This is a genomic window from Sporolactobacillus terrae DSM 11697 (assembly GCF_000648615.1).
GTDB lineage: Bacteria > Bacillota > Bacilli > Bacillales > Sporolactobacillaceae > Sporolactobacillus > Sporolactobacillus terrae.
The window spans coordinates 115,344-158,485 of record NZ_JFZC01000039.1; the positions used below are offsets into that span (position 1 = coordinate 115,344).

The window sequence follows — 43,142 nt, forward strand, 5'->3', positions numbered from 1 at the left end:
GACTGAATGAATAGCGAAGAATGGGTGAAGTACCTTGCCGAGGCCGCTGATGATAAGAAGGCTCAGGATCTTGTTATCCTAAAAATGGAGGGAATTTCCGTCATTGCCGATTATTTTATCATTTGTCACGGTGATTCCGAAAAACAAGTACAGGCCATATCAACGGCCTTGCGAAAGGCTGCCGATGAAAAAGGAGTCACAGTACATCGGATGGAGGGGTATGACCAAGCACGGTGGGTGCTGATTGACCTAGGGGATGTGGTGGCGCACATCTTCCATCGAGAAGAACGTGATTATTATCAACTGGAAAAGCTATGGGGAGATGCCCCGTCATATACACTTGAAAAGAAATTATCATAAGTTTGAACGACGCAGGCACGGAGATGATTCGATCTCCGTGCTTTTTCGTTTTTTACAGTTTTTGCACATAAAATAGAGGAATAGGGGGACGAAACAACCCCTTAATAAAAAAGATCCGCTATCCTATGATGTGGAAAGGATATTCGGATCATTTTTTCTTGCTTAATGAAGGATTTTTCGTGATTGCGGCGAATGTATTATCTTGAAACCACGAATTAAGACTCTTCTTGTTCAAAACTTTCCCGAACTTTCTTTTGGTCTTCAACAAACTTTTCCTGTGTGGCACGGAACAAATTCTCGAAAGCGTCGTGGAATGCGTTCTCAAGTGCATTAAGGCCTGCCCCCGTTATCCCGCCTTTAACCGTGACTTTGTTCTGCAACTCCTCAAGTGTGTAAAGCTTTTCTTGGAACACATTTCCTAATCCTTCGATCATTTCAGTCGTCAGCTGTGTCGCTTGTTTATGGGATAACGGTGTTGTAGTGACCGCACCATCAATCATTTTGCGCAGCAGGTAGGTGATAAAGGCAGGTCCGCAGCTTGCAATATCCGAAGCCGCACGGACACTTGCTTCATCAATTTCGATTGGATTGGAAAACTGGGCGAGCACGGCCCACAGCCTGCTTTTTTGTAAATCCGTCATGCGCGTTCCAAAGGTTACCAGCGTGCTTCCGGAAAGGCTTTGATTGACGATGCTCGGAATGACGCGAGCGACCGGACACGGAACATACGTTTCAAGCTGTTTAATTGTGATCGGACTTGTTACCGATATCGCCAGCTGGCTGGGCTGCCACGCATGCCGCAACGGACGCAGCAGCGGAAAAAATTGATTCGGTTTCACGCAAAGAAAAATTAAATCTGTCCGGCGGAGAATGTCAATTGGTGACTCGCAAACCGATAGCCGTGGATGTTTCTTCGCAAGCGCTTCTGCCTTCGCTTTGGTGCGATTCATTACGGAAATCGCGTGAGGTTTTGCAGCCTTGCTTTTTATTAATGCGTCAACCAGCAGCGTCCCAATTGTTCCGGTTCCAATGACGCCGATTCTCATCATGATTCACCTCTGCCCTCGTTAAACTCCTCTTAGAACTTATGTTTCGCTTGAATGGATTATGTCTTTGACGCACCTGATACGAAAGGGGGAGACATATGAAGTACACTGGAAAAGCGCTAAGCAAGCTGGCAGTGATTGGTTTTCTTGTCCTGTTGCTTACAGGTGCCGTCTGGTATTTTACGCACCAACACAATTTGCAGAATAAGGCGGAAATGAGGCAGGCTGAAGAATTGTTTGCAAACGCGGATCAAGAAAAGAAAACGAATGCGGCACCAGCCAAAGATGCTGCGTCCGAAATTTTTGTGATTGACATCAAAGGAGCGGTGAAGAAGCCGGGTATCTATCAAGTTTCAGCTTCAGAACGCGTCATTGACGGAATTGAACGTGCAGGCGGGTTTACGAAAAAGGCAGATCGGGACAAAATTAATTTGGCTCAAAAGGTTACTGACGAGATGGTCATCCATGTGCCGGAAAAGGGTGCACAGGCGCTTGCTCCCTCGGCACAAGAATCAGAGAACGGTGCGTTGGAATCGCAGTCAGCTCAATCAAAAGTCAATATAAATACTGCGGATGAGCAGGAAATGCAACAGCTTCCGGGGGTAGGACCGGCAAAAGCAAAAGCGATTATCCAATACAGAACGGAGCATGGTTCGTTTAAGTCGGTGGATGACTTGGCTGGTGTATCTGGGATTGGTGAGAAATCTCTGGAGCGAATGAAGCCATTTATGGCGCTTTATTGACCGATCGCGAATGCACTCTGAAAAAGCCGATGATTCTGATACAATAGGAGGACAGGTAAAAAATCGGGAGGTTTTCTAAGACATGGAGAGACTATCGTGGGATCATTATTTTATGGCACAAAGCCATCTATTGGCAACCCGGAGTACATGCGAACGTCTTTTTGTCGGCGCAACTATCGTTCGCGACAAAAGAATCATTGCCGGAGGATACAACGGATCGATTGCCGGAGGGCCCCATTGCATTGATGAAGGCTGTTATATGATTGACGGGCATTGCGTGCGTACCATTCATGCGGAAATGAACGCGATTCTCCAATGTGCTAAATTTGGCGAACCGACAGACGGTGCAGAAATTTATGTTACACATTATCCATGTGTCCAGTGCTGCAAAGCGATCATTCAAGCAGGCATCAAAGCTGTTTATTTTGCTCAAGATTATAAGAACCATCCTTATGCGAAGGAGCTTTTTGAAGCAGCGCACGTAACGGTTAAAAAGGTTCCTTTCAAAACGAATATCGATAAAATTTTTTCTGACAAAACAGAGGTCTAACTTAGGAGGTGCTGTCTGTGAAACAGCAGCTGATTGAGTGCGACTGTGCTTGTGAGAGCTTTCATTGACAGGTAAGTGGCATCTGGCTGCTTTATGTGTCTGCACGACAGCTTGGGCGCTTAGCGGACGCAATGGAACTGTACCAGTGCTACTATTGATCGGCTACAGCTTCTATCTTGTTTTTCGGCGGCATTACCGTATGTTTGCTGTCTTTTTGGCTCTTATGTTGATCCTTGTCGTTGATTTTACGTTTGTAAAAACCGATAAATCAATCTTTTCTGGCCGAGAAACACAGTTGAGTGGCCGAATTGCTTCATTGCCGGACTTTGACGGTGATCGGCTGCGTTTTAAACTGAAAACGAATCAAGGCGAAACGGTGATCGTTGATTATTTGTTGAAGACTAGAGTTGAAAAGGAACGGCTGAGGCATCTCATCAGAGCAGGTCAGTTGTGGCGGGCCATCGGAGCCATGGACCAGCCCATGGCACCAACTAATTTTCATGGATTTAATCAGAAGCAGTATCTCGAGCAGCATCATATTTACTGGAAAATGAATGCGAAACAGTTGCAAATGCGCTCACAATCCGGTTATAACATGATTGGCTTTTTGAGTCGTTTTCGCCAAGATCAGACCGCCCGGATTGATGCGCAGTTTACCTCACCAAGTGCGCAGATGATGAATGCTCTTTTGTTTGGCAGCGATCAACAAATGGATCCCGCACTTTCTGAGGCTTACCGCCAGTTCGGACTCGTCCATGTACTTGTTGTTTCCGGAATGCATATTGCCGTTGTCTTCGGCAGTTTGTACTATTTGTTTCGTCGTATCGGTGTGGTGCGGGAATACGCCGCATTGTTTCTTATTTTGCTGATGCCTGTATATGTCTTTCTAACCGGAGCAGAGCCATCCGTGGTCCGCTCTGGTATTACTGCAAGTATTGTGCTGCTCTTTTCGCTGGTTCGACGGCATAAGATGCCGGTGTCGGATCCAATCAGTATCGCTTGTCTTGTCATGGTTTTTCTTGATCCGAACATCGTTTTTGATTTAGGGTTTCAACTCTCGTTTGCCATTGCGTTTGTTGTGCTTATCGCAGCGCCAATTGTTGCACAGGCTTACGCATCATTCATTGTAAGAATGATCACTTTGTCTCTGATTTGTGAGCTTGCAACGTTTCCAATCATTGTTCCTAATTTTTACCAGATGTCTTTGATTGGTGTTGTCCTCGGTGTTTTCTTCGTTCCTTTTATCACCTTTCTTATCTTTCCACTTTGTGCCATCGCTTATTTCGCCTCATTCGTTTGGGCAGATTCTTCATCGTTCTTCTCGTGGGCAGTGGATGCATTGTTGTTGCTTCCGCACCAAATACTGCTTAAATTGGCACAAATTCCATCGCTGCAAATGGTTTACGGTGCCTTAACCGGTTGGCAGATCTGTATGTCGGTAGTTCTGATTTTTCTCTCTCTTCTGCTCTGGGAACAGCATCGTAACAAAAAGGCACTGCTCATGCTGTGCACCCCATTTTTGATGATGTATCTGGTTGTGACGCTGACTGATTATGCAGATCCGCGCGGGTCGGTCACGTTTCTTGATGTCGGACAAGGCGACAGCATTCTGATACAGCTTCCGCATCGTCAAGGTTCGCTGCTTATCGATACGGGGGGAACAATCCCATTTGAAAAGGAAAAATGGAAGATGCGCAGAAAGCCATTTGAAGTTGGGCGGGATGTCGTGTTGAATGAGCTTGTTGCCCAGCGCGTGACGCATCTTGACGCACTGGTGCTTACCCACAGTGATTATGATCATGTCGGCGGACTGCAGGGAATCGTCGGAAAAACAGCCATTCGAAAATTGTTGGTCAGTCCTTATCATGATCCGAATCTGCAGGAGCAGCAACTTTTCCAAACGCTTTCTGCATCAGGTACGGCGATTCGATTGCTGCGCTCGGGTATGACATTACAAGTGAAGGCACAGGCTTTTCACATACTCAGCCCATTAGAGGATGCGAAAAACAGTAATGACAATTCAGTTGTCTTATACGCGGTGCTTGGCGGAGAACGCTGGCTTTTCACCGGTGATTTAAGCAGTTCTGGGGAACGCGAGCTGATGCAAAGGTATCCTAATTTACGTGCGGATGTGCTTAAGCTTGGTCATCATGGAAGCCGCACATCAACGTCTGAGGCGTGGCTGGAACAGTTGAATCCGGCAATCGGTGTCATTTCTTGTGGGAGAGCGAATCGGTATGGACATCCGCATCCGGAGATTGTTCAGGCACTGCACCAGTACGATGTATTTCGTTTAAGAACGGACCGATCAGGAGCCATTCGCTTCTGGTTTGATGTAACGAAGATGAGCGGCTTTGAACATGCATACGATCCGTAAACGCCTTGAATTTCCATCATTTAGCGCAGCAATGTCACCCATAGTTCTTTTGCTCATAGGATACCATAGAGAGAGTAACATATATCGCTTGACCGGCGATGTCCTAGGCTTCGCAGGTTGGCGTTTATATATATCAGGAAGCGGCGGAAAGCAATTGATATCGCCGCTTTCTTTTTTATTTATCGACCATTTGAGTGAAAGCGGCTTGCGAAGAAAGCAAAGGGACGGTAAAGTAAAAAGGGCGGATTCAGAATACCGCTCGGAACCTGCAGGTAAAGGATGACCTCAATGGCACAACCAAAATCAGCAAATTTATCGATAAAAAAGCCGCTTGCACCCGTTTACCTGCTTTTTGGCACGCAGGATTTTTTAATTCAATTGATGAAAAAAAACTTAACGAGTGAAGCGTTGGTTGAGGAGGAACGCGACTTTAATCTTTCGCGCTATGACCTCACCGAATTGCCGCTGGAACACGCGATCGAGGATGCAGAAACGATTCCTTTTTTCGGGGAAAAGAAAGTTGTGATCATGGATAATGCATTCTTTTTGACCGGAGAGCGTACAAAGACAAAGGTGGAGCAAACGATTGATCGGCTAGAGGATTATCTGAACCATCCTTCGGAGAGTACGGTTCTCATCATTGTTGCGCCGTATGAAAAACTCGATCGACGCAAGAAAATTGTCAAAAGGCTTGAAAAAACAGCGGCTGTTTATGAACTATCGCATTTAAGTGACACAGCACTTTTTCAATTGCTTGAACAGGTCGCCCAAAAGTATGGCGCGCACTACACGCGAGAAGGGCACGAGCAAATGATGAACGCTGTCGGACCGCATCTTGGCCAGCTGGCAAATGAAGTGGGAAAGTGCGCGCTTTATTGCGGTACTGAACGTCCAATTGACGCGCAAGCGGTGGAAGAAATCGGCTCTAAGTCACTTGAGACCAATGTGTTCTTGCTAGTGAACCAGGTCATGCATCAAAAAACAGCCGAGGCACTTGAATTGTTTCACGAGCTCGTTCGCATGAAAGAGGAACCGCTCAAATTACTCGCACTTTTGGAACGCCAATTTCGAATTGTGTATCAAGCCGGCCGTTACCAAGAGGCCGGCTACACGCAGAATAGTATAGCAAGTAAAATGAGTGTACATCCTTATGCAGTCAAGCTTGCTTTGCAGCAAACGCGCGCGTTCAGTCCGGTGCTGCTGCAGCATGCGCTCAAGCGTTGTACGGAGACGGATTTTCAGATTAAGACTGGACAGATGGATAAAATCCTTGCACTTGAACTGCTGATTATCTCTATATCGGGTAAAGCTGCATAATCAAATCCTAAATAAGGCAAAAAAAAGAGGCTCGCTTTTCGAAGCGAGCCGTTTTTCATGATCAAGCGTTCAATCCACTTAACTTCTTGGAAAGTCTTGATTTTTCATGAGCTGCTTTGTTTTTATGGATCAAGCCCTTAGATGCTGCTTTGTCAACTTTTTTCGTAGCAGCAAGAAAAGCGGCTTTTGCGCCTTCAACATCTTTCTCTTCAACTTTTCCATTGAATGATTTAATCGCTGTGCGCATTGCGGATCTGAACTGAGCATTCTGCTGACGGTTCGCTTCGCTTGTTTTCACACGTTTGATTGCAGATTTAATATTTGGCATTCGATTCACCTCCAAATCATGAATTCCCGGTCATCATCCTTACTCCGCCGAAATAAACACGTTCTTATATAAATAAACGATAGGCCAAAAAGACCCTATTCCTGTAAGCAGAGTTCCAATCTGACAAATTGTATTGTATCAAAGCGTCCCACCTTTTGCAATGAATGAATGAAAAAAGCATAAATGAACATCCTTTTAAAAGATATGATCTGTTCTGAATGAATCAACGAAGGCTTGTTGCGCTTATAAATGAGGAAAGGAGTTCGATCATGAGTCACGAATTAGATCTGAAAAAGTATACGGTACGCACGGATTTAGCGATCGAAGCCAATGAAAATAAGCCGGAAGTTCCAGGGCTGCATACGGAGCACTTTGATGAAGCCGGCGTTAAAATCACTAAAATGGTGATTGACAGTCAAGCGGCTGCAGCAATACAAAAAAAAGAAGGATCCTACCTGACTTTTGAAGCAAAGGACTTGCGAACAGGCGATACGGATATTGAGGAACGGGTTGAAAAACTGTTTGCAAAACACTTTTCTGCCTTTTTAAAAGAACTGACCATTGCCGATGATGCAAGCTGTCTCATCGTCGGACTAGGCAACACGAAGGTGACTCCAGATGCGCTCGGACCGAGCGTTGTCGAAAATGTGCTGGTCACCAAGCACTTATTTGATCTTCAGCCGGAACACGTGCAGCAAGGGTATCGTCCGGTCAGCGCGATTAATCCCGGCGTTATGGGAGTAACCGGAATTGAGACAAGTGATATCATCTTAGGCGTTATTGAGAAGACAAAACCGGACTTTGTGATTGCCATTGATGCACTCGCTGCTCGCGCGGTCGATCGGCTAAACACGACGATTCAAATCGCCGACAGCGGGATTCATCCCGGTTCCGGCGTGGGCAATAATCGTAAAGAGCTCAGTAAAAAAACACTGGGTATTCCGGTTATTGCAATCGGCGTGCCGACTGTTGTCGATGCTGTAACAATTACAAGTGATGCGCTTGATGTGCTGCTGCGCCATTTGGAACGTGAAATGACGGATAAAAAACCGTCAAAGGCACTCTCGCCTTCCTGGATGACATTTGGTGAAACCGTCGATTATCGTAAACTTAATTTGCCAAGCCAAGAGAAACGCGCTGCATTCCTCGGAATGGTAGGAACATTAAGTGAAGCTGAGAAAGCACAATTGATTAAGGAAGCACTTGGTGCAAGCGGATCGCAGATGATGGTCACACCGAAAGAAGTTGATTTCTTTATTGAGAAGATGGGGAATGTGCTTGCTGAAGGATTGAATGCAGCGCTTCATCATCAGGTGAATCAAGGAAATGTCGGCCAATATACGCATTAAGTCATGAACTCACGACTTGCTGCATAGAATGAAGCAACGAAGCGGGACAAGCCCAAAGGAGCGAGTGCAGGATGAAACGTATCGTGATCGAATGTCTAATTGTTCTTTCTGTCTTGCTTTTCTGCGTCCTTTACGGAGCAGTCACGGTTCGCGATGCAGCTCAGCCGACTACCGCGCAGCCGGCACAAGCAGATACAGGTTTTCATGAACAAAACATTGTCATTCCAGACAGTGAGAAAGCCGCCGCACAAACAGAAACAACCGGTACACGCAATAACACCGGGATTACATTAAATGAAAATCAAACCGACGCGTCATTGTCCGAACGCGTGCAACGCTTGTTTCTCCTAGGGATCAGTGCCGTCGCCGAGACCGTGCAAGGCGTCATCCATGCATTTTAAAAATCCTGTCGGGTGGGTCTATTGGAATAGGTATAATACGGAGAAGCAGTTTCAATGGTATACCGGTGATGAAGGAGAGTGTCTCAAAAGTCAATTGACTTTTAGGACACTCTTTAAAAAACGTCCATTCCGGGATTAAACGCGCAGATGCAAGACTCCCGCGAAGCGTTCCCGTTGATCGCAAACCAACGGAGACCCCGTAGGACAAATGCTTGTCCGAGGAAGCTCGCGGTGCGCCCGCGGCAAGCAAGCAACCGAAGCGACAATTCAGCACCGAAAAGACGCGAGACCGTCATACATGGCTGGAGATAATATCCGGGCGCTTTTTGCCCGGCTTTTCTTATGCCTGAATTTTCGCCTTTTGTGTTCGTGATTGAAACGGGTCATGACCATTGATATAATCGAAACTAAGTGATGTTTTTTTGGAAGCAGGAGGAACACTAATGTCAGAGAATCAAAAACAGCGCCAGTCGCGTATCCGCAACTTTTCAATCATTGCTCATATCGACCACGGTAAATCAACACTTGCCGACCGTATTTTGGAGGCGACACAAGCGCTAACCAAGAGAGAAATGAAAGCACAAGCGCTTGATGCTATGGATCTTGAACGGGAACGCGGCATAACGATTAAATTAAATGCCGTAGAATTAACGTATAAAGCGCCGGATGGCGAAGAATACATCTTCCATCTCATTGATACACCGGGCCATGTCGACTTTTCTTATGAAGTGTCACGAAGTCTTGCCGCATGCGAAGGTGCACTGCTGGTTGTTGACGCAGCGCAAGGCGTAGAGGCGCAAACCTTAGCCAATGTGTATCTCGCTTTGGAAAATGATCTCGAAATCATCCCTGTGATTAATAAAATCGACTTGCCAAGTGCAGATCCGGAGCGTGTAAAACAGGAAATTGAAGACGTCATCGGCCTCGATGCCTCTGATGCTGTGCTTGCTTCGGCAAAAGCGGGTATTGGTACCGAAGACATACTCACGCAGATTATTGAAAAGATACCTGCACCATCAGGAGATCCCAATGCACCGCTAAAAGCACTCATTTTTGATTCACTGTATGATGCTTATCGCGGCGTTATCGTTTATATTCGTGTCATGGAGGGATCGGTTCGCGTCGGCGACACCATTAAAATGATGGCGAATGGAAAAACATTTGAGGTGCTCGAAGTCGGCGTCGCTACCCCTAAAATCGAAAATCGTGAGGAATTGTCGGTTGGCGATGTGGGGTTCATCACTGCTTCGATCAAATCAGTACATGATACGCGTGTCGGCGATACGGTGACCAATGCGGACAGGCCTGCGGACCAGCCGCTGCCCGGCTATCGGAAAATGAATCCGATGGTGTACTGCGGACTCTATCCGATTGATACTGCGCGCTATGACGATTTGCGCGAGGCGCTCGGAAGACTGGAACTGAACGATTCTTCGCTACAGTATGAACCCGAAACCTCAGAAGCGCTGGGATTCGGGTTCCGATGTGGATTTTTGGGACTGCTTCACATGGATATCGTTCAAGAACGGCTGGAACGTGAATTTAACATTGATCTGATCGCAACCGCGCCAAGTGTTATTTACAAGGTAAAGTTGAATGACGGGTCAAGTGTGCGGGTTGGCAACCCATCCGAAATGCCGGAGCGCAAGTTCATTCAAGAGATTGAAGAACCGTATGTGAAGGCCACCGTTATGACACCAAATGACTATGTCGGTGCTGTCATGGAATTATGCCAGCGCAAACGCGGCGAATTTAAAACCATGGAATACTTAGATGCGAATCGAACGAATGTGATCTATGATCTGCCGCTGTCGGAGATCATGTACGACTTTTTTGATATTTTGAAATCAAGTACAAAAGGCTATGCGTCACTCGATTACGAGATGGACGGCTACCGGTCAAGCGATTTGGTCAAAATGGACATTTTGTTGAATGGCGAAAAAGTGGACGCACTTTCCGTTATCGTTCATCAGGAGTTCGCTTATGAACGCGGCAAAGCAATCGTAGAAAAATTGAAACAATTGATTCCGCGGCAACAATTCGAAGTCCCGATTCAGGCAGCAATCGGACAGAAGATCATTTCGCGTTCAACGATCAAAGCACTTCGAAAAAATGTCTTAGCGAAATGCTATGGCGGCGACGTCTCACGGAAACGAAAATTGCTAGAAAAGCAAAAAGAGGGAAAGAAACGGATGAAAGCGGTCGGTAGTGTTGAAGTCCCGCAAGAAGCATTCATGGCCGTCTTCAAGATGAGTCATGACGATTAATCCAGCCAAGGTTCGCGGCGCTTACATCCATATTCCTTTTTGCGACCATATTTGCTATTACTGTGACTTTAATAAAGTGTTCATGAAAAATCAGCCGGTCGACGACTACCTTGATGCTTTGGCACAAGAAATGAGTCATTATGCAGAATTTGGACTTCCGCAAACAATCTATATTGGCGGCGGAACACCAACAGCACTGAATGAACGTCAATTCGAGCGGCTGTTCCAAACCGTCCGGAAGTATTTGTTTCATCCTGCGGTTAAAGAATTTACTGTCGAAGCGAATCCGGAAAATCTTAATGAAGCTAAGCTTGAGATCATGAAGCGCTACGGGGTTACGCGTCTCAGTATCGGCGTTCAGACTTTTGATGACCAGTTGCTGAAAACGATTGGACGGGCGCACCAGTCAGATGATGCGGAACGTGCGGTTCGGCTAGCTCAGCGTCACGGGTTTGATAACATAACGGTCGACTTGATGTTTGCACTTCCGGGTCAGACGGAATCGAGCCTTCATGATTCAATGGAGCGAGCTTTACGTTTGGGTACGCCGCACATCTCCATTTATTCGCTGCAGCTTGAGCCGAAAACGATTTTTTATAACCGCATGAAGAGCGGGAGTCTGCGGCTGCCTGGCGAGGATATAGAAGCAGATATGTACGGTCAAATTATTTTGGAACTGGGGCGTTACGGCCTTCATCATTACGAAATCAGCAACTTTGCAAAGCCGGGATTTGAGGGGATCCATAATTCATTATATTGGCAAAATGAAGAGTATTATGGGATGGGTGCCGGCGCGCATGGCTACGTCAATGGAATGCGCTATGCCAATGCCGGCCCGATAAAAAAATATATTGACAGTGTTCGAAAAAATGGTCATTCACGACGTTCGGAGCATGCAGTAACTTTTGAAGAAAAAATGGAAGAAGAAATGTTTCTTGGACTGAGACTGATGAAAGGAGTCAGCATTGACCATTTTAACGATAAATTTGGTCGCCCAATCGAAACGGTATACGGCGATGCGATCGAACGACTGAAGAAGAAAGGACTACTTGCTGAACATGATGGTCGGCTGGCGATGACACAAAGAGGAATCTTTCTAGGCAACGATGTCTTTGGGGCATTCTTAATGTCTTGAAGAAAGAATGTCCGAAAAGATTTGACAAACTGGAATGAAGTTGGTAAATTTTAATGTAGAATTAGCACTCGGATAGATCGAGTGCTAACAGAGGTGATCAACAAGATGTTAACTGATCGTCAATTGTTTTTGTTGCAGCTTTTAGTTAATGACTATGTTGTCTCTGCCGAGCCAGTTGGTTCACGGTCGATTGCAAAACGGGACGATGTTCATTTTAGTCCGGCGACGATCAGAAACGAACTCGCAGATCTGGAAGAAATGGGTTTTCTTGAGAAAACACATCTTTCTTCCGGAAGAGTACCCTCAGAAAAGGGCTACCGTTTTTATGTCGATCATTTGCTCTCTCCGGTTCTGCTTTCTGAAGATGAGGTTGGAAACATTCGACATGCCTATCGGAAGAAGTTTTCTGAGAAGGAAGAATTGATTCGCGTCACAGCGCAAGTTCTTTCTGAATTCACAAACTACACAGCGATTATGCTTGGTCCTGAATTGATGGACATGCGATTGAAACACATCCAAATGGTTAAGCTGAATCAGACGCAAGGGGTTCTGATCATTGTAACCGATACAGGGCATGTGGAAAACAAGATGGTTACTTTTCCTAAATCGATTCGAGCAGAGGACATTGAAAAAATTATTAATATCTTAAATGACAAGCTTGAAAACGTTCCGCTCTATCAGCTTCAAGCGCGGCTAAACAAGGAAATTTCCAACGTCATGCGTCTCCACATTCGTGATTACAATCGTGTGATGAACATGTTGCAGGAAAGTTTGACCATGGACGATCCGGAACAAATTTTCTGCAGCGGCAAGAACAATATTCTTGCACAACCTGAATTTCAAGATGTCAAGAAGATTATTTCTTTGCTTAATGTCCTTGAGGGAAAAGAAATCGTTCACGAGATCATGAGTATGCCGGCCACCGGTTTGCATATTCGTATCGGCCGCGAGAACAAATTAAATGGTATTGAAGATTGCAGCCTGATCACAACGACCTATTCAATGGGCGGGGAGCATCTCGGAACAGTTGCAGTAATCGGCCCAAAACGGATGGCTTATCCGCGTGTGGTGACCTTAATTGACACGGTCTCCAAAATCTTAACCGAAAACTTAACCAAATAAGAGCCTGATCGCGCTCTTTCTATATTTTAGGAGGTGAGCCTATGACAGAACAGGCAAACAAAGATTCACAGAAAATCAATGAAGAAGTTGAAATGGAAACAGACCCACAAACTCAGGCTGCAGAGCCGGGTGAGGGTGCAGAGGAAGATCGTGCACCGGATCAAAATGATGATCAGCGTGACCGTGAGGTGCTTGTTAAGAAGATTGCTGAGCAAACGGCTGAAATCGAAGCGCTTAAGAAGAAAAATGATGAGTTGAATAGTCGCATGCTGAGAACGCAGGCGGACTTTGATAACTTTAGAAAGCGCACGAACAAAGAAAAGACAGATTCTCGCAAATTCCGTGCTCAAGATCTTGTCTCCGATATGCTTGAGATTCTCGATAATTTTCAACGTGCGCTTGCCGTTGAAACGACATCCGAAGACGGACAATCCTTAAAAAAGGGTATGGAAATGGTTTTGTCGAAGCTTGAAGATGCGCTAAAAAAAGAAGGCGTAGAAGAAATTCCGTCTCTGAATCAGCCATTCGATCCGAATGTTCACCAAGCAGTGATGCAGGAAGAGAGTGCAGAGCATGAATCAGGGACCGTGATCCAAGTACTTCAAGCGGGTTATACATTAAACGGACGAGTAATTCGCCCGGCAATGGTGAAAGTCAGCGCCTAAAATCTAGACGTTCAAACTTAATGTTTTTTAATATTAGGAGGAAATGAACATGAGTAAAATTATTGGTATTGACTTAGGTACAACAAACTCCTGTGTGGCAGTGATGGAAGGCGGAGAGCCCGTCGTTATTCCTAACCCGGAAGGAGCGCGTACGACGCCATCGGCAGTTGCTTTCAAAAACGGCGAACGTCAGGTTGGTGAAGTTGCAAAACGTCAAGCCGTGACCAACCCAAATACAATTTTGTCGATTAAGCGCCATATGGGTTCGGATTACAAGGTTGAAGTTGAAGACAAAAAATATACACCTCAAGAAATTTCAGCAATCATTCTGCAAAAATTAAAATCAGATGCTGAACAATATCTTGGCGAAACGGTGGACAAAGCGGTCATCACGGTCCCGGCTTACTTCAACGACGCGCAGCGCCAAGCAACAAAGGACGCCGGTAAAATTGCCGGACTCGAAGTGCTGCGCATTATCAACGAACCAACAGCCGCCTCCCTCGCTTATGGTCTGGACAAAGGCGAAGATCAAACCATCCTCGTTTTTGACCTTGGCGGCGGTACATTCGATGTTTCGATTCTCGAACTTGGCGATGGCATTTTCGAAGTAAAAGCAACGGCTGGAAACAATAAGCTTGGCGGCGATGACTTCGATGAACGAATCATCAAATTCTTAATTGGTGAATTCAAGAAAGAAACAGGTCTCGATCTTTCTGGAGATAAGATGGCTCTGCAGCGTCTGAAAGATGCATCTGAAAAAGCAAAGAAAGAGTTGTCCGGTGTGTCACAAACGCAAATCTCACTGCCGTTTATTTCCGCCGATGCAACAGGTCCAAAACACTTGGAAACAACGCTTACTCGTGCAAAATTTGATGAGCTGACCGCAGATCTCGTTGAAGATACAATGGGTCCAGTTCGTCAGGCTCTGTCTGATGCCGATATGACGATGGACGATATCAGCAAAATTGTTCTTGTCGGCGGATCAACACGTATCCCGGCCGTTCAGGCAGCAATCAAAAATCTGACGGGAAAAGAACCAAGTAAAGGGGTCAACCCTGATGAAGTTGTTGCCGTTGGTGCTGCCATCCAAGGCGGCGTGCTGACCGGTGATGTGAAGGATGTTGTTCTGCTGGACGTTACGCCGTTGTCCCTTGGAATTGAAACGATGGGCGGCGTGTCCACAAAACTGATTGAACGTAATACAACGATTCCGACAAGCAAGTCTCAAGTATTCTCAACGGCGGCAGATAATCAAACTGCGGTTGACATTCATGTCCTTCAAGGGGAACGCCAGATGGCTGCGGACAACAAGACACTCGGTCGTTTCCAATTGACCGATATTCCACCGGCTCCACGGGGTGTACCGCAAATCGAAGTAACCTTTGAAATTGATGCAAACGGTATTGTGAACGTTAAAGCAAAAGACAAAGGGACAAACAAAGAGCAATCCATTACGATCAAGTCATCTTCAGGTCTGAGCGATGATGAGATTGACAAGATGGTTAAAGACGCAGAAGCGAATGCAGATGCGGATAAGAAACGCAAAGAAGAGGTTGATCTGAGAAACGAAGCCGATCAGCTGATCTTCTCAACTGAGAAAACGCTGAACGAACTTGGCGATAAGGTCGATGCTTCTGAAAAATCTAAGGCAGAAGATGCCAAGGATAAGCTGAAAAAAGCACTTGAAGGCAAAGACGTTGAAGCAATCAAATCAGCGAAAGATGCCCTCAATGAGCTTGTTCAACAATTGTCTGTAAAACTGTATCAACAAGCACAGCAACAAGCTCAGGGTGCACAAGGTGCGGAAGGCGCAGCAAAAGGAAGCAAGAAAGATGACGATGTTGTTGATGCAGATTATAAAGAAGTGGATGACGAAGATAAAGACAAAAACAAGAACAAGAAGAACTGATCTGCAGCTTCTTATTTTGTCGCCTTTTACCTTGATCGGCATATTCTAAAAAAGAATCGACCTGATCTGTCGATGAAAGCGTGTAATTCAAGAAAGTCGAAGTCGGACGCGGGTTCTGGCTTTGGCTTTTTCTTGCTTAAACAGGGATACGAATGATATGATTAATTTTATGTGAAATCATTTCGGGAGTGATTTGATGAGTAAACGGGATTATTACGAAATCCTCGGCGTCAGCAAAGATGCATCTAAGGATGAGATTAAAAAAGCATTTCGAAAATTAGCGCGTAAATACCATCCCGATGTCAATAAAGATCCGGGTGCACCGGAAAAATTCAAGGAAGCTACCAAGGCTTATGAAATATTAAGCGATCCGCAAAAGCGTGCGCAATATGATCAATTTGGTGAAGCAGATCCAAATCAAGGCGGATTTGGCGGCGGTTTCGGAGGTCAAGGATTTGGTGGTGCTGATTTCGGTTTCGGCGATATTTTTGATCAGATCTTTAATGGCGGCTCAAGACGGCGTGATCCAAATGCGCCGCGCCAAGGCGCAGATCTTCAATACGAAATGTCGCTGACCTTTGAAGAAGCAGCGTTTGGGAAAACGACGAACATCCGCATTCCTAAAGAGGAAACCTGTACAACTTGCCACGGTTCAGGTGCAAAACCGGGAACAAAACCGGAACAATGTGCCCACTGTCATGGTACAGGACAGTTGAATCAGGAGCAGAATACGCCGTTTGGTCGGGTTGTGAACCGGCGCGTCTGCCCATACTGCAAAGGTACGGGTAAATCAATTAAGCATCCGTGCAGTACGTGCGCGGGTACCGGCAAAATGAAGGTGAACAAAAAGATTGAAGTCAAAGTTCCGGCAGGCATTGATGACGGGCAGCAAATTCGTTTGTCCGGTCAAGGTGAATCAGGAGTAAACGGCGGACCTTCAGGAGATCTCTACATTGTATTTGCGGTTAGGCCGCATAAATATTACCAGAGATCCGGTGATGATGTGTTGCTCGATGTTCCAGTGTCCTTTGCACAGGTTGCGCTGGGCGATGAAATCGAAGTACCAACCCTTCATGGTAAAGTGAAACTTAAAATCCCTGCCGGTACACAGACAGGCACAAAATTCCGCCTCAGAGGAAAAGGAATTAAAAATGTTCGCGGTTATGGACAAGGCGATGAACGGGTAACCGTAAAAGTTGTGACACCGAAACATATATCTGAGGAACAAAAGAGTTTGTTTAAGAAACTGTCGGCACTTGACGGTAACGAAGTCGACGATAGCGATGCAAGTTTTTTTGATAAAATGAAGAAAAAAGTATTTAAGGGCGACTAATGCCTGTTTCTTTTCTCTGAATACAATAGCTTGATATCGGCTGCATTTTTCAACTTTTTATTAAGGAGCGATTCCACAAACGCGATGAGATGGTCGGAAATTTGTATTCATACAACTGAGGAAGCGATCGAATCGGTCACGAATATACTCTATGAGGCGGGCGCAGGCGGTGTTGTTATTGAAGACTCCCAAGATCTGCGGCAGCTTGCTGGATCAGATTCAAGGTATTCACTAGATCCGGCCGATTACCCGATTGACGGGGTAAATGTTAAAGCATATCTGCCGATAAACAGTTTTCTCGGTGAAACGGTTGAAGAAATCAAACAATCGCTGAACAATTTAGTGTTGTATGATATTGACTTGGGGGACGGACAGGTTACACTCAGTGAGCACAATGAAGAAGAATGGGCAACCGCATGGAAAAAATATTATAAACCGGTGGAAGTCGGCCGCTGGTTCTACATTTCGCCGACGTGGGAAAGCTTCGAGCCGAGGAATTCGGAGCGACAGGTCATTGAGCTTGATCCAGGGATGGCTTTCGGTACCGGGACACACCCGACCACTGTGCTATGCATTGAGGCACTTGAGAAGTATCTGCCTAACCAAGCAAGCGTTCTCGACGTCGGCACCGGCACCGGCGTACTGTCCATTGCGGCAGCAAAATTAGGGGCAGACGAGGTCATGGCTGTAGATCTTGATGCTGTAGCTGTACAGTCGGCCAAGCTCAATGTCAAGCTGAACCATGTTCAAGATGTCGTCAAGGTACGCCAAAACAATCTATCGGATCACGTTACAGGAACCTATCAGATTGTTGTTGCCAATTTGCTTGCTGAGTTGGTCATTCGTCTTGCCGAGAGCGGCGTTGGTGAGCGTCTGGACGATGGCGGCCGTCTCATTGCATCAGGGATTATTAAACAGAAAAAAGCACAAGTCGTTCAGACGCTTTCAAAGAACGGTCTTCGTGTGATTGATTCAATGGAATCCGGCGATTGGGTTGCGTTGATTGCCGAGAAGGCGGAATAAGATGCAGCGTTATTTCATTAATGCCGATCAGTTTAGCGATCATAGGGTAACCATTACCGGTGATGATGCGCACCATATTCAGAAGGTCATGCGTATGAAACCCTCTGACCTAATCCTGTGTGCGAATAATAAAGGTGCTGTTTATCTATGTGCAATTGAATCCTTTGCAGAGGGCAGCGTGCAAGCACTGATCAAAAGTCGGCAATGCGTAGATTCTGAACTGCCCATTCATGTCACCATTGCACAGGGCATTCCTAAAGGTGATAAATTTGAAACGATTATTCAAAAAGGAACAGAATGCGGAGCACGCTGTTTTGTTCCTTTTCAGGCTGATCGCTGCGTTGCGCTGTGGAAAAAGAACAAGGCGGATAAGAAACGGCTCCGCCTTGAAAAGATAAGTAAGGAAGCGGCAGAGCAGTCGCACCGTCGCTTTATTCCTGAAATCCGTGAACCGATGAATTTGGATCAGTTGATCGCGTTTAGTGCGTCATTTCCATTTAAAGTGGTTGCCTTCGAAGAAACTGCGAAAGCAGGACAACAGGCATGTTTTCCGACTGTACTAAAAGAAATGACTGCCGGAGATTCCTTGCTTGCTGTCGTTGGTCCAGAGGGTGGCTTGACGGCTGAAGAAGCAGATACTTTGAAGAATCATGGCTTCGCTCTGTGCGGACTCGGCCCGCGAATTTTAAGAACGGAAACAGCAGCATTGTACCTTTTATCGGCGATCTCTTATCATTTTGAACTTTTACAATGTGGGGTGGATGAATAAAAATGCCTTCAGTTGCTTTTCACACATTAGGATGCAAGGTTAATCATTACGAAACGGAAGCGATATGGCAGCTTTTTAAAAATCAGGGCTATGAACGTGCTGAATTTGAAAAACATGCGGATGTCTACATCATTAACACATGCACGGTAACCAATACCGGTGATCAGAAGAGCCGCCAAACGATTCGCCGAGCGATTCGAAGCAATCCGGAGGCAGTGATCTGCGTTACCGGCTGCTACGCGCAGACCTCGCCGGCTGAGGTGATGTCTATCCCAGGCGTCGATATCGTCGTCGGCACTCAGGACCGCAATCGTCTGCTTGGCTTTGTCGAGCAGTACCGAAGAGACCGGGAACCGATCAACGGGGTAAGCGACATCATGAAAGCAAAGGTGTATGAAGAACTTGATGTACCAGCATTTACGGATCGGACACGCGCATCACTCAAGATTCAGGAAGGATGCAATAATTTTTGTACTTTCTGCGTGATTCCTTGGGCGCGCGGGCTCCTGCGTTCACGGACGCCTGAAAATGTGATGAAACAAGCACAGCAGCTGGTTGATGCCGGATACAAGGAGATCGTCCTGACCGGGATACATACTGCCGGCTACGGAGAAGACATGGAGAATTATAATTTCGCTCAGCTGCTCCGTGATCTGGAGAGCAACGTGGTTGGTTTGAAGCGGCTTAGAATTTCTTCAATTGAAGCAAGTCAAATCACCGATGAAGTGATCGATGTTGTCGGTCGTTCAAAGGTTCTTGCCCGCCATCTCCATATTCCATTGCAAGCAGGATCCGATACCGTTTTGGAACGGATGCATCGTAAATATAAAACAGAATTTTTTGCGAAGAAGATTGCGCTGCTGCGTGAAGCACTTCCTGATTTTGCGTTGACTTCCGATGTTATTGTTGGTTTTCCTGGCGAAACGGATGAAGAATTCGAGCAAACCTATGCCTTTATCCGCGACCTGCATTTTTCAGAGCTTCATGTTTTTCCCTATTCAAAACGAACCGGTACACCGGCTGCTGGGATGAAGGATCAAGTGCCGGATAAAGTCAAGCATGAGCGCGTCAATCGTTTGATTGAATTATCAAATAAGCTGTCGGCAGAGTATGCGGCAAAATATGAGCAACAGGTATTGGAGGTTATTCCTGAAGAACCTCTGAATCATCATGAAGAAGATGGCTACTTTGTTGGCTTCACAGACAACTATTTGAAGGTGAAGTTCAAGTATCCGTCTAACGATATTGTAGGTAAACTTGTCCGTGTCAAATTAGTGAAAACAGGCTATCCAATCAATGAAGGCGAGTTCGTTCGCGTTCTAGATCCGAACTCAGCAACGCTGGCCTAACTTAGAAATGGGTTTATAAGCGGTGCCGCTCAACCCAGCGGCCGTATGGACCGGCTAGAGGTACAGCGATTAAACCGGTAACCAGATTAAAGATAACCGATGCGTGCGCAAGAGCCGTCTTGCCACTGCCGCCCAGCATCATCGTGTAATCGCCCATAAAATGGATAAATGGGAAAAAAGCGACAACGCTCAACACATTAAACAGAATATGCGTGTAGGCGGTCCATCGGCCTTCACGCCCTGTGCCAAGACTTGCAAGGTAGGTGGTCAGGCAAGTACCCACATTAGAGCCAAGCATAATGGCAATTGCAGCAGGCAAAGTGAGTATGTTGTGGTCAAGAAAACCCATGCAGACAAGCAAGGTGGCGGAACTCGATTGAATAATCGCAGAAAAAAGTGTGCCTACGATGACGGCGTAAAGCATGCTTCCATTGGCATCGACTAACAGGTCGCGAACAAAGGGCGATTGAGTCAAGGATTCAGCGAGCGAACTGAATCCGTTCATCGATGCGAAAAGGCAGCCGATTCCAAATAAAAAAGAGCCGAACGAAAAAAATCGTTTGAACGGCAGACACATCATGAGCAAACCGGCGGCGAAAAACACATAATGAAGTGATCCGATGGGCAGTGCAGCAATTTCACCGGTCATCGTCGTACCGATGTTTGCGCCAAGAATAATGCCGACGCTCTGCGAGAAATGCATAGCCTGTGCGCCAATTAATCCGACAGTGATAATCGTAACTGCTGAACTGCTCTGCAGAAGCATCGATGCCAGTGTCCCAATAATCAGACCTCTCATTGGCGTGCTTGCTGCACGTTCCAATGTGTTGCGCATGCGACGACCGACGAGTGCATTCATGCCTCCGGACATGACGCCCATTCCGAGCAAGAAAAGTAAGATATATAAAATAAAAGCAACGACTTGATGATTCACTTTGATCACCTCGTCCTATTCTATGGACAAGGCAAGGAATGAATGACAAAAATGATTCCAATTGCAAGTGAATTTCGTTGTTTCCAATTTTTTTTCGTACGCGCGAACTGTAATTTAGCGCTGACTGGAAAAAAAAGCATTTCCTCATTTGATAATTTGTTTTCTATCGTATATAATGGCTATTGACATAAAAGAGATGTCATTTGAATTGTTTTCGTTTTTGGAGGGAGGGAAACAAAGATGGTCGAGACACGAGTTCGGAAGAATGAATCGATTGAAGATGCGCTTCGACGTTTTAAACGGTCGGTTTCGAAATCCGGTACATTAGCGGAAGTTAAGAAACGGAGAAATTACGAGAAACCAAGTGTTAAGCGTAAGAAAAAATCTGAGGCTGCGCGTAAAAAACGCCGCAGATACTAAGAAGGAGCACGGCAAATGAGCCTTGTTGATCGTTTGACTACAGATATGAAACAAGCGATGAGAGCGCGAGATAAGGAAAACCTCTCGGTCATTCGCATGATTAAAACATCGCTGCAGAACGAATCGATCAAACTAGGTAAACCATTGTCCGATGACGAGGCACTGGCAGTCCTGACCCGAGAGCTTAAGCAGAGGAAAGACTCCCTCCAAGAGTTTAAGAATGCAGGGCGTCAGGATCTTGTTGATGAAGTCACCAGTGAAATTGCAATTGTCCAAAAATATATGCCTGAACAATTTTCTGAAGAAAAAGTTGAGGCGATTATAGATGAAACAATTTCGGAAGTCGGTGCCGCTTCTAAAGCAGATATCGGCAAAGTGATGAAAGCGATAATGCCTAAGGTAAAAGGCCGGGCAGATGGCGGTATGGTCAATAAAATCGTGCGCAGTAAATTAAGTGAATAAAAGTAAAAACTCTGTTTGGTCCTAGTGAACAAACAGAGTTTTATTTATGTGCAAGATTTTAAAAATAATTCATGGTACGATAGATGTTGAAGATGATACATGGCGTAACAATCTAAGAAAGACAGGAGATGAGATTAATGTTAGACGCTTCAACAGTGAGTGTTTTAATTATCGCGGCTCTGCTGATCATTGCAATTGTCGTGCTGTTTACGTTTGTCCCGGTAATGCTATGGATTTCAGCACTGTCATCAGGTGTTCGAATTAGCATATTCACATTAATTGGTATGCGATTGAGGCGTGTTATTCCAAGGCGTGTGATTGATCCGTTAATTAAGGCGACAAAAGCGGGGCTTGATCTACACACCAATCAATTGGAAAGCCACTATCTGGCTGGAGGAAATGTCGATCGTGTGGTTAACGCGCTGATTGCGGCTCACCGCGCAAATATTGATTTGACTTTTGCTCGTGCAGCAGCAATTGATCTTGCCGGAAGAGATGTTCTTGAAGCTGTGCAGATGAGTGTTAATCCTAAGGTTATTGAGACCCCTTATATTGCCGGTGTGGCGATTAATGGGATTGAAGTTAAAGTCAAGGCAAGGATTACGGTTCGTGCGAATATTGACCGTCTCGTCGGCGGTGCCGGTGAAGAAACGGTGATCGCTCGTGTCGGAGAGGGTGTCGTCAGCACAATTGGTGCTTCGTCAACGCATAAAGATGTATTAAAAAATCCGGATACCATTTCAAAGACTGTTCTTGAAAAAGGTCTGGATGCTGGAACGGCTTTTGAAATTCTATCGATTGATATAGCGGATGTGGATGTCGGCAAGAACATTGGTGCCTTTCTGCAGACCGAGCAGGCAGAAGCAGACAAAAATATTGCACAGGCCAAAGCCGAAGAACGGCGTGCCATGGCTGTGGCAAATGAACAAGAAATGCGTGCGCGTGTCGAAGAAATGCGTGCCAAGGTTGTCGAAGCGGAATCCGAAGTACCTCTGGCCATGGCTGCTGCGCTGAAATCAGGTAAGCTTGGTGTCATGGATTATATGAACTACAACAATATTAAGGCTGATACAGAAATGCGCCATTCCTTCGGTAAACAGGAGAACAGCGACAATACGTCAGGCGACGAGTACAAGTAATGTTGTGAAGCGATTCAGTAAGGAGGTTGCCCTATGTTTTTTATCTGGGTCATCGGCGTCGTCATCTATTTGATTTTCACTGTAGCTCGATCAGTAGAAAAGCAAAATGCAAAGGAACGAAAGATCAGGCAAGAACGCGGAAGGCGCCCGCACCCACAGGTTTCGATGCAGCGGTCGATGCGGCAAGCTGCCAAAATAGGCTCCAATCAGAAACAGAGTACTGAACTGGTCACCGAACAGGCATCTTCTGAACCAGTGACCGAAAATGAATGGGTAAAAAGATATCAACAGATGAAAGAACGGTTTAATGAGTCCATTCCTGCTCCTTCAGAAACACCTTCTGTACAGGCCAAAGTTCCCCGATCCATCAGTACGGATAACACCTGGATGAGCGATCGGCAGAAGCTTCGCCAAGCCTTCATTTTTTCTGAAATAATCGGGAAACCGCGCTCTGCCCAGCCTCATCGTTATTTTGAAAACAAAAAAATTCGCTGACCATATTCTTTGAGGGTGTCTCAAAAGTCTCTTTACGACAATGAGACCCTTTTTTTTATGAACACAGAAATAGATGTTTGGTTGGGCTATCAAAAGGATGCGTTGTATAACAAGCAGCCGATTTTCATGAGGATTTATTTGAAACCGGTGCTATCAGCAGCTCTTCATTCATAAGCATGTAATGAGGTGGAGGGAGATTATGAGAAAATGGAGCGCTCATTTAAAAAAGTGGTTTGCCGAAGTATCCGACATTCCTGAAGATGTGATGCTGGGTGTTCCCCGATTAACACTAATCGGCCAGTTTCGACTCTCCATTGAAAACTATCAAAGCGTTCTCTCATTCTCGAAAACTGAGTTGAAACTTGCTTTAAATGAGGGCGAACTCCATATAACAGGCAATGATTTTGTTCTCGAAACGATTCTTGAGAAGGAAATTGTTCTCCAGGGACGCGTAACGGGTGTCCGATTTGAGAATGAATGATGAAGGGAGGCTGTTTGGTTGAGGCATCTATTGCATCGTACAGAAGGCTATTTAAGAGCGGAGATCATTGGCGCGGAGCCGGAACGGTTCATTCGAATCGGATTGCGTGAACAGATACGTATTTGGAATATTATGCGCACAAATGAGACAACCCTGACGTGCTCCATTGCACTCACTGATTCGAATGCATTAAGAATGCTGCTGAAAGAGTCAAAATGTCGCATTCATATTCTAGAAAAAAACGGGCTTCCCTTTTATTTGAGAAAATTAAAATTGCGGCTGGGAATTACGGCCGGGCTGCTTTTTTTTATGATGCTTCTCCTCATGCTTTCCAACATGGTCTGGTCGGTTCGAATTGATGGTGCCGATCCGAAATTAGCGGATCAAATTCGCAACATTTTAAGGCAGAATCATTTATACGAAGGTTCGCTCGATCTATTTGTTCCGGATACAAGCCAGCTTGAAAATGCGCTGTCAACAAAATTAACCAAGGTCACATGGATTGGCGTCTCAAGAAAAGGAACCACTTATCGGATTAATGTCGTTGAAAAAAAGTATCCCCAACCTAAAGAGGTGAGCGGACCGAGAAATTTAGTTGCCGCGAAACAAGCGGTTGTCCAGCGCCTATACGTTGAAAACGGACAACCTTTAGTGGAAAGTGACCAGTTCGTCAAAGCCGGACAGGTATTGGTCAGCGGGAAAATAGGCAGTGACGAGTCATTCAAATTCGTTTCATCAAGAGGCAAAGTGATTGGCGAGACTTGGTATCGCTCAGAAATGCAAATCCCAATGACGAATCACTACACGCTTTATACGGGAAAGGACTATAATCGTTATCAGCTGAAAATGTGGCACATGACTGTTTCATTATGGGGCTTTAAAAAGCAGCCGTTCAAAGCATATGATTTGGAAACGGTTCGCAAACCAATCCGTTTTTTGATTTGGCGTACACCTTTTGTTTTGATCAAACAGCAGTACAGACAAACAAAACAAGTGACGCGACAGTTGACCGTTGCACAAGCGACCCGTGACGCAATTGAATCGTCGGAGAAGAAACTGTTGGATCAGTTGCCTGAGGATGCTAAAATTCTTAATGCTGTTATTGATTATAAAAAAATTGTGAGAGGGCAGTTGTACTTGCGCACGCATCAAGTTGTTCATGAGAATATTGCTGTCCCAAAAGCAATCAATATCGCGAAGGAAAAAAAGAAGATGAAGAAAAAGCCGCAATAAAACTGCTGCAATGCCGTGCATGTACTTCCTTGCTTACAGTCGCTGCATCACAACGCTTAAATTGCGCCTGCAGGTGTTTTAAAAAGCAAGGAATAAAATCAAAATTGGAATCTCAACAACAACATATGGTAGAATAATGGAAACGCAACCGATTTTCAAGGAGGACACATAGAGCTTGCCAGAACGCCATTTATATAAAATTACATTAGAATTTGAAAATGGGAATGAAGCGCTGATGCTTTTCGGACCGGGTGATGCGCATCTGAAGATCATTGAGCAGTCCCTAGGTTTGTCTATTGTGACCCGGGGCGGCTCCGTTAACGTCTCAACGGAAAACGAGGGTGATGCGCGAAAAGTCGAGCAGGTCCTTAATGCACTCCTTCGTTTAATAAGAAAGGGTATCTCTATTTCCGAACGGGATGCTGTCTATGCCTTGAAGATGGCGGACAATGGGCAGCTCGATGCCTTCAGCAGCCTCTACGGCGATGAAATCGCGACAAACAGCAAGGGCAAGCCCATCCGTGTCAAGACCATGGGGCAGAAGCGCTACGTTCAAGCAATTCGCAAACATGACATGGTGTTTGCGATTGGACCTGCCGGGACCGGCAAAACTTATCTGGCTGTTGTTATGGCTGTTACAGCGATGAAGGCAGGTCAGATTAAGCGGTTGATCTTAACGCGTCCGGCAGTCGAGGCGGGTGAAAGTCTTGGTTTTCTACCGGGCGATTTAAAGGAAAAAGTCGATCCCTACTTGCGTCCGCTTTATGACGCTTTGAACGACGTGCTTGGAGCGGAACATACGCTTCGTCTCATTGAGCGGGGAACGATCGAAATCGCTCCGCTAGCTTATATGCGGGGACGGACCTTGGAGGACGCCTATGTAATCTTAGACGAAGCGCAGAATACAACGCAGGAACAGATGAAAATGTTCTTAACGCGTTTGGGCTTTGGTTCAAAAATGATTATTACCGGTGATGTCACGCAGGTCGACCTTCCGAAGGGCAAAAAGTCCGGACTTAAAACAGCAAAGGAGCTTCTGGAACATGTGGCCGGTATTTCCTTTGTTAATTTGGATCGTACCGATGTCGTGCGTCACCCGCTTGTTCAGAAGATTATCGAAGCCTATGGGGACTGATCATCAGTTTTACTACTTTTAGAGAGATCAGGCAGGCGTTTCGGCGAGAAACGAACCCGAAATGGAGACAAGCTGCGGGGGCATAGCCATGACACTATCCATTCCATTCAAACAAAAGATAAAAAAATTTGCATTGACCTATTTAACGGACTGGGGCATTGTTTTGATTGTCGGTCTTATTTTGTACGGACTGATGATTGGCAGTGTTCTGCCCAAAAATACAAATGTGAAGCTTCACGAAATCGCTACAGTTGATTTGCAATCGCCGATTGACACAGTCGATACCGAAGCGACTCAGGCCAAGAAGCAGGAAGCGATCGGATCAACACCGTCTGCTTACGCTTATAATAAAAATCTTGGCATGATTCAGGTTGAAAAAGTCGGCGACCTTTTTGATACCATATCCGCTGTGAAAAAAGAAAATAAGATTAGTTCCGATTCTGCGCAGCAGGATGTAGATACAGCCATTGCAAGTGTCAAGACCCGCTTGGCAGACTCTTCCGACGCACATCTTTCCAATACGACGCTTATTTCATTGATCACCGCTTCCGGTAATGATCTGCAAATAGCTGAGGATATTGCGAGCACAAGCATCTATGAGGCGATGAATGACAAAGTCGGCTGGAATGATTTGGAGCGTGTCCAGAATAAAGCAGCTGCCTCGCTTCCATCATCTGTGCTTAATGATGAGATCAGACGTGCCTTAAATGAAATTTTGGATGCTTATATTACGGCTAATTACTCGTTTGACGCGAATGCAACCAAGCAAAATAAACAAGAAGCAGCACGCAATGTGGATAACGTCGTGATTCATCAAGGCGAAGTTCTTGTAAAAAAAGGAGAACTGGTTACCAATGATATGATTCGACAGTTAAAATTAGTCGGATTAATTGACGACCACTTTAATATTATTCCATTTGTTGGTCTGCTATTGTTTACCGGCTTCATTACGTTTGCGTTTTGGTTTGAATACAAGCGTTTTAAAGAGAAACATCCGACTTATTCCGTTAAATTCATTTATATTTATGCCATAATCTTCTCAGGTGCTGCAGCCATTTTGAAGTTATGCAGTTATCTTCGATTGACTGAGCTTTCGGGCATTGGTTTTCTGATTCCGCTGGCGATGGCCACACTTATGATTCGCATTTTGCTTAGCGAAAGGATTGCGATTGTATCCGGAATCCTGCTTGCTATTGTGGGCAGCGTCATTTTCGGGATTAGTACAAAAGCGGCTATTTTTGATGCGCCAATGGGTATCTATTTGTTTTTCTCTTCGCTTACCGGGGCTTTAGTCCTCAAAAAAAGACAGGCACGTCCGAAAATGATTCGAAACGGTGGGCTAATTGCTCTCGTAAACGTGCTTGTTGTCTTGGCGCTGCTGATGTTTCAAAACACACCGTTTACTCCAGTCGGTACCGGACTTAGTCTCGGGTTTGCCGCATTGTCGGGGTTCCTTTCTGTAATATTAACCAATGGTCTGATGCCGCTGTTTGAAACAGGTTTCGGCATTTTATCACCAATCCGGCTGATTGAATTATCTAATCCCAATCATCCGCTGTTACGCAAAATTCTGATTGAAGCTCCAGGCACCTACCACCATAGTGTCATGGTGGCTAATCTTGCCGAACGCGCCTGTGAGGTCATCGGTGCAAACGGATTGCTTGCTCGGGTCGCTGCATACTATCATGATGTAGGGAAAACGAAGCGTCCGAAGTTTTTTGTAGAGAATCAAATGAGCGGTGTAAACCCGCATGATAAAATCTCTCCCCAGCTAAGCCGAACGATTATTGTTTCGCACCCGTATGACGGAGCCGACATTCTTCGTCAATATCGGATGCCGAAAGAAATTATTGATATTGCGGAGCAGCACCATGGAACGACGCTGCTTAAATACTTTTATGTTAAAGCGCAGGAGCTTAGCGAAACACCGATTGACGAAAGTGAATTCCGTTATCCAGGACCAAAAGTACAAAGCAAAGAAGCGGCGGTTGTGGAACTGGCTGACAGTATTGAAGCTGCGGTTCGCGCCATGAAAAAACCGAATCCCGTTAAAGTGAATAACCTCGTCAAGAGTATTTTTAACGCGCGCTTGAGCGATGGTCAGTTTGATGAATGCTCGATCACACTGAAAGAATTAAAAAGCGTGGAGAAATCGATTGATGAAACACTTCGCGGTGTTTATCATTCACGTATAGAATATCCAAAAGACCTCAAGATGAAAAAGGTGAATCCTAAATGACAATGACAATTGATATGCATGACGAAACTGGCGAAATTAACGAATCGATTCAGAAAAGCGTCATCAAACTGGTTGACTTTGCAGCAGATCAACAGCTGCATCTGGAAGGAGAAATTGAATGTTCCATCACTTTTGTGGATAATGAGCGGATCCAAGTGATTAACCGCGACTACCGCGGAATTGATCGACCGACCGACGTGATTTCCTTTGCGCTTGAAGAAATGGAGGAAGGCGAAGTGCCGATTCTTCCTGAAGCAGGGGAACCGCGTGTGCTTGGCGATATTATTATCTCGGTTGAACGTACGCATGAGCAGGCTGCCGAATACAACCACTCATTTGAGCGTGAGCTCGGGTTTTTGGTCATTCATGGGTTGTTGCATCTGCTTGGCTATGATCACCAGACTAAGGAACAAGAACAGGAAATGTTCGCTCTTCAGGAAAAGATTCTTTCCTCGTTCGGGCTTAGCAGGGACTAACCGATGAATGGCCGTCATTTAAGGGTACATAAGCGTCTTTTTGAAAGTTTTAAGGATGCAATCAGCGGTTTTCTGCTTGCGCTTGCGCAGGAACGGAACCTAAAGATTCAGCTGGCTGCAGCGGTACTCGTCCTCTGTTTTTCATGGTCCATTCGTGTTTCGCTCATTTATCTTGTTATTATTTTCGTGTTAATTGGCGGCGTGATCAGTTTGGAGTTAATCAATACAGCCGTTGAACGTCTGGTCGATTTAGTAACCAAAGAAAACCATCCGATAGCTAAAGCAGCAAAAGATACTGCAGCGGCCGCCGTCTGGTGGTTTTCAGTAATGGCTGCCGTTATTTTTATTGTCATTGTATGTGCAACACTGTTTCATTGAAAGGGAGGGAGCGTTACGATGAATGATCAAAAATTGATTGAATGCGCGCAGCAAGCGATGAAGATGGCCTACGTACCCTATTCCCATTTTCAAGTAGGTGCCGCCCTGCTTACGAAATCGGGAAAGGTTTTCACAGGTTGTAACATAGAAAATGCGGCCTATTCGGTTTGCAATTGTGCCGAACGGACGGCTTTATTTAAAGCCTTCTCCGAAGGGGAGCATGATTATGAAGCAATAGCGGTTATTGCGGACAGCAGACGTCCTGTGCCTCCTTGCGGTGCATGCAGACAGGTTCTGAGTGAGCTCTGTCCAAGTAATATGCGTGTTATTCTTGCAAATAGGAAGGGAATTACTGAAGTGACCACGGTGGCAAAACTGCTGCCTGGGGCGTTTGAATCGGAGGATATGTAATGACAAAATCTTTTAAATCTGGTTTTGCTGCCATTGTTGGTCGACCAAATGTGGGAAAATCAACGTTGCTTAACCGAGTACTTGGTCAAAAAATCGCCATCATGAGCGACAAGGCACAGACAACGCGAAATAAAATTCATGGAATTTATACCACTGATTCAGAACAAGTGGTTTTTATCGATACACCGGGGATACATAAGCCGAAGCATAAACTGGGTCAAGTAATGACATCGCTCGCCTTAGCGACGCTCAACGAAGTTGATCTTGTTCTTTTTCTGATTGATGCGGAGCAAGGCTATGGACGCGGCGACCAATTTATCATCGACTTTTTGAAAAAGACGGCAGTACCTGTTTTTTTAATCGTGAACAAGATCGATAAAGTTCATCCTAATGATTTGTTGCCGCTGATTGACCGTTATCGCAGTCTCTATTCATTTAAAGAGATCATTCCGATTTCAGCACTCCAAGGACAGAACGTAACGACACTGATGGACCAGATTGGCCGCGTGCTTCCGGAGGGACCGAAATATTATCCAAAAGACCAAATTACCGATCATCCGGAACGTTTTGTTGTGGCGGAACTCATCCGAGAGAAAATACTGCATCTGACTCGAGATGAGGTCCCTCATGCGATTGCTGTAATTATTGATAAGATGAAAGTAGATGAAGAGCGTCAATTGACTGAAATTCAGGCAACCATTATGGTTGAACGCAGCTCACAAAAGGGGATTATTATCGGCAGATCAGGAAGTATGTTGAAGAAGATCGGAACGCTTGCCCGAAAGGAAATTGAGGCATTGATTGGCTCGCGCGTCTTTCTTGAACTTTGGGTTAAGGTCGACAAGAACTGGCGTGATAAGGAAGAAGAACTAAAGAATTTTGGTTATACCATTCAGGACGATTAAATCGTCTGCTTGTTGAGAAAACAAATTGACAATCATTTCTTCACATGTTTCTTCATTTTTCGCAGACTCTATAGACGAGGAGAATGAATGGGAAGGATGAGAAATATGTTGGATCTCACTTGGAAGCTCTTTATGTTAACGGGCAACATTGGCCCCTACCTTTTGCTGAAAGAAATTGAAGACAAAGAAGAGGAACAAAATCAGCAGAACAGCGAGATGATTGAACTAAAAGAACACACCGGTGCGTGATCGGCAGTGATTCGAAAGGCGGGTGATCGTGATGATGGTGAAAGCAGAAGGCATTATCATTCGGACAACCGACTATGGAGAAACAAATAAAATTGTGACTTTGTATACGAAGGAATTCGGCAAAATTGGGCTAATGGCGAGAGGAGCCAAAAAACCAAAAAGCGAACTATCCGCGATCAGCCATGTATTGTTTTACGGCCTCTGTCTGTTTCGTAAAGGCAGAGGCCTTGGTGTGTTGTACCAGGCAGAAAGCTTGAATCCATTCCGAAGAATCATTGAAAACATTGAAATTACTGGATATGCTGCTTTAATTGTTGAATTGACCGATCGATTGACTGAAGACGGTCTTCCGTCTCAAGCGATTTACCGTTTGCTTAAAGATACGCTGCTGCTTATGGAAAAAGGAAAGGATCCTGCGATCATGTCGGCTATTTTTGCAATGAAAATGCTGCCGCAAGCAGGCATTGATCCTGAATTAACGCATTGTGTTCGATGCGGAAAACAGAAAAGCAGATACCGCTTTTCGATTGTCGAAGGCGGTTTTTTGTGCGACGAATGTGCCCTGTTTGATCGATATGCGATTGAAATGGGCGGTGCGGTGCAGAAACTGTTGCCCATTATGCGGCATGTACCGCTCGAACGGCTGGGAAAAGTATCTTTAAAAGCAAAAACTATTGGAATGATTGAAACAATAATATATGCTTATTATGAGCAGAATGCGGGCATCAAACTGCGTTCAAGAAAATTTATCGAGCAATTGTCCAAATTCCGAACACGCGATCCGTGAGTCGTAATTCGGACAAAGGTTCGAAGAGCTTTGTTGGGGGGAAACGATTTGGAGCTGAATGAACGCCAGCATAAAATTATTGAAATCGTTAGAGAACAAGCGCCGATTACCGGAGAACAAATCGCCGAACACTTAAATGTAACCCGTGCGACACTGCGGCCGGATCTATCCATTTTGACCATGTCCGGGTTTCTAGAAGCACGTCCAAGAGTGGGGTATTTCTACACTGGACAAACCTCAGAAACACTTCTGAATGAAGAAATCAGAAAACTGACCGTGGGTGACTTTCAATCAGTGCCTATTGTGATCTCAGAGGCAGCGTCCGCTTATCAAGCGGTTTGCGAAATGTTTGTTGAAGATGTCGGCTCATTATTCGTCATTGATGAGAAGGGATTGCTTGCCGGGGTCTTATCGCGTAAGGATCTTTTGCGCACGGCAATCGGGTCACAGGATATGAATCAGGTACCAGTCAGTGTGATTATGTCGCGCATGCCTAATATCGCTTATTGCAGACAAAATGATACCGTTGTTGATGTTGCAGATTTGTTGATCACTAAAGAAGTCGATTCGGTTCCGGTCGTTCATACAAAAGGACAGGGTTTTGAGGTTGTTGGGCGAATGACGAAGACAAATATAACGAAAGCATTCGTTTCCCTAGGCAAACGAAAATAATCAGCCATTATGGGCAAACAAAATCATTAATACTGTCTTAATTTGCAAAATTAGTTTATAATAAGTATTTGTGTTCACTGCATCATTCGACAAAAAATGACAATATTAAAATAATAAAAACATAAATTTACATGCAGGATTTTTTATGGGGAGTAGAGAACCCTTAACTATGAAGAGAAAAAATACCTTATTTGTCGATGCAGATGCTTGCCCTGTGAAAGAGGAAATCCTGGCGATTGCGCGATCTTATGATTTTGAACCGGTTTTTGTCGCCTCCTATGCGAGCTATTCAGCGGATCGTGAAGGAAAATGGGTGTTTGTCGACCAGCGAAAGGAAGCGGCAGATCTGTACATTGTCAATCACGCGCATCCCTGCGACATTGTCGTCACTCAAGATATTGGACTGGCAGGGCTGCTCACAAATCGTCATGTTTACGTCTTGACGATCCGCGGTCAGATTGTCAGTGAACAGAATGTCGATATGCTGCTTAGTCGTCGTTATCAAGCCTATCGTGCCTTAAATGCTGGTGAACGCATCAAAGGTCCGAAGCCGTTTACACGTCAGCATCGAAAAAACTTTTCTGATGCTTTGATAAATTTGTTATGCCGGTTCGATCATTAGGATATAAATAAGTAAGAATACTGGTGGTGCATGGCTATTTGCAACTTCAGGATCAAGTTATCGAAGAAATAAGGAAGTCCCTGGATATTGTTGATGTAATCGGCAACTATGTGCAATTAAAAAAACAGGGCAAAAATTATATCGGTTTGTGTCCATTTCATTCGGAACGTACGCCGTCATTTTCAGTATCCCCGGATAAGCAGTTGTATCACTGTTTTGGCTGTGGTGCAGGCGGCAATTTATTTACGTTCATGATGGAGATCGAAGGCATGACTTTCACGGAAGCCGCTCAATCTCTGGCAGATCGTGCACATATTGATTTAGGGCCTTCTGTGTCCAAAAAGAATGCGTTCCGCAATCCCAACGATCAGAAGAAAAAGCAAACCATTGAGGGATTGGAATTATTAACAAAATTTTATCATTATTTGCTGACAACTGCAAAATATGGTGCGCCCGGTATGCGCTATCTTGAAGAACGGGAATTTAATCAAGAAATGATTGAACGTTTCCGAATCGGGTACGCTGTTGATCGTTGGGATACGGTCACACATTTGCTGCAAAAACGAAACATGAATCTGCAGTATATGGCAGACGCGGGGATCATTGCACAGCGCGGTTTTGACAATAAGTATTTTGATCGGTTTAGAAACCGAATCATTTTTCCTATCTTTAATATGCGCGGTCAACCGGTTGCCTTTGGTGGGCGAACGTTGGGCGATGCCAAGCCGAAGTATTTGAACTCGCCGGAGTCGGATGTTTTTCATAAAGGCAGCATCCTCTATGGGTTTCATTTGGCACGACCGGAAATTCGCAAAAGGAGTCAGGCCGTGCTGCTTGAAGGTTATGTTGATGTGGTGCGTGCGCATCAAGCGGGAGTAACCTGCAGCGTTGCTTCAATGGGGACCTCGCTGACGGAGGCACAAGCTGCCGCATTAAAGCGGATCGCCGATACAATTATTATTTGTTATGACTCCGATACGGCTGGAATTGAAGCGAGTTTCAGGGCAGCTGAAATGCTTCAAGGAGACGGTAAGGTCATCAAGATTGCAAAAATGCCGGAAGGACTCGACCCCGATGACTACATTCGCAAGTTTGGCGGTGAACGATTTAAGAGTGATGTAATAGGGGCTAGTCAAACATTGATGACATTCAAGATGAATTATCTCCGGAGAAAAAGGAATCTGAGTGATGAAGGAGATCGGCTCCTCTACATTGAAGATGTATTGAGAGAACTGACTGCCCAAAGGCGAGCAGTTGAACGGGATCACTACCTTAGATTACTTTCGGAGGAATTTTCAATTTCCATGGACTCCTTGAGAAAGCAGCTGCAGCAAATGACGGTTAAGGTGCAAAGGCGTGACAAGAAAAGAATGCGTGTAGCACCACTTGTCTCAAGCAATCGCATTCCTCCTGCATACGAAATGGCAGAGCGACGACTGCTCGCAAGAATGATGAGAAGCAGAGAGGTTTCCGATCGCGTGAGAGACTCATTGGGCGGTTCGTTTACCAGTGAGATCCATCAGGCATTAGCCGCCTATCTTTATGCATACTATGAACAAGAAAATCCACCAGATGAAGGACTTTTTCTTCAGAAACTTGACGACCCGGCGTTGCAGCGCAAGGTCACGGAATTATCATTAATGCCGATGAGCGACCAGGTGGATGAGCAGGAAATTGGCGATTGCATCAATCAAGTCATCAAACACGCAAAAGCGTCGTTAATTGCGGAAAAGGAGCGCCAGCGAAAAGAAGCCGAGCAAGGCGGTAATTACGAGCAGGCTGCGCGGCTTTTGTCCGAAATAATCGACGCGAAGAAAAGGCTGAGTCAGGTTCAGACTGAGCATGATTAGTTATTAGAAGGAGGGGGTCAAATGGCTGGAAAAGTCAGCAAGACGGATCAGGAAGTAACGGTAGAACAAGAAAAAGAACATTTGCTCGAACTCGGGAAAAAACGGGGTTCGCTCACCTACCAGGAAATTTCAAACCGGCTTGCACCATTTGATCAGGAATCGGAACAGATGGATGAATTCTACGAAACGCTTGCCGATCAAGGCGTAAACGTTACGGATGAATCCGACAGACCTGATTCCGATGATAAACATAAAGAAGAGGAATTCGATCTTAACGATCTGAGCGTTCCTCCAGGTGTCAAAATTAACGATCCTGTTCGCATGTATCTTAAAGAAATCGGACGAGTAGATCTCTTGTCGGCAGACGAGGAAATCTCACTGGCGAAACGCATTAATGATGGTGATGAAAGTGCAAAGCGGAGACTCGCTGAAGCAAACCTCCGACTTGTCGTAAGTATTGCAAAACGTTATGTCGGACGCGGCATGTTGTTCCTTGATTTAATACAAGAAGGAAATATGGGTCTTATGAAGGCCGTTGAAAAATTTGACTATACCAAAGGGTTTAAGTTCAGTACGTATGCAACTTGGTGGATTCGTCAGGCAATTACCCGAGCAATCGCCGATCAGGCACGTACAATTCGTATCCCGGTTCACATGGTCGAAACCATCAACAAACTGATTCGTGTGCAGCGTCAGCAGCTTCAAGACCTTGGTCGCGAACCGACACCGGAAGAAATTGGTAAAGAGATGGAACTGCCGCCGGAAAAAGTACGGGAAATCTTGAAAATTGCGCAAGAGCCTGTTTCTCTTGAAACACCGATTGGTGAAGAAGATGATTCGCATCTTGGTGACTTTATTGAAGATCAGGATGCAAAAGCACCTTCTGATGCAGCAGCTTATGAATTATTAAAGGAACAGCTTGAAGATGTGCTTGATACACTAACGGATCGCGAAGAGAACGTTCTGCGTTTGCGTTTCGGTCTTGATGACGGGAGAACGCGGACATTGGAAGAAGTCGGCAAAGTATTTGGTGTGACACGCGAACGTATCCGCCAAATTGAAGCGAAAGCATTGCGGAAACTTCGTCATCCAAGCAGAAGCAAACAACTAAAAGATTTTCTCGACTAAGCCTTTCACGGCCGCTCCCAATGGGGAGCTTTTTTTTTTACATGAAGCCTCTGTGTTTCGGCTAGTGTTCGATTACTGTTTATTTTAATTAGATTGTTTGCCGGATGCAAATCGAAACATGGACAAAAAAGTAAGGTCAAGGAGGAGAATACACCTTATTCCTCTATTCTAATCGATGTTGTAAACGTTATCAATTGTTATTTTGAAAATTTAACTGTTTTGGGATTTTGATGCGTTTGTGATACCATAACAGTGGCAAATCGAAAGTTTGAACGAAGGATTGTGAGCATGGAAAAAATACATTTATCTCCTCGATTGGATTGTGTTCTTCATTTTGTTCCTAAAGTTGAATGCTTGGCGGACATTGGTTCGGACCATGCCCATCTGCCTTGCCGGGCGGTACAAATCGGCAGAGCTGATTCAGCGATAGCGGGAGAGGTTCGGCCAGGTCCGTTGTATCAATCGACGTTAAATGTCACAAAACAAGGCCTTCGAGACCGAATTGATGTGAGACTTGGCGACGGACTGGATGTACTCCGGGAGCAAGGAGAAGCGAGTGCAATCGTCATTGCCGGTATGGGCGGCGAATTGATTGCCGATATATTAGAACGCGGCAAGAACAAAATTGGTAAGAAAACGGTACTTATCTTGCAACCGAATAGTCGCGAACCACGTGTCAGGCGCTGGCTGGTTTATAATGGCTGGACGATTTCTGATGAAGCAATTGTCAATGAAGGGCATCATGTCTATGAAGTGATTCAGGCGAGTCAAGGCAGCAAACCGAGACTATTATCAGAGCCGGAACTGATGATGGGTCCGGTGCTCTCATCAAAACAAGATCCATTATTCATCAAAAAATGGAAAAACAGGGAACGCAGACTTAGCAGCATCCTGACGGCACTTCAGAATACAGGGCAATCCGAAGAGGTACTGAAAAAAATAGAAGCAAATCAAAAAGAACTGCAATGGATTCGTTCCTATTTCGAAAACAAAGGAGCGCAGGAAGAAAGGAAGCGAACGGCTTGGTAAATTGGATTTCAGGCGAACATTTAATTCAACGGTTTGAAGAATGGGCACCGAAAAAATTGGCTTATGAAAAGGATAAAATTGGTCTTCTCGTCGGAACGTTGCATAAAGAAGTAAAACGCGTGATGGTTACCTTAGATGTGCTCGAAAATGTCGCCGATGAAGCAGCAGATAAGCAGGTTGATTTAATCATTGCTCACCATCCCCTGATCTTTCACCCGCTTAAAAACGTGCGCTCTGATCAAGGACAAGGGAAGATTGTTACAAAATGTATCAAACATGACATCGCTGTTTATGCTGCGCATACAAATCTTGATATCGCGGATGGCGGTGTCAATGACATGCTTGCCGCACAACTTGGGTTGAAGCATACGCAAATTTTGCAGCCCACCTATCATGAACCGCTGTATCAACTTGTCGTTTATGTACCGCAAAGTCATGCGGAGAACCTGCGCCATGTGATTGGAGATGCAGGAGCGGGTTCGATTGGAAACTACAGTCATTGCAGTTTCGCTGCTTCGGGAACCGGTTCTTTTCTCCCGCGTTCGGGTGCCCATCCTTATCTTGGTTCTGTAGGAAAGGTGGAACAAACGGATGAACAGCGAATTGAAGCCATTGTTCCCGACCATTTGTTGCGTAAAGTAGTCGCCCGAATGGTTAAAGCCCATCCCTATGAGGAACCTGTTTATCAGGTGATTCCGATTCAAAATGAGGGGAAAGCCTATGGCCTCGGCAGAATTGGAAAGCTTGCGGAAGCAATGCCTTTTGAACGCTATTGCCGTTCCGTCAAGGAGAAGCTTGGGATTGACGGACTGCGCGCGGTTGGAGCGGCAGATGCTATGATCCGCACTGTGGCGGTGTCTGGAGGCGATGGAAACCGTTTGATTCCCTATGCAAAGTACAGGGGAGCAGATGTGCTGATTAGCGGCGATATTTATTATCATACGGCGCATGATGCGTTATTGTGCGGACTTCATGTCATTGATGCAGGTCATTATATCGAGCGCGTGATGAAGAACGGCGTGCGGCAATACTTAAGCCGTGTGATTGAGGAAGAGCATTTTGACACAGAAGTGCTGATTTCAGAGTCAGTAACCAATCCATTTCGATTTATTGTTTAATTAGGAAAGTTCCTTCATGCATGTATGATGGGTTCGTGTCTTTTCGGTGCTGAATTGTCGCTTCGGTTACTCGCATGCCGCTGGCGCCGGAGCACCTCCACTTTGGATTCTCGATCAAGACACTCGTCTATTGGTTTGAAGTCGGGGTGAAATCATAAACTTTCTTTACCGGTAATAAACCCTCTCAGATAAAGAAATGAGAGGGCTTATTGCAGAACGGGGGGCTCGATCGATCAAAGCGGTACCGATGCAAACATCACCCGTCTATTGTGCCGATCCGGATCATTCACTTTTTAGCGACTTTTTTCCTGTGAAGAAGAATTCAGCTTGACTGATCGGGATTGAGTGCATGGCAGGTTGACCCGGTGCTTTTAGGTAAACGAGAGTTAGCCGTCCGCCATGATTTTTCTTATCATTAATGATTTGACGGTAAAAGTCAGCAGTGTTCATCAGCGTTGACTTTAGCGGGAGTCCCGTTTGTTGAAGCCGCTGAACCAAACCATCTAAAGTGCCGTGTTTTGTCAAACCGTAATCCTTGAAGCACTGGGTTATTTGAACCATTCCAATGCTGATTGCTTCACCGTGCGCTAACGCTCCATTGGAAAGCAGTTCAATTGCATGGCCGATGGTGTGCCCAAAGTTCAGGACCTGCCTGAGTCCAGCTTCTTTTTCGTCCTTGCAGACGATCTTTGTTTTATAGGCAATGCTTTGATGGATGAGCGGTTCCGCCTGTGTGACAATGTCTTGCGGATGGTGCACTTCACCCGTCATCTGCCAAAATGTTTCACCTTCTAATGCGGACATTTTGACAATCTCGGCATAACCTTCACATAGAAAACGCTGCGGCAGTGTTTGCAGCGTATCCGGGTCAATGAAAACGGCGTCCGGCTGGTGAAAGGTTCCAACAATGTTCTTCGCAGTATCTAAGTTAATCGCTGTTTTTCCGCCAACGCTGCTGTCTACTTGTGCTAACAGCGAGGTAGGGACTTGAATGTAAGCAATACCGCGCATATAGGTTGAGGCGATGAACCCGGCGAGATCACCGACAACGCCGCCCCCAAGTGCAAGTACACCGTCTGATCGTGTGAACTGATTGTTTGTCAGCGCTCGGTATAACCGCACAGCAGTTTTCCAACTTTTGGATGATTCTCCAGCGGGTACTTGAAAAGCAGCGGTGCGAAATCCGGCTGCCTCTAATTGCCGGATGATGCGTTCCTGATACAGGGGCGCAACATGGTGGTCGCTGACTACGGCTATTTTGCGCGGCGACCAGATCTCGGTGAGCAGAGAACCCAGTTGTTGGAGAATCCCGCGTTCAATGAAAATAGGGTACTTCTTATGCGGGAGTGTAGCAACAAGTTTCACGTTCAATCCTCCCACGTTGCCATGCATTGACGAAGTGCGGCAATACGCTTCGTCATGGTCAGATACGTATCGGGTTTGAGTGCTTGCGGGCCGTCGGACATTGCCTTCTCGGGATGGTCATGAATTTCAACGATCATCCCGCTGGCGCCTGCCGCAGTACCTGCGTACGCAGCGGGCGCAACCAAATCCCAACAGCCAACAGCATGACTTGGATCAACAATGACCGGATAATGCGTCAGCTTTTGCAAAACGGGGACAGCTGCTACATCAAACGTATTCCTCGTGTACTGATGATCAAAAGTCCGAATGCCGCGTTCAATCAAAATAATGTTGGTATTACCTCCGCTTGCGATATACTCGGATGCATTCAGCAGATCATCAATGGAAGCGGCCATCCCGCGTTTCAGCGCAACGGGAATGCGGGTTTTTCCCACAGCTTTTAGCAAAGAAAAGTTTTGCATATTCCGTGCACCGATTTGCATTACATCCGTGTATTCTGCGACGAGTGGCACATGGGTTTCATCCATAACTTCAGTAATGACATCCATTCCATTTTCATCCGCAGCCTTGCGTAAGTAGCGCAAGCCTTCCTCACCGAGCCCTTGGAAGGAGTAGGGCGAAGTTCGTGGTTTAAATGCCCCGCCGCGCAGAATGGATGCGCCGCCTCGACGGGCTACCTCGGCCATACGTCGAATATGATCTTCCGACTCCACGGAACATGGGCCGGCCATAATTGTAAAGGTCTTGGTGCCAATTTCCGAATGCGGCAGCTGAATGACGCTGTCTTCAGGATGAAAACTGCGGCTTGCTTGAACAAAAGACGGCGTTTCCGCAATGATTTGATCAATGGCCTCGGCTTCTTGATCTGAAAAAGAGTAGTGGTCAAGTCCGACAACCGCCATGTGCAAACCGAAAATAAATACTTGCTTGTGCAACTGGTTGAATTTTGTTTGAAAAGCGTGCTGAGTTTCCGGTGTCACGGTTTGTTTAAACGTAATAATCATTTCATTTCCCTCACTTCATCTGATTTCAACGCTGTTTATCATGGATTGCTCTAGCATCAGATTGATGGAGCCGCAGCGTCGATAAGCTGCAAGTAGTGTTTGACAATCTCTTTTTTGGTAAATCCGTAATTATGCAGGAGTTCAGCAGCAGAACCGCTGGCTCCAAAGGTGTCTACACCAAGCCGGATGCCCTCTGTTCCTACATAGCGTTCCCAACCGAGCGTCGTTCCCAGTTCAATTGACAGTCGGCGATGGATACGGGACGGGAGCACCGATTCGCGGTAGGACTTACTTTGTTGCTCGAAACGATCGAAGCAAGGCAAGGAAACGACGGAAACGTCATGTCCTGACTGCTTCAAAAGCTGCTGAGCAGCAACGGCGAGCTGGACTTCCGAGCCGGTTGCAATTAAGATCCCTTCAGGCCTTGCACCTGTTTGTGGCGAAAGCACGTAGCCGCCGCGGCGCACCCCTTCACGCGCGCGTTCTGCCGAGAATCGTAAAACCGGCAGTTTCTGTCGAGACAGCACTAAGACTGTGGGTTGATGGTACGTCTCCATAGCCGCTTCCCAGGCGGCGACCGTCTCGTTTGCATCTGCAGGGCGAATCAGGGAAATTCCCGGCATTGCCCGCAAACTCATGAGGTGTTCGACCGGTTCATGAGTTGGTCCGTCTTCGCCAACAGCAATGGAATCATGCGTGAAGACATAGATTACCGGAAGCTTTTGCAAAGCAGCAAGCCGAATGGCGGCGCGCATGTAATCGGAGAAGACAAGAAAGGTTCCTCCGAATACTCGGCTGCCCCCGTGAAGCATGATACCGTTTAATAGAGCCCCTTCAGCGAATTCACGAACACCGAAAGCAATATTTCTGCCGTTTCGATTGGCAGCACTGAATAAATTGCTGTTTTCGATATCTGTTTTGTTTGAACTGGCCAAATCTGCCGAACCGCCCCATAGATAAGGAATTTTTGCTGCGAACATTTGGATCATTCGCTGACTCACTTCGCGGCCGGACGCCTCTATTCCAACGGCATAGCGTGGAAGGAACGTCTTCCAAGCGATGGGCAACGTGTTGCTGAGCGATTGTTTGAATGGTTTGGCTTGTTCGGGAAAATCGATCGACCATTGATCAATACGGCGGTTCCATTTGGCCTCAGCCTGTTTGCCGCGCCGCGCAATGCAATCCGCAAATCGATCATAGACCTCTTTGGGAATGAAGAATTCAGGAAAATGCCAATTGAGTCTGGTGCGCAAGGAAGCGATTCCGCCTGCACCAAGCGGCATACCATGAACTTGATTCGTTCCTTGTCCGGGCGCGCCAAATCCGATTATGGTGCGCACCTCGATCAAGGTTGGGCGCATGTTCTGCTCTTTTGCCCGACAAATTGCAGCATCGATTTCAGCCAAATCATTGCCATCTTCTACGCGTTCATAGTGCCAACCATAGCTTTTGAAGCGTTTCTGAACATCATCAGAATAAGCACGCTTTGTTGCACCGTCGAGCGAGACTTGATTCGAATCATACAGAACCGTCAATTTGTTCAGCTTCAAGTGCCCGGCAAGACTGGCCGCTTCGTGAGAGACACCTTCCATTAGATCGCCGTCTCCACACAGCGCGAAGGTGCGATGGTTGATCACATCCGTTTGCTTCGCATGATACATAGAAGAAAGGTGCGCTTCAGCCATTGCCATGCCCACAGCCATTGCTAAACCTTGCCCAAGCGGGCCGGTTGTTGCTTCGACGCCGCATGTCGTTCCGTATTCAGGATGTCCCGGCGTTTTGCTGTTCAACCTACGAAACTGTTTTAAATCATTGATCGTCAGATTAAATCCTGACAGGTGAAGCAGACTGTACAACAGGGATGATCCGTGCCCTGCCGACAAAACAAATCGATCGCGATCAAACCATTTTGAGTCCTCCGGGTTCAAATGCAAATGATTGCGCCACAAAACGTAAGCCATTGGAGCAGCCCCAAGCGCCAGTCCCGGGTGGCCTGAACCCGCTTGCTCAATGCACGCGCAGCTCAGCATTCGTACTGCATTTACACATAATTGATCGATGGGATCAATGTTCATCATTGCGTCACTCCTTCCTGTTTTTTACTGGATCTTGATAAATCTGATGAACGGAAAAAAGTCCCGCGGTTATCCGTAAACCGCGGGACTTTTCTCCGGATCATTTCACCGGATATAGGAAAAAGCCGCACAGTTTATTGACCTTATATCGGACAACATCGATGCGGCTTGTTTGTTATGATGCATGAAAAACAACTCTGGCCAGCACAGATGCAAACGGAAGTGTGTTTGCATCTGCAAGATTCGCGGATACAAACACTAACTAAACCAGCCAAAGTAATAGTATCGATTGAGTTGGAAACAACCTTTTTGTTTTATCATCATCATTTGAAAAACTCCTAAACCAGTTGGTGACAATTACAATAACAAGTTGCTATCTGAAAGTCAAGACAAATTCGAAAAAAGTATGTGTCAAGCTTTTCTCGGAACTCTTTATTGGGAAAGAGCTTCTTAATTCTAAATTTGTACACCTTAGGTATAAAATCATATTTT

43 protein-coding genes (1 of these 43 only partly in view) are annotated in these 43,142 nt (G+C 45.7%); 37 read left to right on the plus strand and 6 right to left on the minus strand.

The features are described 5' to 3' along the window. Together yqeK and rsfS are read left to right on the plus strand one after the other, a co-directional pair. Nucleotides 1–10, plus strand: partial view of a bis(5'-nucleosyl)-tetraphosphatase (symmetrical) YqeK gene (gene yqeK, locus AA84_RS0107920; protein ID WP_028976750.1) — the 3' portion only. Its footprint begins 581 nt before the window's first position; the window shows 10 of its 591 coding nt (coding positions 582–591); its start codon lies beyond the left edge, outside the window; its stop codon occupies nt 8–10. Then, nucleotides 7–360 carry a ribosome silencing factor gene (rsfS, locus tag AA84_RS0107925; RefSeq protein WP_028976751.1) on the plus strand — a complete coding sequence of 118 codons (354 nt, stop codon included), beginning with the start codon at nt 7–9 and terminating at the stop codon, nt 358–360. The genes yqeK and rsfS overlap by 4 nt, the downstream gene beginning before the upstream one ends. A 215-nt stretch (nt 361–575) precedes the next feature. Here rsfS and comER read toward each other — a convergent pair whose 3' ends face one another. Beyond that, a complete protein-coding gene (comER, locus tag AA84_RS0107930) occupies nt 576–1,409 on the minus strand; it encodes a late competence protein ComER (RefSeq protein ID WP_236628079.1) in 834 nt (277 codons plus the stop codon). Between the two features lie 95 nt (nt 1,410–1,504). On the opposite strand from comER, the gene AA84_RS0107935 reads away from it, so the two are divergent. From AA84_RS0107935 to holA, 4 genes are all read left to right on the plus strand, one after another. Then, a complete protein-coding gene (locus AA84_RS0107935; RefSeq protein WP_028976753.1) occupies nt 1,505–2,149 on the plus strand; it encodes a helix-hairpin-helix domain-containing protein in 645 nt (214 codons plus the stop codon). Nucleotides 2,150–2,231: 82 nt separating this feature from the next. Further along, nucleotides 2,232–2,699, plus strand: coding sequence for a ComE operon protein 2 (locus AA84_RS0107940; RefSeq protein WP_028976754.1), 468 nt, complete (start codon nt 2,232–2,234; stop codon nt 2,697–2,699). Between the two features lie 64 nt (nt 2,700–2,763). Further along, nucleotides 2,764–5,076: a DNA internalization-related competence protein ComEC/Rec2 gene (locus AA84_RS17445; protein WP_081791744.1), complete on the plus strand. Its 2,313-nt coding sequence runs from the start codon at nt 2,764–2,766 to the stop codon at nt 5,074–5,076. A gap of 288 nt (nt 5,077–5,364) precedes the next feature. After that, nucleotides 5,365–6,393 carry a DNA polymerase III subunit delta gene (holA, locus tag AA84_RS0107955; protein ID WP_028982552.1) on the plus strand — a complete coding sequence of 343 codons (1,029 nt, stop codon included), beginning with the start codon at nt 5,365–5,367 and terminating at the stop codon, nt 6,391–6,393. A gap of 61 nt (nt 6,394–6,454) precedes the next feature. On the opposite strand, the gene rpsT is transcribed toward holA, so the two are convergent. Further along, nucleotides 6,455–6,721: a 30S ribosomal protein S20 gene (rpsT, locus tag AA84_RS0107960; RefSeq protein ID WP_028976757.1), complete on the minus strand. Its 267-nt coding sequence runs from the start codon at nt 6,719–6,721 to the stop codon at nt 6,455–6,457. Nucleotides 6,722–6,990: 269 nt separating this feature from the next. Between rpsT and gpr the strand changes: the two genes are divergently transcribed. The 11 genes from gpr to mtaB all read left to right on the plus strand — a co-directional run bounded on the left by gpr (nt 6,991) and on the right by mtaB (nt 20,043). Beyond that, entirely contained in the window at nt 6,991–8,070 is a 1,080-nt protein-coding gene (gene gpr / locus AA84_RS0107965; RefSeq protein WP_028976758.1) for a GPR endopeptidase, read from the plus strand. Nucleotides 8,071–8,141: 71 nt separating this feature from the next. Continuing rightward, on the plus strand, nt 8,142–8,471 hold the full coding sequence (locus AA84_RS0107970) for a hypothetical protein (protein WP_028976759.1): 330 nt from the start codon (nt 8,142–8,144) through the stop codon (nt 8,469–8,471). A gap of 443 nt (nt 8,472–8,914) precedes the next feature. Further along, nucleotides 8,915–10,738, plus strand: a complete 1,824-nt coding sequence (gene lepA, locus AA84_RS0107975) for a translation elongation factor 4 (protein WP_028976760.1) — start codon at nt 8,915–8,917, stop codon at nt 10,736–10,738. Further along, entirely contained in the window at nt 10,728–11,873 is a 1,146-nt protein-coding gene (hemW, locus tag AA84_RS0107980; RefSeq protein ID WP_028976761.1) for a radical SAM family heme chaperone HemW, read from the plus strand. Before lepA ends, hemW begins: the two co-directional genes overlap by 11 nt. Nucleotides 11,874–11,978: 105 nt before the next feature. After that, a complete protein-coding gene (gene hrcA, locus AA84_RS0107985; protein ID WP_028976762.1) occupies nt 11,979–12,995 on the plus strand; it encodes a heat-inducible transcriptional repressor HrcA in 1,017 nt (338 codons plus the stop codon). A gap of 41 nt (nt 12,996–13,036) precedes the next feature. Further along, a complete protein-coding gene (grpE, locus tag AA84_RS0107990; RefSeq protein WP_028976763.1) occupies nt 13,037–13,660 on the plus strand; it encodes a nucleotide exchange factor GrpE in 624 nt (207 codons plus the stop codon). Nucleotides 13,661–13,709: 49 nt separating this feature from the next. After that, nucleotides 13,710–15,569 (plus strand): molecular chaperone DnaK, encoded by a 1,860-nt coding sequence (gene dnaK, locus AA84_RS0107995; RefSeq protein ID WP_028976764.1) that lies wholly within the window; start codon nt 13,710–13,712, stop codon nt 15,567–15,569. A gap of 196 nt (nt 15,570–15,765) precedes the next feature. Next, nucleotides 15,766–16,902, plus strand: coding sequence for a molecular chaperone DnaJ (dnaJ, locus tag AA84_RS0108000; protein WP_028976765.1), 1,137 nt, complete (start codon nt 15,766–15,768; stop codon nt 16,900–16,902). Nucleotides 16,903–16,986: 84 nt separating this feature from the next. Further along, on the plus strand, nt 16,987–17,925 hold the full coding sequence (gene prmA, locus AA84_RS0108005; RefSeq protein ID WP_028976766.1) for a 50S ribosomal protein L11 methyltransferase: 939 nt from the start codon (nt 16,987–16,989) through the stop codon (nt 17,923–17,925). A gap of 1 nt (nt 17,926) precedes the next feature. Then, complete coding sequence (locus AA84_RS0108010; RefSeq protein WP_028976767.1) at nt 17,927–18,694, plus strand: 16S rRNA (uracil(1498)-N(3))-methyltransferase; 768 nt, start codon at nt 17,927–17,929, stop codon at nt 18,692–18,694. A 2-nt stretch (nt 18,695–18,696) separates the two neighbouring features. Further along, nucleotides 18,697–20,043, plus strand: coding sequence for a tRNA (N(6)-L-threonylcarbamoyladenosine(37)-C(2))-methylthiotransferase MtaB (gene mtaB / locus AA84_RS0108015; protein ID WP_028976768.1), 1,347 nt, complete (start codon nt 18,697–18,699; stop codon nt 20,041–20,043). Between the two features lie 13 nt (nt 20,044–20,056). Here the strand turns inward: mtaB and AA84_RS0108020 are convergent, their stop codons facing one another. Beyond that, on the minus strand, nt 20,057–20,977 hold the full coding sequence (locus AA84_RS0108020; RefSeq protein ID WP_028976769.1) for a Na/Pi symporter: 921 nt from the start codon (nt 20,975–20,977) through the stop codon (nt 20,057–20,059). A 240-nt stretch (nt 20,978–21,217) separates the two neighbouring features. On the opposite strand from AA84_RS0108020, the gene rpsU reads away from it, so the two are divergent. The 20 genes from rpsU (at nt 21,218) to AA84_RS0108120 (ending at nt 38,206) form a co-directional block, all read left to right on the plus strand. After that, nucleotides 21,218–21,397, plus strand: a complete 180-nt coding sequence (gene rpsU, locus AA84_RS0108025; RefSeq protein ID WP_010025726.1) for a 30S ribosomal protein S21 — start codon at nt 21,218–21,220, stop codon at nt 21,395–21,397. Between the two features lie 15 nt (nt 21,398–21,412). Then, nucleotides 21,413–21,859, plus strand: a complete 447-nt coding sequence (locus AA84_RS0108030; protein ID WP_028976770.1) for a GatB/YqeY domain-containing protein — start codon at nt 21,413–21,415, stop codon at nt 21,857–21,859. 137 nt (nt 21,860–21,996) lie between these two features. After that, entirely contained in the window at nt 21,997–22,998 is a 1,002-nt protein-coding gene (gene floA / locus AA84_RS0108035; RefSeq protein ID WP_028976771.1) for a flotillin-like protein FloA, read from the plus strand. 33 nt (nt 22,999–23,031) lie between these two features. Further along, the gene (locus tag AA84_RS0108040; protein WP_028976772.1) at nt 23,032–23,493 is read left to right on the plus strand and encodes a hypothetical protein; all 462 of its coding nucleotides are present in this window, start codon (nt 23,032–23,034) and stop codon (nt 23,491–23,493) included. Between the two features lie 199 nt (nt 23,494–23,692). Beyond that, complete coding sequence (gene yqfC, locus AA84_RS0108045; protein WP_010027274.1) at nt 23,693–23,974, plus strand: sporulation protein YqfC; 282 nt, start codon at nt 23,693–23,695, stop codon at nt 23,972–23,974. 18 nt (nt 23,975–23,992) lie between these two features. Continuing rightward, on the plus strand, nt 23,993–25,207 hold the full coding sequence (yqfD, locus tag AA84_RS0108050; protein WP_028976774.1) for a sporulation protein YqfD: 1,215 nt from the start codon (nt 23,993–23,995) through the stop codon (nt 25,205–25,207). Nucleotides 25,208–25,442: 235 nt separating this feature from the next. Further along, nucleotides 25,443–26,342: a PhoH family protein gene (locus AA84_RS0108055; protein ID WP_051575068.1), complete on the plus strand. Its 900-nt coding sequence runs from the start codon at nt 25,443–25,445 to the stop codon at nt 26,340–26,342. A gap of 88 nt (nt 26,343–26,430) precedes the next feature. Next, nucleotides 26,431–28,581, plus strand: coding sequence for an HD family phosphohydrolase (locus tag AA84_RS0108060; protein ID WP_028976776.1), 2,151 nt, complete (start codon nt 26,431–26,433; stop codon nt 28,579–28,581). Beyond that, on the plus strand, nt 28,578–29,057 hold the full coding sequence (gene ybeY / locus AA84_RS0108065; protein WP_028976777.1) for an rRNA maturation RNase YbeY: 480 nt from the start codon (nt 28,578–28,580) through the stop codon (nt 29,055–29,057). Before AA84_RS0108060 ends, ybeY begins: the two co-directional genes overlap by 4 nt. 3 nt (nt 29,058–29,060) lie before the next feature. Next, nucleotides 29,061–29,435 (plus strand): diacylglycerol kinase family protein, encoded by a 375-nt coding sequence (locus tag AA84_RS0108070; protein ID WP_028976778.1) that lies wholly within the window; start codon nt 29,061–29,063, stop codon nt 29,433–29,435. 18 nt (nt 29,436–29,453) lie between these two features. Then, nucleotides 29,454–29,846 (plus strand): cytidine deaminase, encoded by a 393-nt coding sequence (locus AA84_RS0108075; RefSeq protein WP_028976779.1) that lies wholly within the window; start codon nt 29,454–29,456, stop codon nt 29,844–29,846. Beyond that, nucleotides 29,846–30,751: a GTPase Era gene (era, locus tag AA84_RS0108080; RefSeq protein WP_028976780.1), complete on the plus strand. Its 906-nt coding sequence runs from the start codon at nt 29,846–29,848 to the stop codon at nt 30,749–30,751. The genes AA84_RS0108075 and era overlap by 1 nt, the downstream gene beginning before the upstream one ends. A gap of 96 nt (nt 30,752–30,847) precedes the next feature. After that, complete coding sequence (locus AA84_RS18615) at nt 30,848–31,000, plus strand: YqzL family protein (RefSeq protein ID WP_414625721.1); 153 nt, start codon at nt 30,848–30,850, stop codon at nt 30,998–31,000. A 31-nt stretch (nt 31,001–31,031) separates the two neighbouring features. Beyond that, nucleotides 31,032–31,787, plus strand: coding sequence for a DNA repair protein RecO (recO, locus tag AA84_RS0108090; protein WP_028976781.1), 756 nt, complete (start codon nt 31,032–31,034; stop codon nt 31,785–31,787). A 48-nt stretch (nt 31,788–31,835) separates the two neighbouring features. Continuing rightward, nucleotides 31,836–32,459 carry a transcriptional regulator CcpN gene (ccpN, locus tag AA84_RS0108095; protein ID WP_028976782.1) on the plus strand — a complete coding sequence of 208 codons (624 nt, stop codon included), beginning with the start codon at nt 31,836–31,838 and terminating at the stop codon, nt 32,457–32,459. A 169-nt stretch (nt 32,460–32,628) separates the two neighbouring features. Further along, on the plus strand, nt 32,629–33,081 hold the full coding sequence (locus AA84_RS0108100) for a YaiI/YqxD family protein (RefSeq protein WP_028976783.1): 453 nt from the start codon (nt 32,629–32,631) through the stop codon (nt 33,079–33,081). Nucleotides 33,082–33,107: 26 nt separating this feature from the next. Further along, the gene (dnaG, locus tag AA84_RS0108105) at nt 33,108–34,931 is read left to right on the plus strand and encodes a DNA primase (RefSeq protein WP_172968990.1); all 1,824 of its coding nucleotides are present in this window, start codon (nt 33,108–33,110) and stop codon (nt 34,929–34,931) included. 21 nt (nt 34,932–34,952) lie between these two features. After that, nucleotides 34,953–36,059: an RNA polymerase sigma factor RpoD gene (gene rpoD / locus AA84_RS0108110; RefSeq protein ID WP_028976785.1), complete on the plus strand. Its 1,107-nt coding sequence runs from the start codon at nt 34,953–34,955 to the stop codon at nt 36,057–36,059. A 288-nt stretch (nt 36,060–36,347) separates the two neighbouring features. Continuing rightward, entirely contained in the window at nt 36,348–37,088 is a 741-nt protein-coding gene (locus AA84_RS0108115; RefSeq protein ID WP_028976786.1) for a tRNA (adenine(22)-N(1))-methyltransferase, read from the plus strand. Next, the gene (locus tag AA84_RS0108120; protein ID WP_028976787.1) at nt 37,082–38,206 is read left to right on the plus strand and encodes a Nif3-like dinuclear metal center hexameric protein; all 1,125 of its coding nucleotides are present in this window, start codon (nt 37,082–37,084) and stop codon (nt 38,204–38,206) included. The genes AA84_RS0108115 and AA84_RS0108120 overlap by 7 nt, the downstream gene beginning before the upstream one ends. Before the next feature lie 282 nt (nt 38,207–38,488). Here the strand turns inward: AA84_RS0108120 and aroB are convergent, their stop codons facing one another. The 3 genes from aroB to tkt are packed head-to-tail and all read right to left on the minus strand — an operon-like array spanning nt 38,489 to nt 42,650. Further along, complete coding sequence (gene aroB / locus AA84_RS0108125) at nt 38,489–39,571, minus strand: 3-dehydroquinate synthase (protein ID WP_028976788.1); 1,083 nt, start codon at nt 39,569–39,571, stop codon at nt 38,489–38,491. A 2-nt stretch (nt 39,572–39,573) separates the two neighbouring features. Further along, nucleotides 39,574–40,575, minus strand: a complete 1,002-nt coding sequence (gene aroF, locus AA84_RS0108130) for a 3-deoxy-7-phosphoheptulonate synthase (protein ID WP_028976789.1) — start codon at nt 40,573–40,575, stop codon at nt 39,574–39,576. A gap of 56 nt (nt 40,576–40,631) precedes the next feature. Then, nucleotides 40,632–42,650 (minus strand): transketolase, encoded by a 2,019-nt coding sequence (tkt, locus tag AA84_RS0108135; RefSeq protein WP_028976790.1) that lies wholly within the window; start codon nt 42,648–42,650, stop codon nt 40,632–40,634. Nucleotides 42,651–43,142: the final 492 nt, after the last annotated feature.

Bases quoted from the DNA above. Each gene is read 5' to 3' on its own strand.
- rsfS (WP_028976751.1), top strand. From the start codon at position 7: ATGAATAGCGAAGAATGGGTGAAGTACCTTGCCGAGGCCGCTGATGAT.
- comER (WP_236628079.1), bottom strand. From the start codon at position 1,409: ATGATGAGAATCGGCGTCATTGGAACCGGAACAATTGGGACGCTGCTG.
- AA84_RS0107935 (WP_028976753.1), top strand. From the start codon at position 1,505: ATGAAGTACACTGGAAAAGCGCTAAGCAAGCTGGCAGTGATTGGTTTT.
- AA84_RS0107940 (WP_028976754.1), top strand. From the start codon at position 2,232: ATGGAGAGACTATCGTGGGATCATTATTTTATGGCACAAAGCCATCTA.
- holA (WP_028982552.1), top strand. From the start codon at position 5,365: ATGGCACAACCAAAATCAGCAAATTTATCGATAAAAAAGCCGCTTGCA.
- rpsT (WP_028976757.1), bottom strand. From the start codon at position 6,721: ATGCCAAATATTAAATCTGCAATCAAACGTGTGAAAACAAGCGAAGCG.
- gpr (WP_028976758.1), top strand. From the start codon at position 6,991: ATGAGTCACGAATTAGATCTGAAAAAGTATACGGTACGCACGGATTTA.
- AA84_RS0107970 (WP_028976759.1), top strand. From the start codon at position 8,142: ATGAAACGTATCGTGATCGAATGTCTAATTGTTCTTTCTGTCTTGCTT.
- lepA (WP_028976760.1), top strand. From the start codon at position 8,915: ATGTCAGAGAATCAAAAACAGCGCCAGTCGCGTATCCGCAACTTTTCA.
- hemW (WP_028976761.1), top strand. From the start codon at position 10,728: ATGACGATTAATCCAGCCAAGGTTCGCGGCGCTTACATCCATATTCCT.
- hrcA (WP_028976762.1), top strand. From the start codon at position 11,979: ATGTTAACTGATCGTCAATTGTTTTTGTTGCAGCTTTTAGTTAATGAC.
- grpE (WP_028976763.1), top strand. From the start codon at position 13,037: ATGACAGAACAGGCAAACAAAGATTCACAGAAAATCAATGAAGAAGTT.
- dnaK (WP_028976764.1), top strand. From the start codon at position 13,710: ATGAGTAAAATTATTGGTATTGACTTAGGTACAACAAACTCCTGTGTG.
- dnaJ (WP_028976765.1), top strand. From the start codon at position 15,766: ATGAGTAAACGGGATTATTACGAAATCCTCGGCGTCAGCAAAGATGCA.
- prmA (WP_028976766.1), top strand. From the start codon at position 16,987: ATGAGATGGTCGGAAATTTGTATTCATACAACTGAGGAAGCGATCGAA.
- AA84_RS0108010 (WP_028976767.1), top strand. From the start codon at position 17,927: ATGCAGCGTTATTTCATTAATGCCGATCAGTTTAGCGATCATAGGGTA.
- mtaB (WP_028976768.1), top strand. From the start codon at position 18,697: ATGCCTTCAGTTGCTTTTCACACATTAGGATGCAAGGTTAATCATTAC.
- rpsU (WP_010025726.1), top strand. From the start codon at position 21,218: ATGGTCGAGACACGAGTTCGGAAGAATGAATCGATTGAAGATGCGCTT.
- AA84_RS0108030 (WP_028976770.1), top strand. From the start codon at position 21,413: ATGAGCCTTGTTGATCGTTTGACTACAGATATGAAACAAGCGATGAGA.
- floA (WP_028976771.1), top strand. From the start codon at position 21,997: ATGTTAGACGCTTCAACAGTGAGTGTTTTAATTATCGCGGCTCTGCTG.
- AA84_RS0108040 (WP_028976772.1), top strand. From the start codon at position 23,032: ATGTTTTTTATCTGGGTCATCGGCGTCGTCATCTATTTGATTTTCACT.
- yqfC (WP_010027274.1), top strand. From the start codon at position 23,693: ATGAGAAAATGGAGCGCTCATTTAAAAAAGTGGTTTGCCGAAGTATCC.
- AA84_RS0108055 (WP_051575068.1), top strand. From the start codon at position 25,443: ATGCTTTTCGGACCGGGTGATGCGCATCTGAAGATCATTGAGCAGTCC.
- AA84_RS0108060 (WP_028976776.1), top strand. From the start codon at position 26,431: ATGACACTATCCATTCCATTCAAACAAAAGATAAAAAAATTTGCATTG.
- ybeY (WP_028976777.1), top strand. From the start codon at position 28,578: ATGACAATGACAATTGATATGCATGACGAAACTGGCGAAATTAACGAA.
- AA84_RS0108070 (WP_028976778.1), top strand. From the start codon at position 29,061: ATGAATGGCCGTCATTTAAGGGTACATAAGCGTCTTTTTGAAAGTTTT.
- AA84_RS0108075 (WP_028976779.1), top strand. From the start codon at position 29,454: ATGAATGATCAAAAATTGATTGAATGCGCGCAGCAAGCGATGAAGATG.
- era (WP_028976780.1), top strand. From the start codon at position 29,846: ATGACAAAATCTTTTAAATCTGGTTTTGCTGCCATTGTTGGTCGACCA.
- AA84_RS18615 (WP_414625721.1), top strand. From the start codon at position 30,848: ATGAGAAATATGTTGGATCTCACTTGGAAGCTCTTTATGTTAACGGGC.
- recO (WP_028976781.1), top strand. From the start codon at position 31,032: ATGATGGTGAAAGCAGAAGGCATTATCATTCGGACAACCGACTATGGA.
- AA84_RS0108100 (WP_028976783.1), top strand. From the start codon at position 32,629: ATGAAGAGAAAAAATACCTTATTTGTCGATGCAGATGCTTGCCCTGTG.
- rpoD (WP_028976785.1), top strand. From the start codon at position 34,953: ATGGCTGGAAAAGTCAGCAAGACGGATCAGGAAGTAACGGTAGAACAA.
- AA84_RS0108115 (WP_028976786.1), top strand. From the start codon at position 36,348: ATGGAAAAAATACATTTATCTCCTCGATTGGATTGTGTTCTTCATTTT.
- aroF (WP_028976789.1), bottom strand. From the start codon at position 40,575: ATGATTATTACGTTTAAACAAACCGTGACACCGGAAACTCAGCACGCT.
- tkt (WP_028976790.1), bottom strand. From the start codon at position 42,650: ATGAACATTGATCCCATCGATCAATTATGTGTAAATGCAGTACGAATG.